The 56,071-nt window shown below is 63.3% G+C and carries 51 protein-coding genes (2 of these 51 only partly in view); 34 read left to right on the top strand and 17 right to left on the bottom strand.

Annotation, left to right across the window (positions count from 1 at the left end; all coding sequences use genetic code 11):
* From ACSSU5_RS26170 to dapB, 8 genes are all read left to right on the top strand, one after another.
* Positions 1–496: the 3' portion of an acyltransferase family protein gene (locus ACSSU5_RS26170; protein WP_492560262.1), read on the top strand. The gene continues 1,520 nt to the left of window position 1, outside the view; the window shows 496 of its 2,016 coding nt (coding positions 1,521–2,016); the start codon falls outside the window, past its left edge; the stop codon is at positions 494–496.
* Between the two features lie 38 nt (positions 497–534).
* On the top strand, positions 535–2,088 hold the full coding sequence (locus tag ACSSU5_RS26165) for an FAD-dependent oxidoreductase (RefSeq protein ID WP_264312924.1): 1,554 nt from the start codon (positions 535–537) through the stop codon (positions 2,086–2,088).
* Between the two features lie 36 nt (positions 2,089–2,124).
* Positions 2,125–2,841 carry an autoinducer binding domain-containing protein gene (locus ACSSU5_RS26160; protein WP_264312925.1) on the top strand — a complete coding sequence of 239 codons (717 nt, stop codon included), beginning with the start codon at positions 2,125–2,127 and terminating at the stop codon, positions 2,839–2,841.
* Between the two features lie 132 nt (positions 2,842–2,973).
* Positions 2,974–3,519: an acyl-homoserine-lactone synthase gene (locus ACSSU5_RS26155; protein ID WP_264312926.1), complete on the top strand. Its 546-nt coding sequence runs from the start codon at positions 2,974–2,976 to the stop codon at positions 3,517–3,519.
* 92 nt (positions 3,520–3,611) lie between these two features.
* Positions 3,612–4,283: an autoinducer binding domain-containing protein gene (locus tag ACSSU5_RS26150; protein WP_264312927.1), complete on the top strand. Its 672-nt coding sequence runs from the start codon at positions 3,612–3,614 to the stop codon at positions 4,281–4,283.
* A 113-nt stretch (positions 4,284–4,396) separates the two neighbouring features.
* Entirely contained in the window at positions 4,397–5,425 is a 1,029-nt protein-coding gene (locus ACSSU5_RS26145; protein WP_264312928.1) for an AfsA-related hotdog domain-containing protein, read from the top strand.
* Positions 5,426–5,471: 46 nt separating this feature from the next.
* Positions 5,472–5,750: a YciI family protein gene (locus tag ACSSU5_RS26140; RefSeq protein ID WP_264312929.1), complete on the top strand. Its 279-nt coding sequence runs from the start codon at positions 5,472–5,474 to the stop codon at positions 5,748–5,750.
* 90 nt (positions 5,751–5,840) lie between these two features.
* Positions 5,841–6,659, top strand: coding sequence for a 4-hydroxy-tetrahydrodipicolinate reductase (gene dapB, locus ACSSU5_RS26135; protein ID WP_492560261.1), 819 nt, complete (start codon positions 5,841–5,843; stop codon positions 6,657–6,659).
* Positions 6,660–6,673: 14 nt separating this feature from the next.
* On the opposite strand, the gene ACSSU5_RS26130 is transcribed toward dapB, so the two are convergent.
* The 8 genes from ACSSU5_RS26130 to ACSSU5_RS26095 all read right to left on the bottom strand — a co-directional run bounded on the left by ACSSU5_RS26130 (position 6,674) and on the right by ACSSU5_RS26095 (position 18,755).
* Positions 6,674–7,357 (bottom strand): hypothetical protein, encoded by a 684-nt coding sequence (locus tag ACSSU5_RS26130; RefSeq protein WP_264312930.1) that lies wholly within the window; start codon positions 7,355–7,357, stop codon positions 6,674–6,676.
* A gap of 68 nt (positions 7,358–7,425) precedes the next feature.
* Complete coding sequence (locus ACSSU5_RS26125; RefSeq protein ID WP_264312931.1) at positions 7,426–8,148, bottom strand: NAD(P)H-dependent oxidoreductase; 723 nt, start codon at positions 8,146–8,148, stop codon at positions 7,426–7,428.
* A 199-nt stretch (positions 8,149–8,347) separates the two neighbouring features.
* Positions 8,348–9,934, bottom strand: coding sequence for a sigma 54-interacting transcriptional regulator (locus tag ACSSU5_RS26120; RefSeq protein ID WP_492560260.1), 1,587 nt, complete (start codon positions 9,932–9,934; stop codon positions 8,348–8,350).
* 12 nt (positions 9,935–9,946) lie between these two features.
* On the bottom strand, positions 9,947–10,720 hold the full coding sequence (locus tag ACSSU5_RS26115; protein WP_264312933.1) for an SDR family NAD(P)-dependent oxidoreductase: 774 nt from the start codon (positions 10,718–10,720) through the stop codon (positions 9,947–9,949).
* Between the two features lie 52 nt (positions 10,721–10,772).
* Positions 10,773–11,957 carry an acetyl-CoA C-acyltransferase gene (locus ACSSU5_RS26110; RefSeq protein ID WP_264312934.1) on the bottom strand — a complete coding sequence of 395 codons (1,185 nt, stop codon included), beginning with the start codon at positions 11,955–11,957 and terminating at the stop codon, positions 10,773–10,775.
* Between the two features lie 34 nt (positions 11,958–11,991).
* Complete coding sequence (locus tag ACSSU5_RS26105; RefSeq protein ID WP_492560259.1) at positions 11,992–14,085, bottom strand: 3-hydroxyacyl-CoA dehydrogenase NAD-binding domain-containing protein; 2,094 nt, start codon at positions 14,083–14,085, stop codon at positions 11,992–11,994.
* A 112-nt stretch (positions 14,086–14,197) separates the two neighbouring features.
* Entirely contained in the window at positions 14,198–15,985 is a 1,788-nt protein-coding gene (locus tag ACSSU5_RS26100; protein ID WP_492560258.1) for an acyl-CoA dehydrogenase C-terminal domain-containing protein, read from the bottom strand.
* A gap of 112 nt (positions 15,986–16,097) precedes the next feature.
* Complete coding sequence (locus ACSSU5_RS26095) at positions 16,098–18,755, bottom strand: LuxR C-terminal-related transcriptional regulator (RefSeq protein ID WP_319026041.1); 2,658 nt, start codon at positions 18,753–18,755, stop codon at positions 16,098–16,100.
* A 331-nt stretch (positions 18,756–19,086) separates the two neighbouring features.
* Here ACSSU5_RS26095 and ACSSU5_RS26090 point away from each other — a divergent pair, with 331 nt between their 5' ends.
* The 11 genes from ACSSU5_RS26090 to ACSSU5_RS26040 all read left to right on the top strand — a co-directional run bounded on the left by ACSSU5_RS26090 (position 19,087) and on the right by ACSSU5_RS26040 (position 28,375).
* Positions 19,087–20,136 carry a phosphotransferase family protein gene (locus tag ACSSU5_RS26090; protein ID WP_264312937.1) on the top strand — a complete coding sequence of 350 codons (1,050 nt, stop codon included), beginning with the start codon at positions 19,087–19,089 and terminating at the stop codon, positions 20,134–20,136.
* Positions 20,133–20,495, top strand: coding sequence for a DUF6285 domain-containing protein (locus ACSSU5_RS26085; RefSeq protein ID WP_264312938.1), 363 nt, complete (start codon positions 20,133–20,135; stop codon positions 20,493–20,495). Before ACSSU5_RS26090 ends, ACSSU5_RS26085 begins: the two co-directional genes overlap by 4 nt.
* Before the next feature lie 17 nt (positions 20,496–20,512).
* Positions 20,513–20,650, top strand: a complete 138-nt coding sequence (locus tag ACSSU5_RS26080) for a hypothetical protein (protein ID WP_492560257.1) — start codon at positions 20,513–20,515, stop codon at positions 20,648–20,650.
* Positions 20,651–20,672: 22 nt separating this feature from the next.
* Positions 20,673–21,863 (top strand): acyl-CoA dehydrogenase family protein, encoded by a 1,191-nt coding sequence (locus tag ACSSU5_RS26075; RefSeq protein WP_492560256.1) that lies wholly within the window; start codon positions 20,673–20,675, stop codon positions 21,861–21,863.
* A gap of 138 nt (positions 21,864–22,001) precedes the next feature.
* Positions 22,002–22,982: a quinone oxidoreductase family protein gene (locus ACSSU5_RS26070; RefSeq protein ID WP_492560255.1), complete on the top strand. Its 981-nt coding sequence runs from the start codon at positions 22,002–22,004 to the stop codon at positions 22,980–22,982.
* A 13-nt stretch (positions 22,983–22,995) separates the two neighbouring features.
* Complete coding sequence (locus ACSSU5_RS26065; protein ID WP_264312942.1) at positions 22,996–23,844, top strand: TauD/TfdA dioxygenase family protein; 849 nt, start codon at positions 22,996–22,998, stop codon at positions 23,842–23,844.
* A gap of 29 nt (positions 23,845–23,873) precedes the next feature.
* A complete protein-coding gene (locus ACSSU5_RS26060; protein WP_264312943.1) occupies positions 23,874–24,926 on the top strand; it encodes a beta-keto acid cleavage family enzyme in 1,053 nt (350 codons plus the stop codon).
* Between the two features lie 125 nt (positions 24,927–25,051).
* On the top strand, positions 25,052–26,386 hold the full coding sequence (locus tag ACSSU5_RS26055) for an MFS transporter (RefSeq protein ID WP_492560254.1): 1,335 nt from the start codon (positions 25,052–25,054) through the stop codon (positions 26,384–26,386).
* Entirely contained in the window at positions 26,383–27,045 is a 663-nt protein-coding gene (locus ACSSU5_RS26050) for a DsbA family oxidoreductase (RefSeq protein WP_492560253.1), read from the top strand. Before ACSSU5_RS26055 ends, ACSSU5_RS26050 begins: the two co-directional genes overlap by 4 nt.
* Positions 27,042–27,368 (top strand): Rieske (2Fe-2S) protein, encoded by a 327-nt coding sequence (locus tag ACSSU5_RS26045; RefSeq protein ID WP_492560252.1) that lies wholly within the window; start codon positions 27,042–27,044, stop codon positions 27,366–27,368. The genes ACSSU5_RS26050 and ACSSU5_RS26045 overlap by 4 nt, the downstream gene beginning before the upstream one ends.
* On the top strand, positions 27,365–28,375 hold the full coding sequence (locus tag ACSSU5_RS26040; RefSeq protein WP_264312947.1) for a YeiH family protein: 1,011 nt from the start codon (positions 27,365–27,367) through the stop codon (positions 28,373–28,375). Before ACSSU5_RS26045 ends, ACSSU5_RS26040 begins: the two co-directional genes overlap by 4 nt.
* Before the next feature lie 10 nt (positions 28,376–28,385).
* Here ACSSU5_RS26040 and ACSSU5_RS26035 read toward each other — a convergent pair whose 3' ends face one another.
* Complete coding sequence (locus tag ACSSU5_RS26035) at positions 28,386–29,441, bottom strand: AraC family transcriptional regulator (protein WP_264312948.1); 1,056 nt, start codon at positions 29,439–29,441, stop codon at positions 28,386–28,388.
* A gap of 258 nt (positions 29,442–29,699) precedes the next feature.
* On the opposite strand from ACSSU5_RS26035, the gene ACSSU5_RS26030 reads away from it, so the two are divergent.
* The 7 genes from ACSSU5_RS26030 to ACSSU5_RS26000 all read left to right on the top strand — a co-directional run bounded on the left by ACSSU5_RS26030 (position 29,700) and on the right by ACSSU5_RS26000 (position 39,592).
* The gene (locus ACSSU5_RS26030; protein ID WP_492560251.1) at positions 29,700–30,266 is read left to right on the top strand and encodes an RBBP9/YdeN family alpha/beta hydrolase; all 567 of its coding nucleotides are present in this window, start codon (positions 29,700–29,702) and stop codon (positions 30,264–30,266) included.
* A gap of 31 nt (positions 30,267–30,297) precedes the next feature.
* Positions 30,298–32,163, top strand: coding sequence for a DUF1302 domain-containing protein (locus ACSSU5_RS26025; protein ID WP_264312950.1), 1,866 nt, complete (start codon positions 30,298–30,300; stop codon positions 32,161–32,163).
* 32 nt (positions 32,164–32,195) lie between these two features.
* Positions 32,196–33,554, top strand: coding sequence for a DUF1329 domain-containing protein (locus ACSSU5_RS26020; protein ID WP_492560250.1), 1,359 nt, complete (start codon positions 32,196–32,198; stop codon positions 33,552–33,554).
* 65 nt (positions 33,555–33,619) lie between these two features.
* Positions 33,620–34,699 (top strand): WD40/YVTN/BNR-like repeat-containing protein, encoded by a 1,080-nt coding sequence (locus ACSSU5_RS26015; protein ID WP_492560249.1) that lies wholly within the window; start codon positions 33,620–33,622, stop codon positions 34,697–34,699.
* A gap of 29 nt (positions 34,700–34,728) precedes the next feature.
* Positions 34,729–37,254 carry an efflux RND transporter permease subunit gene (locus tag ACSSU5_RS26010; RefSeq protein WP_264312953.1) on the top strand — a complete coding sequence of 842 codons (2,526 nt, stop codon included), beginning with the start codon at positions 34,729–34,731 and terminating at the stop codon, positions 37,252–37,254.
* Positions 37,255–37,298: 44 nt separating this feature from the next.
* Positions 37,299–38,945, top strand: coding sequence for a fatty acid--CoA ligase (locus ACSSU5_RS26005; protein ID WP_492560248.1), 1,647 nt, complete (start codon positions 37,299–37,301; stop codon positions 38,943–38,945).
* Between the two features lie 104 nt (positions 38,946–39,049).
* Positions 39,050–39,592, top strand: a complete 543-nt coding sequence (locus tag ACSSU5_RS26000) for a P-loop NTPase family protein (protein ID WP_492560247.1) — start codon at positions 39,050–39,052, stop codon at positions 39,590–39,592.
* On the opposite strand, the gene ACSSU5_RS25995 is transcribed toward ACSSU5_RS26000, so the two are convergent.
* Positions 39,578–40,174, bottom strand: coding sequence for a hypothetical protein (locus ACSSU5_RS25995; RefSeq protein ID WP_492560246.1), 597 nt, complete (start codon positions 40,172–40,174; stop codon positions 39,578–39,580). The two genes, ACSSU5_RS26000 and ACSSU5_RS25995, sit on opposite strands and share 15 nt — an antisense overlap.
* Before the next feature lie 118 nt (positions 40,175–40,292).
* On the opposite strand from ACSSU5_RS25995, the gene ACSSU5_RS25990 reads away from it, so the two are divergent.
* Together ACSSU5_RS25990 and ACSSU5_RS25985 are read left to right on the top strand one after the other, a co-directional pair.
* Positions 40,293–40,757 (top strand): Lrp/AsnC family transcriptional regulator, encoded by a 465-nt coding sequence (locus ACSSU5_RS25990; RefSeq protein WP_264312957.1) that lies wholly within the window; start codon positions 40,293–40,295, stop codon positions 40,755–40,757.
* Between the two features lie 182 nt (positions 40,758–40,939).
* Positions 40,940–42,490, top strand: coding sequence for a sensor histidine kinase (locus tag ACSSU5_RS25985; RefSeq protein WP_264312958.1), 1,551 nt, complete (start codon positions 40,940–40,942; stop codon positions 42,488–42,490).
* A 40-nt stretch (positions 42,491–42,530) separates the two neighbouring features.
* On the opposite strand, the gene ACSSU5_RS25980 is transcribed toward ACSSU5_RS25985, so the two are convergent.
* A complete protein-coding gene (locus ACSSU5_RS25980) occupies positions 42,531–42,836 on the bottom strand; it encodes a hypothetical protein (protein ID WP_492560245.1) in 306 nt (101 codons plus the stop codon).
* Positions 42,837–43,061: 225 nt separating this feature from the next.
* On the opposite strand from ACSSU5_RS25980, the gene ACSSU5_RS25975 reads away from it, so the two are divergent.
* Positions 43,062–43,295 carry a hypothetical protein gene (locus tag ACSSU5_RS25975; protein WP_264313914.1) on the top strand — a complete coding sequence of 78 codons (234 nt, stop codon included), beginning with the start codon at positions 43,062–43,064 and terminating at the stop codon, positions 43,293–43,295.
* Between the two features lie 126 nt (positions 43,296–43,421).
* On the top strand, positions 43,422–45,053 hold the full coding sequence (locus ACSSU5_RS25970; RefSeq protein ID WP_492560244.1) for a mechanosensitive ion channel family protein: 1,632 nt from the start codon (positions 43,422–43,424) through the stop codon (positions 45,051–45,053).
* 152 nt (positions 45,054–45,205) lie between these two features.
* Here ACSSU5_RS25970 and ACSSU5_RS25965 read toward each other — a convergent pair whose 3' ends face one another.
* The gene (locus ACSSU5_RS25965; protein WP_492560243.1) at positions 45,206–45,697 is read right to left on the bottom strand and encodes a DUF1543 domain-containing protein; all 492 of its coding nucleotides are present in this window, start codon (positions 45,695–45,697) and stop codon (positions 45,206–45,208) included.
* Positions 45,698–45,935: 238 nt separating this feature from the next.
* Here ACSSU5_RS25965 and ACSSU5_RS25960 point away from each other — a divergent pair, with 238 nt between their 5' ends.
* The 3 genes from ACSSU5_RS25960 to ACSSU5_RS25950 all read left to right on the top strand — a co-directional run bounded on the left by ACSSU5_RS25960 (position 45,936) and on the right by ACSSU5_RS25950 (position 50,864).
* The gene (locus ACSSU5_RS25960) at positions 45,936–47,120 is read left to right on the top strand and encodes a porin (RefSeq protein WP_264312962.1); all 1,185 of its coding nucleotides are present in this window, start codon (positions 45,936–45,938) and stop codon (positions 47,118–47,120) included.
* 347 nt (positions 47,121–47,467) lie between these two features.
* Positions 47,468–48,631, top strand: coding sequence for a nitric oxide-sensing protein NosP (gene nosP, locus ACSSU5_RS25955; protein WP_492560242.1), 1,164 nt, complete (start codon positions 47,468–47,470; stop codon positions 48,629–48,631).
* Complete coding sequence (locus ACSSU5_RS25950) at positions 48,561–50,864, top strand: hybrid sensor histidine kinase/response regulator (protein ID WP_492560241.1); 2,304 nt, start codon at positions 48,561–48,563, stop codon at positions 50,862–50,864. Before nosP ends, ACSSU5_RS25950 begins: the two co-directional genes overlap by 71 nt.
* Here ACSSU5_RS25950 and ACSSU5_RS25945 read toward each other — a convergent pair.
* Positions 50,861–51,526 carry a response regulator gene (locus tag ACSSU5_RS25945; protein WP_264312965.1) on the bottom strand — a complete coding sequence of 222 codons (666 nt, stop codon included), beginning with the start codon at positions 51,524–51,526 and terminating at the stop codon, positions 50,861–50,863. The two genes, ACSSU5_RS25950 and ACSSU5_RS25945, sit on opposite strands and share 4 nt — an antisense overlap.
* 57 nt (positions 51,527–51,583) lie before the next feature.
* Positions 51,584–52,144 carry a PQQ-dependent catabolism-associated CXXCW motif protein gene (locus ACSSU5_RS25940; protein WP_264312966.1) on the bottom strand — a complete coding sequence of 187 codons (561 nt, stop codon included), beginning with the start codon at positions 52,142–52,144 and terminating at the stop codon, positions 51,584–51,586.
* A 1,128-nt stretch (positions 52,145–53,272) separates the two neighbouring features.
* Here ACSSU5_RS25940 and ACSSU5_RS25935 point away from each other — a divergent pair.
* Positions 53,273–54,208, top strand: coding sequence for an IS110 family transposase (locus ACSSU5_RS25935; RefSeq protein WP_492559267.1), 936 nt, complete (start codon positions 53,273–53,275; stop codon positions 54,206–54,208).
* Positions 54,209–54,322: 114 nt separating this feature from the next.
* On the opposite strand, the gene ACSSU5_RS25930 is transcribed toward ACSSU5_RS25935, so the two are convergent.
* The 3 genes in view from ACSSU5_RS25930 to ACSSU5_RS25920 are tightly spaced (each overlapping or abutting the next) and all read right to left on the bottom strand, a layout consistent with a single transcriptional unit that may run on beyond the window.
* Positions 54,323–55,114, bottom strand: coding sequence for an ABC transporter permease (locus tag ACSSU5_RS25930; protein ID WP_264312967.1), 792 nt, complete (start codon positions 55,112–55,114; stop codon positions 54,323–54,325).
* The gene (locus tag ACSSU5_RS25925) at positions 55,114–55,860 is read right to left on the bottom strand and encodes an ABC transporter ATP-binding protein (protein WP_264312968.1); all 747 of its coding nucleotides are present in this window, start codon (positions 55,858–55,860) and stop codon (positions 55,114–55,116) included. Before ACSSU5_RS25925 ends, ACSSU5_RS25930 begins: the two co-directional genes overlap by 1 nt.
* On the bottom strand, positions 55,857–56,071 hold the 3' portion of the coding sequence (locus ACSSU5_RS25920) for a YVTN family beta-propeller repeat protein (RefSeq protein WP_264312969.1). Its footprint extends 775 nt past the window's final position; 215 of the gene's 990 nt are visible here — the last part of the coding sequence; the start codon falls outside the window, past its right edge — the gene reads right to left on this strand; the stop codon is at positions 55,857–55,859. Before ACSSU5_RS25920 ends, ACSSU5_RS25925 begins: the two co-directional genes overlap by 4 nt.

Genomic DNA, 56,071 nt, shown 5'->3' with positions numbered 1-56,071 from the left:
GGCCATCTTCGTGGTCAACGCGTTCAACCTCTTCGCCGGGGCCTACGATGTGCTGGCAAAAACCGATGGCGTGCCGGTGCCTTTGCAGGAGGGGCGCTTGCGCGCACTTGCGGCAAGCACGCCGTTGTACTTCTTCCACGATGCCCCGGTTATCGATCGTTCGATGCAGCATTCGGTTTTGTTAAGCCGCCTCGGCCTGCGCCTAGGGGCGTCCCCGGTTGCCCATGGTGGCGAAGGCAACCCCTTGATCAAGGCTGTGGTGCAGCGCATCCCCAATGCTCATTGGGTAGACCTGGCAGCGGCCTACCAGGTCTTGAGGGAAGGCAACTTCTTGCACGACGGCCTGCCAGCCTACGCCGATACCAACCACTTGAGTGGGCATGGTGCACTGGCTTTGGCCGGCATCTTCAAGGCCCAGGGAGGCTGTCTTTTCTGTGCGCCGACCTCGCCCGGTAGCCACGACGTTGTGTTGTCTGGGGCGCGCGTCGAGCGTTGAACAGGCCAGGCTGGGGCCATCTGACAAAGGAGAGTGACATGCAACATACGCAAGGCAAGCATCAAGTGGTGGTGGTCGGTGCCGGACCGGTCGGGTTATTGACGGCCTACCTGCTACGGCGCATGCAGGTGCAGGTGACAGTGATCGAGCGGCACAGCATGCGTTCGACCCAGTCAAAAGCGTCGTCCATGAACGCCTACTCCCTGGCGATCATGGACATGGTCGGGCTGGCTGATGCATTCGTTGAGCAGGGTATGCCAATCCGCGACTTGCTGGTGTACTGGAACAATCGTCGCACCATGCACGTGAACTACCGCCATCTACCGACTGAGTACGACTACATCCTGGGTATCTCGCAGCCTGAGACAGAGGCCGTACTTGAAAATGCCTACCGAGCGGTGGGAGGGGATTTACAGCGAGGCTGTTCGGTTACGGCGCTGAGCCAGACCGAGCAAGGGGTCGAAGTGGCGCTGGACGATGGCCGTACGCTGTCATGCGATTTTGTCGTGGGGTGCGACGGTAGCCGCAGCACTGTCAGGTCCTTGCTGGATATCGACTTCGAAGGCAGCGACTTCAACGTCGACTTCTTCATGTTCGATGCACACGTCAGTTGGGACGGCGCACGGGACAACGTTCATTACTTCGTCCGTGAAGACAGTTTCTTTTTGATCATTCCCCAAGCGGGAGGTACGCACCGCGTCATTATCAAGGCCAGTGATGGCAAGGTTGCACAGGTGCAGGGCGACCCGCTGGCGTACTACCAAGCGCTGACCGATCGTTACGGCCAATGTGGCGTGCGCTTGGAGCGGATTATCTGGGAGTCGAATTCACGCTTTTACAACAGGCTGGCCCGGCATTATGCGCAGGGCCGGGTATTTCTGTGCGGAGACGCGTGTCATTTGTTCAGCCCCGTGGGCGGTCTGGGCATGAATACAGGGTTCCAGGACGCCTTCAACCTTGCTTGGAAGCTGGCCGGTGTCCTCGACGGCAGCATGAGCACATCGGTGCTCAAGACCTACGAGCAGGAACGTCGCCCGGTTGCGCAGCAAATGATTGCAGGTACCGATGCCAACACTCGCCTGATTCTGCGGCAGGACCGCGATGAGGCCGGTTCTCTAAAGCACTGGTTGCCGAGAATGGCTAATCGTCGCCACATCGCCACCACCTTGCCAATGACATTCTCCGGCCTTGGCCAGCGCTACCAGGGAGAGGTTCAAGCTGCCGGAGGCGGTCGCTGGGTGGGGCACTTGCTGCCTTACGCGCGTCTGCTGACCGATCAAGGTGTCCAAAGCACTTATGCCTTGGTCCAAGGTGGGCGGTTTGTCCTGCTTGCTGAAGGAGAATGCCCTGGCGACCTGCGCCAATACCTGGAGGCAAGCGGGCGGGTGAGCATCGTCCGGGCCATCGACAATCAGGTTGGCAGCTCCAAGGCAATGGCCCTGCTTGAGGGTGAGGCACTCCTGGTCAGACCGGACGGCGTGGTCGCCGTCCAGGCAATGCTCAACGAGCCGCACGTGTTTGTGCGGTACTTGAGCAGGCTCTTGCCTGCATTGGCGCTTAACAGCTCTGCAGAGGAACCGCTGCAGGCCTGAAACAGCATGGTCTTGTGCATGGAGTGAGGGGCGATCTTGAATGTAATCGAACAATTTAGAGCATTGACTGCAACAACAACGCTGGATGAATGGTTCGACACCTTGAAGAGACTCGCCGGTGACCTCGGGTATGGCCAAATACTGCTGGGCATGAAGTGGAAAGCCCAGGCTGATCATCGTGAGGCGTTTATCAGAAGCAACTATCCTCAACTCTGGCGGCAGCGCTATGACCGTGAGGACTTTGCGCTGGTGGACCCCGTGGTCGCACATTGCATGCGCTCACCGTTGCCGTTCTCCTGGAGTGGCTATAGCAGCCACGTCAAAGGGACACGGCAATTTTTCGAAGAAGCTGCGTCGCAGGGTTTGCAGCATGGTGTTGCCCTTCCCCTGCATGGGGGGCAGGGGCAGAGCGGCATGCTCAGCCTGGTCTGGCAGGGCGGCGGTGGCAAAGATTATGAACGCCACCTTGAGGCAACGCTCGGGAGTGCCACGCTGCTGCGCGACTTTGCCATGGAGAGCATCATCGTCTTGTTGACCCCCAGCCACTGGCCAAACACGCCTTTGACCCAAAGGGAGCTTGAGGTACTGGTATGGAGTGCGGCAGGAAAAACCACATGGGAAATCTCCATGATCCTGTCCTGCTCTGCCTCCACCATCGATTTTCACTTCAAGAATATTCGTCGCAAGTTCAACGTGAGCTCCCGCCAACTGGCTGTTGTAAAGGCGTTGCAGAGCAGGTTGATCAATCCCTAAGCAAAAAAGTCCGTGTGTGTCACCCCTCTGATCAGGGGGGTGCCTCTTTGAGGTTGTAACTATAAATTTCAACGCGAACTGTTGATGCAATGGAATGTGGCAATGCTTATCTCGATAGAACAACGAAACGACATGGACAGCCTGCGCCTCAAGGCAATGCATGCCTTGCGTGCCAGGGTTTTCAAGGGCAGGAAGCAATGGGATGTGAGTATTATCGATGACATGGAAATCGACGGTTACGACGCGTTGAATCCGTACTACATGACCCTCAACGATCGGCGTCGGCCCGACGTACCGATAGGGTGTTGGCGATTAATGCCGACAACCGGCCCGAACATGCTTGCGCATAGCTTTGCGCAATTGCTCGATGGCGTACCGGCGCCTTGTGCAGAGAGTGTCTGGGAGCTAAGCCGGTTCGCCATTGAATGCCCAGAGCGCTCCACGTTTTCTTTTTCGCAAGGCACGGCGCTGGCAATTCGCGAAGTCGTCGCATTCGGCCTTGCACGTAATGTCAGTCACTATGTGACGGTGACCACGATGGGGATTGAACGCATGCTCAGGCGGCTGGGTGTGGATCTGTCGCGCTTGGGTGGGGCGCAGCAGATTGGCGTCGAGCGAGCCGTAGCATTACGAATCGAACTTAACGACACCACCCGCCAGGCAGTCGCTGCGCGTTAGGTCGACATGCAAGGCTCGCGGCCTGCAGACCGGGCTACGTGGCCTTGCACCCATTTCGGAGTAAGGACTGCATGCTATCCAGTCGTATGTTTATGGAAGACATCATCACAATGGCGGACGACACCAATGTGCCCTTGGTTTGTCAGCGCTGGGTCAAACTGCTGGGTTTTGACTACTTTGCGTGCGGAACCCGCAACCCCTTGCCTATCTCCAATCCGTCGATCGTCATGTTCAGTAACTACCCGATGGAGTGGCAGTTGGCCTACCAGGACAATGATTATCTGTCTGTTGATCCTGTCATACGCCGCTGCCGGGAAGCGATCTCACCACAGGCCTGGAGCTGCCGCTCGTTCGCCGAACACCAGTTTGCCGAGCATGCGTTGGCACAGGGTATAGGCCATGGCGTTTCGCTGTGCATCAGGGACGGGCGCGGTTACCAGAGCCTGGTCACCTTTGCTCGGCAAGAAGAGCCTTGTCAGGCCATGGAGGTGTTGGAGTTGCAGGGCATGCTGGCCATGTTCGGGCAACTGACTCACGCGCAACTGGTCCGCCAGAGCCGGTGCCCGGACCCGGCGTCGCTGACCAATCGAGAGTTGGAAGTGCTCAAGTGGACGGCCGAAGGAAAGACGTCAGCGGAGATTGCGCAAATCATGGATATCAAAGTCCGCACCGTAAATTTTCACGTGGACAACTGCGTATTGAAATTGTCTGCTTCCAACAAACTGCATGCTGTGGTCAAGGCGGCCAGGGTGGGCATTCTGTGAAAGTTCGCAGGTTGTCTGCCGCGCTGTGCTTGATAACCTGTTTTTGACCGAGGTTCGACAGGCCCGAGGTCTGGCAAGCAAGACTCAGCGTTTTCATCACAAGGACCGATGCAATGGAACAGGCGTCAATAGAGCCAAGGTGGCTGCACAAGGACTCGGACGAGGATGTATTGATCCGTCGCTACAGGCCGGCGTGGCCACTCTATCTGGAGGCCGAGGTGCAAAGCGCCCAGGGCCTGCCGTATCAGCACGAAGCCGATGGGCGATGGCGTTTCAAGCTGCCGACCGATGCATTGGGGCAGTACCTTGCCAACGGCATGTTGCCTCAGCCCATCGCCCAGGATCAGGCATGGCAGTTACGGCGGGGGGTACCTTACCAATTGGCATCGGCGTCCCTGGCGAGCTTGCATGACACTGCCTTGGAGCCTGCGCCTGTGGGTACAGTGCGGCGCTCTGGCAGCTACGAATTCATCAATGACGCCGATCACTATTATTTTTATCGCAAGTCCCACGAGCATGTCCCAGGGGTCATGCTCATAGAAGCGCAACGTCAGGCTGTGTACCACCATCTGTATCACAGCACGGCGCATGTGCGGGGAGAGGTGACGGTCAGCTGGAAGCAGGTCAGCGCGAATTTCTTCGCCCACGCAGAGCTGATGTACCCCATCGAACTGGTGGTTGATGACATCGGGCCGGTTCAGTCGGCACGGCCACGCAACATCCACTATCGTGTTGCGTTCTATCAGCGAGGTTACCTGTTTGGAACCATCGACACCGTGGCCAGTGTGATTGAGCTGGAACGTTTCGAACGCTTGCGCAACGTCTTTGCGCTCAGTGACGAGCGCTTCAGACCGCTTGCCACCGTGAGCCATAGCTGTTGGCTGAACCTCAATGATGGCAGCCGCCAGGCGGTGCAATTGCACAGTCTGGAGCGAAGCCACTGTGTGACGCACCAGGACACTGTCGACCCGAGCCAGGTCCTGAGCATTGGCATTGCCAACGGCGAGGGCATGCGTTTCGAGGCCCAGGTGAGATCGTCAGAGCCGCGTGAAGGACACGTCAGTTGGTACTTCGAAAGATTGTCGGGCGATCAGGAAATCGCCATGGGTAAGTTGATCAAACGGGGTTATGTCGCGGCCTGAACGGGTTGCGGCGTTTTGCTGGAAGCACATCCAAAAGGGAATAAAGATGCTCGTAATCGAAACGCGTTACATCGTAGATCCGGCGCTAGCCGAACCTCACAAGCAGTCCCATGTTGACTGGGTGCTCAAGTACATGGCGGAGGGGGTATTCCTGTTGGCGGGGCCCAAGCGAGAAGGCGGTGGCGGTGTAATTGTCGCGAATGCCGTGGATGCGAACCGCTTGCAGGCCATCCTGGATGAGGACTCGTACGTCAAGGAAGGGATCGTCGACTATTCGGTGTGTGCCTTCAATCCATTGTTCAAGGGGGCTCCTTTCGAGGCGTGACGCTGGCTGGAGCATGCTTGCGTGGTAGGGCGGTCGCTGTGTTATCCACGGCGACCGCATTTTTGTTTTCAGGGAAGAAGGGCGGGGCATATGCAAAAACCTATGAAACTGGTGGTTTTGGGCGCGTCGGGGCGCATGGGGCAGAGACTGATCCAAAGCTTGGCCACTGCACGCGCAGCGTGTTTGCATGCCGCAGTTGTGCGTCCGGGATCGGGCCTGGTAGGCAGGGACAGTGGCGAGTTGGTGGGCATCGGCAGCAATGGGGTGCTGTTTGACGATGACCCGCTGCGCGCCCTCGAGGGTGCAGATGGAGTGCTCGATTTCACCCAGCCGCACGTCACCCTGCAATGGCTGGCACATACCTCGTCGCGGGGTTTGGTGCATGTCATCGGCACGACCGGGTTCAGTCCTGAGCAAGAGGCAATCATTTCCAGCAGCCAAGGGGCGCGGATCGTCAAGTCAGGAAACATGAGTGTGGGCGTGCGCTTGCTGAGCGTCCTCGCTGAGCTGGCGGGCCGTGTGCTGCCGGCCGAGGACTGGGATGCTGAAATCCTCGAAATGCATCATCGTTCCAAGGTGGATGCGCCCTCGGGTACCGCGCTGATGATCGGTGAGGCGGTAGCCCAGGGGCGTCAGGTGGACCTAGCCAGCCGCGCGGTGCGAGTGCGTGACGGGCTGACCGGGCCGCGGGAGGAGGGGAGCATTGGGTTTGCCACGTTGCGCGGCGGTTCCGTGGTGGGTGACCATTCCCTGATCCTGGCGGCTGACGGCGAGATGCTCACGCTCAGCCATCAGGCACTGGATCGCCTGGTATTTACCAGGGGGGCCCTGCGAGCAGCGAGCTGGGCCTGGCAGCAGCCGGCAGGGGTGTACTCCATGCAGGCGGTATTGGGGTTGGCTGCGTCATAGCCGCAAACGGCCGCTTACCAGCAACGTCCCAGTGACAATGCCTGATCAAGGTCGTGCAACATTGCCTGGTCGATACCCTCCAGATCGTTGGAGATGAAGCGTACGCCGGTTTCCTCCATCTGTTGGGCCTGGAACGCAGTCGCCGGCTTGCCGATGAAGCCGCAGCCGAGCATCTTGCTCATTTGCGCGACCCGATTCAGGTCATCGATGAACACTACCTGATCGCTGGGAGTTGCTACCTGACGGCAGATTTCAGCGGTACCAGGACGTGCGTGACCCATGTCGATGTAGGGAAGGTCCGGGTCGAAGTATTCACTGACCTGTGCCAGGTATCTATCGAATATTGCGGCCTTCGGGCTCCCTCCGTAGGCGGTTATGCGCGCCCCTGTTTGCTTGAGCCGGGCAAGCAGCGCTTGGGCGCCCCGCGCCAGCTGGATGGGATGGCGCGCGGCGTACTCGGCCTGTTCGGCGAGGAACGCTTCGATGGTCTGCATGGCTGTCCAGGGCAGATTGCAGGCGAGTGACATGATGTGCCCACCGGCCATGTGCGGGGAGCCCAGCACCAAACGTTCGAGTTCCGCTGTGTAATGACCGCCATGGCGTTCCACGAAGGTGCGGATGGGCGTGCTGTAAGCATCGCTGAGCAACACGCCGTTAGTGTCTATGGCGAAGTGTCGGATTTTCTTGAGCGCGTACATAGTAAGGTCCGAGGAGGGGGCGAACGGGCGGCGAGAAGCAGGCCAGACCGCTTCTCGCTGAGCAGGGGTCAGGCGCTCTGCGTGGCCGGCTGTCGCAGGCGGAACGTGGCGGGGTCGTAGTCATCGAGGCTTGCGAACGGCAGGGGTTCGGCTTTGAGCAAGTGATCCAACCGCTCGCTGTAGGCGTGCAGGTAGTCTGTGCGGGTTTCGGCACTCACGCTCGCCGGTTGCCAGCAGATGAAGGGTTCGAGGACGTCGAAACCGGTCAGGCGCAGCACGCCGTGCTGGATTGGGAAAAGCAGTGTGTCGATATTGCCATTGATGCCATCATGGCCATACATCGAGGGGCCGCCACCGGTTGTGAGCGATACCATCGCGCGCTTGCCGGCGAACTTGCCTTGGTCGTACCACGCCCCTGCACCGTAGACCGCACCATAGGCCAGAACGCGGTCTACCCAGCCCTTGAGAATGGCGGGCATCGAGAACCACCAGAGTGGAAATTGCAGAATGAGCACATCGCAGGCGAACAGTTTGTCGATCTCGGCCTGTATCTCTGGGGCGAATCCCTTGTTCTCGGTAGCGTGCGCCTCTTCGACCTGTTGCTTGAAGTATTCCGGGTCGGCGCATGTCGCAAAGTTGCTGCGCCCCGAGGGCGCATGCCAATTCATTGCGTAAAGGTCGGAAACAGTAACCTCATGGCCTTGTCGGGTGAGGTGGCTCTGCGCGTGAGCAGTGAGCGCTGCATTGAAACTTTTCGCTTCGGGGTGGGCGTGGACGATAAGTACTTTCATGTGATCTCCCTAGGGGCCTTCGCTTTGGGCGGGTAGCGAACGGCGCATCGTTGATTCATCTCGATGCGGTGTGTGATGGCGTGTGCCGTTCGTCCGTAAACTCTGGCGAACCCAGGGCAAATTAACTAGCTGCGAACTCTCTCAGGTTGTGCGTCAGGCCGGGGTCTGCGCTACCTGAAAAGGCGTGCGCAAACCCCGTTCAGGATCGCGTACGCAAGCGCCGCCACAGTGTACTGCGGCTTATGCCCAGGCAACGCGCGGCTTTGTCCAGGTTGCCATCGCAGCTGTCCAGCATGCGGCGGGCATGGGCCGCCTCGGCGGCCTTGCCCAGGCTGCGCAGGTTCTCGCCGACGGGGAGCGGCTGGGCAAGGGCCTGCTCGTTTTCGAAAAACTCCGGGAACAGCGTGGCGAGGCCAATGCCATCGGCGCCCTCCAGGGCCTGGGCGCACAGGGCGGCGCGCTCGGCAATGTTATCGAGCTCACGAATATTCCCCGGCCAGGTGTGGCGCAGCAGCAGGGGCATAAGCGCTTGCAACTGCTGTGCGGCAGGGCGTGCTCCGCCGTGCCGCGCGAGCAGCGCCTCGAACAAGGGCAGGATGTCCTGCACGCGCTCGCGCAGGGGCGGTACGGCAAGGCGCAGGATGTTCAGGCGATAGAACAGGTCGGCGCGAAATTGCCCGTTGGCGATACGTGCAGGCAGGTCGCAATGGGTGGCGGCAAGCACGCGAATATTCACCGGCGTCGGCGCGCAGGCCCCCAGGCGTAGCACCTCGCGCTCTTGCAGCACGCGCAGCAACCGGGTTTGCAGGGGCGCGGGCATGTCGCCGACTTCGTCGAGGAACAACGTGCCACCGTTCGCCAGCTCGATCAGGCCAGGCTTGCCGCCTTTGCGTGAGCCAGTGAACGCGCCGTCTTCAAAGCCAAACAGCTCGCTCTCGAGCAACGACTCCGGCAGGGCCGCGCAGTTGATCGCCACGAACGGCGCCTGTTGGCGGGCGCTGGCGTGGTGCAGGCTCTGGGCGAGCAGTTCCTTGCCTGTGCCGCTTTCGCCGGTGATCAGCACTGTGGCGTCGGTCGCGGCGTAGCGCTGCGCCAGCTGCAGGGTCGCGCGAAACGCCGGGGCATCGCCCAGCAGCTGATCGAAACGGTAGCGGGTCACGAATGGGTGCGCGGCAGACGGTTTGCGGGTGCGCTGGGGCTGTACGCGCAGGTTGTCGAAGGCATGGCGCAGGCTGTCGCTGTCCAGCGCCAGCACGCCCTGGGCACCGGCCGCATCGGCCAACTGACACACCGTCGGTGAACCGATGATGACGTGAACACCGTCAGCCACCAGTTGCTTGACCTGTGCACGGGCCTGTTCCAGGCGGGTGTAGGTGTACTCGTGAACCTTGAGGGTGAGCAACGTCTGCATCGCGGCCAACCCAGGGTGTGGCTGGCCAAAGCTGAGCACGCCGACGCGCCCGGTGCGGGTGTGGGCCAGGGCGAGGGCGCGGATCAGGTCGTGTTCGCCCAGGTGCAGGGCCTGCACCGAGGTCTTTAGGTGCTGGCGCAAGTAGTCGGCGGCGGCGCCGGAACACAGGATGATGTCGGCCTGCTGGCGGCTTTCCAATTCGCGCGCCAGCGGCAGCAGCTCGGCGAGGGTGGTTTCGATCACCTCGACGTGGGCCTGCTGGCGGTAATCGGCGCTGACCTGCTCGATCAGTCGGGCCATGGGGCTGGGCGCAGCGGGGCTGCGCAAGTGGGTGACCAGCGCGACCACGCGTGGCAGGTAAGCGGCGTCGGGCATGCAGGCTCCTTGCTACAACGGGTTGACCAGGTGCCCGCCATCCACGGCCAGGACGCTGCCGGTCATGAAGGTACCGGCGTCACTGGCCAGCAACAGCAAGGGGCCGTCCAGCTCGCTCAATTGGCCCAGGCGGCGCATCGGCACGTGATCCTTGATGTAACCCTGGCCGGCCTCGCTGTCGAAGTAGGCCTGGTTCATCTCGGTCTTGAAGTAACCGGGGGCGATGGCATTGACGCGAATCCGGTAGCGGGCCAGCTCCAGCGCCATGGCCTTGGTCAGTTGCACCACGCCGGCCTTGGCCGTGCAGTAGTGGCTCAGGCCGGCACCTACGCGCAAGCCCAGGATCGAGGCGATGTTGACGATGCTCCCGGCGCGGCCGGCCTTGACCAAGCGCTGGCCGGCACACTGAGCCACATGAAACACGCCATCGAGGTTGGTCGAGAGCATGCGCTGCCAGTCTTGCCCGCTCAGTTCGAGGAAGCGCCCAGGGTCGCCGATGCCGGCGTTGTTGATGATCACATCGACCACGCCGAAGCGGGCCTCGGCCTGGTCAAATGCCTGTTCGACACTGTCGCGCCGGGTCACATCGAGCGCCACGGCCAGCGCTTCGCCGCCTTGGGCGTGCAGTTGCTCGACCAGCGCCTGCAAGCGTTCGACCCGCCGCGCCGCCAGCACCACGCGGGCGCCTGCGGCCTGGGCCAGGCGCGCGAAATGGGCGCCCAGGCCGCTCGAGGCGCCGGTCACCAAAACGGTCTTGCCGGCCAGGGAAAAGGGGGGAGCTAGCATGAATATTCCTCATTCAATGATTAAGCTGGGACCTTTGCAGGGCTGGGTTTCTTCACAGCACTTCAAACAGGCCTGCGGCACCCATGCCACCGCCCACGCACAGGGTCACCACCACATAGCGCACGCCGCGCCGTTTGCCTTCGAGCAGCGCGTGCCCGACCATCCGCGCGCCGCTCATGCCATAAGGGTGGCCGATGGCAATGGCGCCGCCGTTGACGTTCAGGCGCTCCGGGTCGATGCCCAGGGTGTCGCGGCAATACAGCACCTGGCAGGCGAAGGCTTCGTTCAGCTCCCACAGGCCGATATCGGCGACCTTCAGCCCATGCTGCCTGAGCAGGCGCGGCACGGCGTACACCGGCCCTATGCCCATCTCTTCTGGCGCCAGGCCGGCCACGGCGATGCCCCGGTACAGTCCCAGCGGCCTGAGGTTGCGCTGCTCGGCCAGGCGCGCGTCCATCAGCACGCAAGCGCTGGCGCCGTCGGACAGCTGGCTGGCGTTGCCTGCGGTGATGCAGCCACCTTCGAGCACCGGCTGCAGGCGCGCCAGGTCGTCCAGGCAGGTCTGCGGGCGGTTGCCTTCGTCCTGCGCCAGGGTCACCTGGCGGTAGCTGACCTCGCCGGTGTATTTGTCCTTGATCATCTGCTGGGCAGTCACGGGCACGATCTCGGCCTCGAACAGCCCAACCTGCTGGGCGGCGGCAGTGCGTAGCTGCGATTGCAGCGCATAGGCATCTTGGGCGTCACGGCTGATGCCGTAGCGCCGGGCAACGTGCTCGGCGGTGTGCAGCATTGGCATGTAGGCGTGCGGCACCTGCTGGATCACTGCGCTGTCCTGCTCGCCCAGCGCCCATTCGAGGTTGCGTACTTGCACGGCGCTGATGTTCTCGTGGCCAGCGCCGACCGTGACGTGCATGCCATCGACGATAATCTGCTTGGCGGCGGTGGCGATTGCCATCAGCCCGGAGGCGCACTGGCGGTCCAGCGTTTGGCCGCTGACCGACACCGGCAGGCCGGCCGCCAGCGCGCTCATGCGGCCCAGGTTCCAGCCGGCGGTGCCAGCAGGCATCGCGGTGCCCATCACCAGGTCTTCGATTTCATCGGCGGCGATGCCGGCGCGTTCAACGGCCGCCTGGATGGCATGCGCGGCCAGGCTCGGCGAGCGCTGGTTGTTGAGGGCACCGCGAAAGGCCTTGCCGATCGGGGTGCGGGCGGTGGACAAAATGACGGCTTCTTTCATGAACGGGGTTCCTTGATGGCCAAAAAGGGGCAGCTCAACGGTGTTGCGCGCGCAGTTTGCTGCTGTTGCCCGCCAGGCGCCGCAGCAAGGGCGCTGGTTGCAACCACAGGTGGCCGTAGCTACCCAGGCGTTCGCGCAGTTGCTCGATGCTGGCCAGCACGTTGTCCAGGCCGAGGTCGCGGGCGTAATGCAGCGGCCCCCCACGCCACCCTGGGAAGCCATAGCCGTTGACCCACACCAGGTCGATGTCGCCACTGCGCAGGGCGATGCCTTCGTCAAGCAGTTGCAGGCCTTCGTTGATCAGCATGAACAGGCAGCGGTCGTGGATTTCCGCGTCGCTGATGGTGCGCCGGGTGATGCCCAGCTTGGCGGCCAGTTGCGCCGCGATCTGCACCACCTCGGGGTCTTCGATGCGTTCGCGGCCTGCGTAGCGATAGAACCCGCGCCCGCTCTTCTGCCCGTGGCGGCCCAAGTGGTAGAGCTCGTCGGCCAGGCGGAAGTAGCTCGGGTCGTGGGCGATCTCGCTGCGCCGCGCCTGGCGCACCAGGTAACCGACGTCAATGCCGGCCAGGTCGTACATGGCGAACACGCCCATGGCCAGGCCCAGGTCGGTCAGCACCTTGTCCACCTGCGCTGGCGAGGCGCCTTCGAGCACCAGGCGGTGGGCCTCACGGGCGTAGGGTTCGAGCATGCGGTTGCCGATGAAGCCGAAGCACACGCCAGACACCACCGGCAGCTTGCCGATGCGCTTGGCGATTTTCAGCGTGGTGGCCAGTACGTCCGGCGCCGTGGCCCGGCCACGCACCACTTCGAGCAGGCGCATCACATGGGCTGGGCTGAAGAAATGCAGGCCGACCACGTCTTGCGGGCGGCGGGTGCAGGCGGCGATGCGGTCGACATCCAGGGTCGAGGTGTTGCTGGCCAGGATCGCGCCGGGCTTGCACACCCGGTCGAGGGTGCGGAACACCGACTGCTTGATCGCAAGGTCCTCGAACACCGCTTCGACCACCAGGTCGGCGTCGGCCAGGTCGGCATAGTCGAGGGTGCCTTGCAGCAGGCTCATGCGCTGCTCGAGCTGCTCGGCGCTGAGCTTGCCGCGCTTGATGGCGCTTTCGTAGTGTTTGCGCACCTGTGCCAGGCCACGGTCCAGGGCCTCGGGCTTGAGCTCCAGCAGGCGCACCGGGATGCCGGCGTTGATGAAATTCATGGCGATGCCGGCGCCCATGGTGCCAGCGCCGATCACGGCAACCTGAGCGATGGTGCGCAGCGTGGTGGTTGCGTCGATACCGGGAATGCGCAGCGCCTCGCGCTCAGCAAAAAACAGATGACGCAGCGCGGTGGCCTGTGGGTCTTGCAGTGCTTCGCGGAACAGCGCCTGTTCACGCGCCAGGCCATCGGCCAACGGCAGCTCGCAGGCCGCGCGCACGGCGGCCAGTACCCGCAGCGGTGCCCGTTGGCCCGGTTTGCGGGCTACCCGCTGGGCCTCGTGCGCGGCGAACACATCGCTGGCCAGGGGCGCGGGTGCAGCCCTTGGCGGGGCGGGGTGGGCGAGCTGCTCGTGGGCAAAGGCGCAGGCCTGTTCGAGCAGGTTCTGGCCGGGCTCGATCAGGCGGTCCACCAGGCCCAAGGCCAGGCCTTGGCGGGCATCGATGGGTTCGCCGCCAAGCATCAGATCCAGCGCAGCCGCCACGCCGATCAGCCGTGGCAGGCGCTGGGTACCGCCGGCACCGGGCAACAGGCCCAGGCGCACTTCCGGCAAGCCCAGGCGGGCAGTGGCGCTGGCGACTCGATGGCTGCAGGCCAGGGCCAGTTCCAGCCCGCCGCCCAGGGCTACGCCGTCGAGGGCGGCGATCAGCGGCTTGGCGATGCGGGTCAGTGCTTCGAGCAAGTCGGGCAGGGCGGGGGCCTGCCAGGTGCGGGGGCTACCGAACTCGCTGATGTCGGCGCCGGCGCTGAACGGCAGGTGGTGCCCATGCAGGATGATGGCCTTCACCTCTGGGTCGCTGGCGGCCTGTGTGCAGGCCTGCAGCAGCGCCTGGCGCAGGTCGTGGCCCAGGGCATTGACCGGGGCGTGGCACAGGCCGATCAGGGCCAGTTGATTGTCGCGGCGGTAGTCGATCAGCGGCATGGGAACCTTCTTGTTATTGGCCTGAAAAAAAACGAGGCGGCGGCCCGGAGCGTTGGCCACCGCCGAAAAATCCTGACGAGCGAATTCGGGCAGCGGAGCTTGCCAGGCAGGCTCAGCGGGCGAAGGCGCCGTCGCTGATGCTCATCAGGTTGTCACTGCCGGTGCGGATCAATGTTTCGTGCAAGCCTGCCCGCGGCAGTAGGCGCTGCAGGTAGAAGCGCGCGGTCTCGCGCTTGCCCTGGTAGAACGCAAGTTCGTCGCTGCCTGCTGCCAGTGCCCGTTCGGCGACGCAGGCGGCGCGCAGCCACAGGTAGCCGATCAGGGTGTAGCCGCAGAGCATCAGGTAGTCGTAGGCGCTGGCGCCGATCAGGTTGGCGTCGGTGGTGCTGGCGTCGCGCAGCCATTGGCTGACGTCGCGCCAGGCGCTCACGCGCTGCTGCAAGGCCTGGGCGAGGTCGGCCGAGGCCGAGGTGCTCTGGATGAAGGCTTCGATTTCGCCGAGCAGTTCTGCCAGCGCTTCACCGCCATCGGCCAGCACCTTGCGGGTCAGCAGGTCGATGCCCTGGATGGTGTTGGTGCCTTCGTAGATCGCAGTGATGCGCACATCGCGGGCAATCTGTTCCATGCCCCATTCGCGGATGAAACCGTGGCCGCCGAACACCTGGATGCCCAGCTGCGCGGCTTCGTTGCCGGTCTCGGTCAAAAAGCCTTTGGCAATCGGCGTGAGCAAGGCCAGCCGGCGTGCCGCGGCCTGGCACACACCCGGCGTGGCGCCGTGGTGCAGCAGGTCGACGCCCTTGGCACAGGTGTAGGCGAGCATGCGACCGCCTTCGGCGTAGGCTTTTTGGGTCAGCAGCATGCGCCGGACATCGGCATGGCCGATGATCGGGTCGGCCGGCTGGTCGGCGCGCAGGCGCGGCGTGGCGCGCATCTGCACGCGGTCGCGGGCATAGGCCAGGGCGCCCTGGAACGAGGCTTCGGCGTGGGCCTGGGCCTGTTGCGAAACCGCCAGGCGCGATTCGTTGATGTAGGTGAACATGGCGTTGAGGCCACGGTTGGCTTCGCCCAGCAGGTAACCGGTGGCGCCGTCGAAGTTGAGCACGCAGGTGGCGTTGCCGTGGATGCCCATCTTGTGTTCGATGGACCCGCAGCTCACCCCATTGGGTGCGCCCAGGCCGCCGTCGGCATCGACCTGGACCTTCGGCACGGCAAACAGCGAAATGCCCTTGACCCCAGCCGGTGCGCCGTCGATGCGCGCCAGCACCAGGTGCACGATGTTGTCCGTCAGGTCGTGCTCACCGGCCGAAATGAAGATCTTGCTGCCATTGATGCGGTAGCTGCCGTCGGCCTGGGGCCTTGCGCTGGTGCGCAGCAGGCCGAGGTCCGAGCCACAGTGGGCCTCGGTCAGGCACATGGTGCCGCTCCAGCGGCCGGCAATCATCGGCGGCAGGAAACGCTGGCGCAAGGCCTCGTCGGCATGCTCGCTGAGGGTGCTGATGGCGCCGCCGGTAAGGTTGCCGTACATGCCCCAAGCATGGTTGGCGCTGCAGATCATTTCGTGGTTGACGAAACCCAGCGAGGGCGGCAGGCCCTGGCCGCCGTAGGCCGGGTCCTTGTCCAGGCCCAGCCAGCCGTTGGCGGCGAAACGCTTGAAGGCCTCGGCGAAGCCCGGTGGGGTGCTGACCTTGCCATCCTGCCACTGGCAACCGTGCTGGTCGCCGACGGCGTTGAGCGGCGCCAGTTCCTGCTCGGCGAACTTGGCGCCTTCCTCGACGATGGCGGCGAACGTGGCCGCGTCCGGGGCTTCGCAGCCAGACAGCTGTTGATAGTGGCTGCTCAGGTCGAGCAGCTCCTGGGCAACGAAGGTGATATCGCGCAACGGGGCGGTGTAGCTGGGCATGCCGGACTCCTGGCTGGGGGGACTCGGCATGTTGTAGCAGGCAGGCACCGCGCACCGCGTCCACCCCCCCGGTGGAGTGGCGGGTGGAATCGGCGTGGCGTGCGGGTGGAGGTCAGTTCAGCAGTTGCAGTTCGCGCGCTGCGCACAAGGCGCTGTCGCGGTCGGCCACGTCGAGTTTGCGGAACAGGTTGTTGATGTGGGTCTTGACCGTGCTCAAGCTGATGAACATCGCCTCGGCGATCTGCCCGTTGCTCTGCCCGCGTGCCATGCGCTGCAGCACCTCCTGCTCACGGCGCGACAGCGGCACGATCAATGCGCTGTCGGCGCTGTCTCGACCCGCCAGCAATGGGCGGAACAGGGCATTGAGGCACTCGCGTGACGGCGACGGGGCAGCCAGGGCCAGGCGCTCGCGAACCTGTGGCAGCAGCAACGCGCGCACGTGTTCCAGGCAGGCATCACCTTCGTATTGCAACAGTTGCCCAAAGCCGTGTTTACACGCCAGTTGCAGTGCCTGTTCGAGGCTATGCAGGGCTTCGTCGCGGGCGCCGCGATCCTGTTTCAGGGCCGCGTCGAGCAACAGGGTGTCGAGCAACAGGCGGCGGTTGGCGTTCGCCTGAGCCTGGGTCTGCAGTGTCGCCTGGATCTGCCGCGCCTTGTCCCGCTGCCCCAGGTGGCGCTGCACCCAGGCATAGGCCAGCCACTCCTCGGGCAGCAGCTGCTGGTCATACTGGCGGCTGCACCAGTGCCACTGGTCGAGCCAGCCGGGCAGGTAGTCGGTGTCGTTGTCGCGCAGCGCCAGGCGCGCGAGCCACGCCCCGGCCTGGCGATAAAGGGTGAACAGGCGGTACTGCAGGGCCAGCCGCCGCACCTCTTGCCAGCGCGCCTTGGCCTGGGTGGTCTCGCCCAGCGCCCAGTGCAGGCAGGCCTGGTGGTGAAACACCCAGGGCAGCGCGGCGCTGTGCGGGAAGCCCAGTGCCAGCACTTCAGCCTGGGCCAGTGCGTGGCGCGCCTGGGTCAGCTGGTTGGCCTGCAGCAGCGCCAGCCCTTTGCCCACGTGGCGAAACAGTTCATAGAAGCGCCCCGAGCTGCCTGCAGCGGGCAGCTCGGCCATGCCTTGCAGGCGCTCCCAGGCGGCTTCGCTGTTACCTTGGGCCAGTTCGATCTGGCCCAGCAGCAGTTGCAGCAAGTTGGTGTAGCCGCTAAGGCCGAAGCCCTGCAGCTCGACCAGGGCACGGCTGGCTTCGGCGTGGGCCGGTTGCAGTTCACCCAGGGCAGCCAGGCAGTTGGCCCGGTCAAAATACAGCACCGAGCGCGCCGCGTTGTGCTGCGGGAACTGCTGCAACGCCCGCGCCGCAAGGGCCAGGCCGTGCGCCAGGTTGCCACCCAGGTAGGCCAGGCGGCTGCGCAGGAACATTACCGTCTGCTGCACCCGCTCGGGGTGGCGCGGCACGGCCTGACGGCGCTGCAGGCCGTACAGCTGACGAAGGCATTGGCAGGCCTGGGCGATATCGTTGGTGACCATCACCGTGGAGGCTTCGGTCACCGCCAGGGTGAAGCTGTCGTTGCCGGCATGGCCGGCCACTTCGTCGAGCACATCGACCAAGGTATTGACCTTGCCTTCGCGCAGCAGCTCGAAGCCATGCCGATCGACGATGCCAAGCACGGCATCCAGGTCCCTGGCCCGGCCGAACTGGTAGATCGCCTCGGTGAAGCGGCGCTGCGCCAGCAGCCAGTTGGCGGCCTGGCGATGGAGCTTTCGCAGGCGCTGCGGGTCGCGTTGTTCGAGGCGCTGGTAGAGGCTGTTGCGCAGGGCAGGGTGGTAACGGTACTCGGCGTGGCTGCCTTGCGGCACGTCGATGATCAGGCCCAGGCGCTGCAACTGGCGCAACGCCGCCGTTACATCGGTAGCGGCGGCCAGTTCGCGGGCCAGCCCTGCATCAAATACCTGGGCCACGGCGGTGTGTTCGAGAAAGCCGCGCAATGGCGCAGGCAAGTGCTGCAGGCGTTCCTCTTCGAGAAACTGCCGGGCATGGGCATAGGCCTGGCGGGTGATAGGGCGCAGGTCGCTGGGTGGTTGGCCGGTGCTCTGCAGCGCTTCGCGGTAGGCCTCGAACCAGAACAGCACGCCACTGGGCCAGCCCTCGCTGCCGGCGCGCAGTTGGTATAGCGCATCGCTGCCCAGGCGGATGTCGCGGGCCAGCGCCAGCTGGTGGGTTTCTTCGCTGTCCAGGGCCAGTTCGCGGGCGCTCAGCACCACCAGCCGGCCGTCGCGGCGCAGGTGCGCCAGGGGTAGGGTGGGTGGGCCTTCGCTGGCGGCGACCAGGCGCAGCGCTGGGGGTGGGTCGTGCAGCAGGGTGTCGAGGTACTGCCAGGCCTGGGCGGCGTTGAGCAGGTGCAGGTCATCGATCAGTAGCGTCACGGGCGCCTGGCGGGCTTCGAGGTCGGCGAGGATCTGGCCCCAGAGGTGTTCGGCCTGGGGAGACTCGCGGTGTGACGCCGGCAATTGGAGCGCTGCGTGCAGGTGCAACAGCAGGGCCAGTGGCTGGTTTTCGGCGCGGGTCAGGCGCAGCCACGCGAAGGGTCCGGCCAGGCGGCGGGCGAACTGGCCAAGCAAGGTGCTCTTGCCGTAGCCCAAGGGTGCTTGCAGGAGGATGACGGCGCCTTCGTCCAGCGCGCTGGCCAGGGGGGCGAGCAAGCGCGTGCGCAGTAGGCCCTTGGCGGGTTCGGTGGGCGGGCGCAGCTGGTTGGGTTTGAGCGCGGGAAGGTGCATGGCGAGCAGTGCTCCGTCGGGTCAGCCAGGTATCGTAGGGGCTGGTAGGGGTTTGTCACAACATTTTCGGCGCCTGGGAGATCGAGCGCCGCCCGCGCGGCGCTCGATCTCCCAGGCGCTGCAAACGTCGTGGCGAACACAACCACGCATGCCGCTGTCATCCCTGCACAACCCTTTCAAAATTGAAACGCCACCGTTCAAATCTGCCATGAAATCAATTCCAAAATTCGCAATAACTAGTTGATTAATAACAATTAATAAGAACCGTAAAAGACCTGGCAATCATCTTGCAATTGGCTAGCCCACGTACGACCAGTCAATTGGACCCACCATGCCAACCACCCATCACGCGCTCCCTCCCAGCGCTCGCATCGACATCCCAGACGCCCATTCACGTCTTTCTACCTACCTACAAAAACAGCTAGACGCCCATCCCGTGACCATCACCCGCAGCGAGCGATTATCAGGCGGCGCCATCCAGGAAAACTGGCTGCTCGAAGCCCAGGTCGCAGGCCAGCCGCAGCGTTGGGTACTGCGCACCGACGCCGCCTCCGCAGTGGCCGTCAGCATGACCCGCGAGCAGGAGTTCGCGGTGCTCGACGTGGCCCACCAGGCCGGCGTCAACGTACCCACGCCCCTCTGGCTGTGCCAGGACCCGCAGGTAATCGGCCGCGACTTCTTCATCATGCAGGCGTTGGCAGGCACCGCCAGCGGCCACCAGCTGACCACCGCACAAGGCGCGCCCCAGGGCAACGCGGCACTGTGCAGGCAGTTGGGCGCCAACCTTGCGCGGCTGCATCAGGTACACCCGCCGCAGCAGGCGCTGGCGTTTCTGCCCGCAGCGCAGCCAGACACGGTGCACGCCAGTGTCGCGCAGTACCGGCGCTTTCTCGATGCCTTGCCAGGCAGCCACCCGGTGCTGGAGTGGGGCTTGCGCTGGTGTGAGCTGAACAAACCTGCCGCCCTGCCGGCATGCTTGATCCACCGCGACTACCGCACCGGCAACTACATGGTCGACGCCGGCGCGCTGACCGGCGTGCTGGATTGGGAGTTCGCTGGCTGGGGCGACCCGCGTGAAGACCTGGGCTGGTTCACCGCACGTTGCTGGCGGTTTGGCCGGCCGGACCTGGTGGCTGGCGGCATCGGCCACCTGGATGACTTGCTCGCCGGGTACCGCAGCGTGTCGGCGCTGGCACTGGACACCCAGGCGCTGCGCTTCTGGCAGGTCATGGCCCACCTGCGCTGGGCGGTAATTGCCCTGCAGCAGGCTGAACGCCATGTGTCGGGCCAGCAACGCTCGTTGGAGCTGGCGCTGACCGGGCGGATGGTCAGCGAACTTGAACAGGAAATCCTCTTGCTCACCCGTGGAGGCCACGCATGAACCAGCCCGATGCCCGCGACCTGCTTGTGACGGCGCGCGAAGCCTTGCTCACGCACTTGCTGCCGGCGTTGCCAAAAGGGTTGCAGTACGAAGGGCGGATGGTCGCCAGCGCCATGCTGATCGCCAGCCGCGAACTGCAACAGGCAGCGGGCTGTGCCGAGGCCGAACGCCAAGCCCTGGGCGCCTTGCTGGCGCAGCACGGCCAGGCAGCGACCGGGCTTGAACAGGCCCGCCTTTGGCTAGCGCAGCACATTCGCCAAGGGGCCTACGATCAGGACGCTACGCACTTGCTGGAGGCACTGCGGGCAATCAATCGGGCGCAGGTGAGCATCAGCAACCCTAAGGTGCTGCCTGCCTGAACATCGTCGATATCAACATGGCTGGCACGCAGGTACGGCACGCGTGCCTTCGCACCCTCAACTACACCCCCTGCGACCCCGGCAAGGCCGCGATCGACAAAACCGTCATGGAGCATCTGCATGCCGCCATCGACCCGCGTCGCCTGCACGCCTGAGCCTCTACAAGGAACCCCCACCATGCATTTTGCCCTTTCAGCCGAACTGCTCGCCCTGCAAGCAAAGGTCCGGCATTTCATCACCGAATCAGTACTGCCGATGGAGCATGACCCCCGCCAGACCGCCCACGGCCCATCGCCTGCACTGCGCCAGGCGCTGCTCGACAGGGCCCGTGAACATGGGCTGCTGACCCCGCATGCCTCGCGTGAAATGGGTGGCCTGGGTTTGAGCCATATCGAGAAGGCGGTCATTTTCGAAGAAGCGGGCTATTCACCGCTTGGCCCCGTTGCCCTGAACATCCACGCACCGGACGAAGGCAATATCCACCTGCTGGAGCAAGTGGCCACGCCTGCGCAGAAGGACCGCTGGCTGCGGCCACTGGTACAGGGCCATATCCGCTCATGCTTCGCCATGACCGAGCCGAGCCCGGGCGCCGGCTCCGATCCCTCGATGCTGACCACCCAGGCGGTGCGTGACGGTGACGACTACGTCATCAATGGCCAGAAATGGTTCATCACCGGGGCCGAAGGCGCGCAGCTGGCGATCATCATGGCGCGCATGGACGATGGCAGCGCCACGATGTTCCTCACCGACACCGACCGGCCTGGCTTCATCCTGGAGCGCATGATGGGCTCGCTGGACAGTTGCTTTGCCGGCGGCCATGCGGTGTTGCGTTTCGATAACCTGCGGGTGCCGGCTCGCGATGTGCTCGGCGAGGTGGGCAAAGGCTTGCGTTACGCCCAGGTGCGCCTGGCGCCGGCCCGCCTCACCCACTGCATGCGCTGGCTGGGCCAGGCCCGCCGCGCCCATGACGAGGCCTGCGCCTATGCCAACCGCCGGGTTTCGTTCGGCAAGCCGCTGGGCGAGCACCAGGGGGTGGGCTTCATGCTCGCCGACAACGAAATGGACTTGCATGCCACGCGTCTGGCGATCTGGCATTGCGCCTGGGTGCTGGACCAAGGCGAGCGCGGCAATTTCGAGTCGAGCATGGCCAAGGTGCTCAGCTCCGAGGCCATCTGGCGGGTGATCGACCGCTGCGTGCAGGTGCTGGGCGGGCAGGGTGTTACGGGCGAGTCGATCGTCGAGCGGATCTTCCGCGATGCCCGTAGTTTCCGCATCTATGACGGCCCTAACGAAGTGCACCGGATGAGCCTGGCGAAGAAGATCCTCGCCCGCAGCGCCACCGTCGAGGGTGGCCTTTCGGCGTTCTGAGCCCCTGTGCCGTGCGCGCTGTCATCAACTGAAAAACCGTTGTCGTCCGATGATAAGCGCCGCTTGGCGCAACGGCCTAAATTGCCCTTCAAGACGCGTTTTATCTGTTCAACAAGAACTACAAGAAGGGAGATTGGCATGGCCAAAGCGGTACGTTTCTACGAAACCGGGGGGCCTGAGGTCCTGCGCTACGAAGACATCGAAGTCGGCGAACCGGGCCCGGGGCAGGTACGCCTGCGCCACGTGGCGGTAGGCCTGAACTACGCCGACACTTATTTTCGCAACGGCACCTACCCGATACCGCTGGCCAATGGCATGGGCGTGGAAGCGTCGGGCGTGGTCCAGTCGGTGGGCGAGGGCGTCAGCCACGTGGCCGTCGGCGACCGGGTGACCTACACCGGTTTTCTCAACACCCTGGGCGCTTATAGCACCGAGCGCCTGATCCCCGCCTCAGCGCTGATCAAGCTGCCGGAAACCATCGCCTTCGAGACTGCAGCGGCCATGACCATGCGCGGCCTGACCGCGTCATACCTGATGCGCCGCCTGTATGACTTCAAACCGGGTGACAGCATTTTGCTGCACGCGGCGGCGGGGGGCGTGGGCCTGATCGTTTCGCAGTGGGCCAAGCTGCTTGGCCTGACCGTGATCGGCACGGTGTCTACAGACGCCAAGGCCGCAGTGGCGCGCGCCCATGGCTGCGACCACACCATCAACTACAGCCATGAAGATGTCGCCAAGCGTGTGCGTGAGCTGACCGACGGCGTGGGCGTCAACGTGGTCTTCGACAGCGTTGGCCGCACGACCTTCATGGGTTCGCTGGACTCGCTCAAACGCCGTGGCCTGATGGTGTGCGTGGGCACCGCGTCCGGCAAGATCGAGCCATTTGACCCGCAAATTCTGGCGATCAAGGGGTCGCTGTTCATGACCCGGCCGGCGCTGGCCGATTACATCGCTGAACCCGCGGAGAAGGCCCGCCTGGCCAGTGAGCTGTTCGACCATGTCAGCAGCGGCCGCATCCGCATCGAGATCAACCAGCACTACGCCTTGCAGGATGCGGTGCAGGCCCACCGTGACCTGGAGTCGCGCAAGACCACCGGCTCGTCGATCTTCGTCATCTGAGGAGGGCACTGCCATGCAAGTCGAACAACTGACCTGCGCCATTGGTGCCGAACTGGTCGGCGTCAAGCTGGCCGATGCCATTCATGATGACGGCTTGTTCGCCGAGATCCGCGCCCAACTGCTCAAGCACCGGGTGCTGTTCTTGCGTGACCAGGCTATCAGCCGCGCCGAGCACGTGGCGTTTGCCCGTCGCTTCGGTGAGCTGGAGGATCACCCCGTCGCTGGCAGCGACCCGGAACACCCGGGGCTGGTGCAAATCTACAAACGCCCCGACCAGCCGGCCGACCGCTATGAAAACGCCTGGCACACCGACGCCACCTGGCGCGAAGCCCCACCGATGGGGTGCGTGCTGCGTTGCGTGGAATGCCCGCCGGTGGGCGGCGATACCATGTGGGCGAACATGATACTGGCCTACGACAACCTGCCGGCCGAGATCAAGGCCCGCATCGAGGGCTTGCGCGCCCGCCACAGCATCGAGGCCAGCTTCGGCGCCGCCATGGCGACCGACAAGCGCCTGGCGCTCAAGGCCCGCTACCCCGATGCCGAGCACCCGGTAGTGCGCACCCACCCGGAAACCGGCGAGAAGGTGCTGTTCGTCAATGCCTTCGCCACCCACTTCACCAACTACCACACCCCCGAGCGCGTGCGTTTCGGCCAAGACGCCAACCCCGGCGCCGCCGACCTGCTGCGCTACCTGGTGAGCCAGGTGTACATCCCCGAGTACCAGGTGCGCTGGCGCTGGACACCCAACAGCATCGCCATCTGGGACAACCGCAGCACCCAGCACTACGCCGTCATGGATTACCCGGCCTGCCATCGCAAGATGGAGCGAGCCGGGATCATGGGCGACAGCACTTTCTGAACAGACAAGAACAAGACTGAGGATCAGGCATGCAATTCTTCGACGACTCGCTGCACCCGGAAAACATGGAAAAGGTGGTCATCACCGTGGCGCCCTATGGCCCCGAGTGGATGCCCGACGATTTCCCCGAGGACATTCCGGTGACCATGGACGAGCAGGTGCAAAAGGCAGTCGATTGCTACGAAGCCGGCGCCACCGTCCTCCACCTGCACGTGCGCGAACTCGACGGCACCGGCTCCAAGCGCCTGTCCAAGTTCAACGAGCTGATCGCCGGGGTGCGTGAAGCGGTACCGGACATGATCATCCAGGTCGGCGGCTCTATTTCGTTCGCGCCGGAAGGCGAGGGTGAAGCGGCCAAGTGGCTGAGCGACGACACTCGGCACATGCTGGCCGAGCTGACCCCAAAGCCGGACCAGGTGACGGTGGCGATCAACACTACCCAGATGAACATCATGGAGCTGCTGTACCCGGAGTACCTGGAAGGCACTTCGCTGGCCAGCCCGGGCATTCAGGCCGCCTACAGTGAAATGACCGTGCCCGCGGGGCCAGCCTGGGTCGAGGAGCACCTGCGCCGGCTGCAGGCCAGCAATATCCAGCCGCACTTCCAGTTGACCGGCATGCATGCCCTGGAAACCCTCGAGCGCCTGGTGCGCAAGGGCGTTTACAAAGGCCCGCTGAACCTGACCTGGATCGGCATTGGTGGCGGCTTCGATGGCCCGAACCCGTTCAACTTCTTCAACTTTGTGCACCGTGCGCCGGATGGCTGCACCCTGACCGCGGAGTCGCTGCTCAAGAACGTGCTGCCGTTCAACACCATGGCCCTGGCCATGGGCCTGCACCCGCGCTGCGGCATCGAAGACACCATCATCGACCAGCACGGCAAGCCGTTCACCTCGGTGCAGCAGATCCAGCAGACCGTGCGCGTGGCGCACGAACTGGGGCGTGAAGTGGCCACTGGCAAGGAAGCCCGGGCGATCTACCGGATCGGTGAGCAGTACGCCTCTGTCGAAGAAACCCTGCTGGCCAACGGCATGGCGCCGAACCGTCGGCCGGGGCAAAAGGGCGTGCCGCAGCGCGCGTGATCTACTGTGGGAGCGGCCTTGTGTCGCGCAAGGGCCGCTCCCACATCAGGCGTGTGATCAGCGCCACGATTGGCTGTTACTCATAACAACAAAAAGAATCCAAGCCAGATACCCAAGGAGGCAACATGGCCACCTACCACACCGGTGCGTCAGACCCCGGCACGGATACATCACTGGGCATCCCCCGGCGCTATGCCTGGATCGTCTTTGCCCTGACCTTCGGCCTGTTGATCTCTGACTACATGTCACGGCAGGTACTCAATGCCGTGTTCCCACTGTTGAAGCAGGAATGGCAGCTCAGCGACAGCCAGCTCGGCCTGCTCAGTGGCATCGTCGCCTTGATGGTCGGCCTGCTGACCTTTCCGCTGTCATTGCTCGCCGACCGCTTCGGCCGGGTCAAGAGCCTGACCTTCATGGCAGTGATGTGGAGCCTGGCCACGCTGGGCTGCGCCGTCGCCGAAAACTACCAGCAGATGTTCATTGCGCGCTTTCTGGTCGGGGTTGGCGAGGCCGCCTACGGCAGCGTCGGCATCGCCGTGGTGGTGGCGGTGTTCCCGCGGGAGATGCGCGCCACCCTGGCCGGCTCGTTCATGGCCGGCGGCATGTTCGGCTCGGTGCTGGGCATGGCGTTGGGCGGCGTGATGGCCCAGCACCTGGGCTGGCGCTGGGCGTTCGCTGGCATGGCGTTCTTTGGCCTGGCCCTGGCGGTGCTCTACCCCTTGATCGTGCGCGAGGCACGCATTGCCCCGAAAGGCCTGGCCGACGCCACCGACAAGGCTGCGCTGAAGGCCCTGCGCCCGTTGCGCACGCTGTATTCCAGCCGCTCGGTGATCAGTGCCTACATCGGCAGCGGCTTGCAACTGTTCGTTGGGGGCACGGTGATCGTGTGGATCCCCAGTTACCTGAACCGCTACTACGCCATGGGCACTGACCAGGCGGGCGCCGTGGCGGCAATCATCGTGCTGTGCAGCGGTGTAGGCATCGTGCTGTGCGGCATGCTCTGCGACCGCATGGGGCGTAGTCGCCCCGATCGCAAGATCAGCCTGGCCATCGCCTATTGCCTGGGCAGTTGTGTGCTGCTGTCGGTGGCATTCGCCATGCCGGCGGGCATGCCGCAGCTGGTGCTGATCTGCCTGGGCATGATGATCGCCGCCGGCACCAATGGCCCGTCCAGCGCCATGGTCGCCAACCTGACCCACTACACGGTGCATGGCACCGCGTTCGCCACACTGACCTTGAGCAACAACTTGCTCGGCCTGGCCACGGGGCCGTTGATCACCGGCAAGGTGTCCGACCTTATCGGCTTGCAGGCCGCTTTTGAACTGGTGCCGTTGATCAGCATCGCCGCTGCTGCGGTGTTCTTCTACGCCAAGCGCCACTACCACCATGACATGGCGCGCCTGATGCACGGCAATAGCGCGCAAGCGCCTGTCGAGCCTGTACTGGAGCCCCGAACGTGAACCCTTCGTTGTCGATTGATGTGTACTTCGATTTCATCTGCCCGTGGTGCCTGATCGGCAAGCGGCAATTGCAGCGGGCGTTGGCGCAATTGCGCGAGGCGCGGCCTGGGGTGGTGATCAACCTGGCCTGGCAGGGCGTGCAGCTGTTACCTGACATGCCGGTGGCCGGCCAGCCTTTCGCCGCGTTCTACCGGCGTCGCCTGGGCAGCGAGGAGGCTGTGCAACAACGCCAGGGGCAGGTGCGTGAAGCCGCCAGTGCGGTAGGTGAGCACCTCGATTTCAGCCGGATCGCGCGCATGCCCAACACCGCAGACGCCCATCGCCTGCTGCTGCATGCCGTGGAGCTGGGCAGCGAACAACAGGTCGAAGCGTTGCTGGAGCGGCTGTTTGCGGCGTACTACCATCAGGGCGAAGACCTGGGCGATCGCGACACCCTGTTGCGTATCGCCGAACAGTGCGGCTTTGCGCCTGCCGCGCTGGCCGGGAGCCTGAGCGGTGATGGCCGGCCGTTCATCAGTGCGAATAGGGACATCGCCAGCCGCGGCGTGCCGTGTTTCATCTTCGACGACCACGTGCGCGTGTTCGGTGCCCAGCCGGCAGAGCAACTGTTCGAGGCCATGCAACGGGCGCTGTCGGCAGCGGCGGGGGCCGGCTCATGAGCCGGCGTATTGACGTGCCGGCCCCGCGCGTGCCTGGCGTCGGTGAACGCGCGCTGTTCGAACATGAGGGCAAAAGCCTGGCGTTGTTCAATATCGACGGGCGTTTGCTGGCCATCGACGACAGCTGCCCGCACCAGGGGTCGTCGTTGTGCGCCGGGCAACTGGACGGTGGCGTGATCCAGTGCCGCGCCCATGGCCTGCGCTTTGATCTTGCCAGCGGCTACCTGCTCAATTCCAAGGCACTCAAGGTGGCCAGCTACCCTGTAGAGGTGGAGGGCGAACGGGTATTTATCGTCATCGCCAGCCAGGAGGTCGTGTCATGAGCACCCTTGCGCTGGCCCAGGTCAACCACCGTGCGCGCGAGTTAGCGCCAGGGCTCATCGTCAGCCTGATTGCCGCAGGTGCAGCGAGTTTTCTGGCCGAACACTATGGCGCGCCGGTCATGCTGTTTGCCCTGCTGCTGGGCCTGGCGCTGAATTTTCTGGCCAGCGACGGCAAGTGCAAAGCCGGCATCGAGTTTACCGCGCGCACGGTACTGCGCCTGGGCGTGGCACTGCTGGGCATGCGCATCACCCTGGAGCAGATGGCGGGCCTGGGCTGGAAGGCGGTCGCGCTGGTGGTGATCCTGGTGGTGGTCACCATCGGGGTGTCGATGGTGGCGGCCAAGGCCCTTGGCTTCCAGCGCCTGTTCGGCATGCTCACCGGTGGCGCCACGGCGATCTGCGGCGCCTCGGCGGCGCTGGCGCTGGCTGCTGCGCTGCCCAGCCATCCGCAGAAAGAGCGGGCGACGCTGTTTACCGTGATCGGTGTGTCGGCATTGTCGACCTTGGCGATGATCCTCTACCCGATGATTGCCAACGCACTCGGCCTGTCGCCGCAAGCCGCCGGGGTTTTTCTGGGTGCGACGATCCACGATGTCGCCCAGGTGGTGGGGGCGGGCTACAGCATGTCGCCCGAAACCGGCGATACCGCTACGGTGGTCAAGTTGATGCGCGTCGCCATGCTGGTGCCGGTGATCGTCGTCGCGGCCATGATCGCGCGCCGCCAGGGCACCGACACCGCGGGTAAGCGCCCGCCATTGCTGCCTTGGTTTGCGGTGGGTTTCCTGGCGCTGGCCTGCATCAACAGCACCGGCTGGGTGCCACTGGCCGTGCAAGGTGGGGTCAACGAGCTGTCGCGCGGGTGCCTGGTGGTGTCGATCAGTGCCCTGGGCATGAAGACCCAGCTCAAGGAACTGGCCGCCGTGGGCATCAAGCCGATCTTGCTGATGGTTGGCGAGACGGTATTCCTGGTGGCGCTGGTGTTGGTGCTGTTGCGCGTAGGGTTGTAACACCGCGCGCTCAGCGCGTGGTGACTGGCCCCTGGGCTGCGCTACGGGCCCGTTTGAGCGGCGTGGGCAGGTCGTGCTGCGCACGCCAGGTGGCCGGTGGCTGGCCGAACTGGCTGATGAACCAGCGGGTGAACGAACTGTGCATGGAATAGCCGAGCATGTCGGCGATACGCCCCAGCGAATAACCGGGGCTTTCCAGGTAGCGCAGCACCAGGTCGCGGCGCACGCCGTTGACCAGCTCGCTGAAGGTGGCGCCTTCTTCTTCCAGGCGGCGCTGCAAAGTGCGCACGTTCATGCCCTGGGTCTGGGCGATGTGTTCGATGGTGGCACGGCCCATGGGCATGAGCAGAAAGATCGACTTGCGCACCTCGTGCACCAGCGAAGGGGCGCCATCATCCTGCAGGGCACACACGTAACGCTGGGCGAGCCGCGCCATGGCCTCGTTGGCCTGCGGGTTGGCTGTGTCCAGGTCGGCCGCCGAACAGACGATGCCGTTGAAGTCGCTGTTGAACTCCAGCTTGCAGCCGAAGATGCGCCGGTGGATGGCCAGGTCGGTGGGGGCAGCGTGGGTGAAATTGGCGCTGATCGGGTGCCAATGCGCGCCCAGCAGCGCCGAACAGAAGCGGTGCATCACACCGATGGCCAGCTCGATGGCCTGGCGGCTGTGCATGGGCTGCTCGGTGATGACCTCCTGGCGGATGATCACCGTCTTGCCGGTTTCTTCGATGTGAATCGCCAGGGCGTTGTTCAGTACATGGCGATACTGCACGATCACCTGCAGCGCATCGCGCAGCGAATGCTGGTGGCTGATCAGCAGGCTGACCTCACCAAAATCCGACAACTGGCGCAGTTCGGCCATGCGCAGGCCAAAGGCTTCGCAGCCGCTCAGGCGTGCCGATTCTTCGAGCACGTTGATGGCGGCAGCCACCGGGATGCGCTGATCGGGCGCTTCGAGCAAGGACGCACTGAGGCCCGCCTGGGCCAGCAGGCCATGGCCGTTCAGGCCCAGATGACGCGAGACTTCAAGATAATTGGTAAGCGAGGCTGCACGGGCGAGCACGGTCATATTGTTGTTTTCCACGTGTTCTTGATGGGCGTCCCGCTGCGCTGGCGGGTAGTCACTTATAGCGCCTGTGTCATCAGATGAAAAGCCATTTTCCTGCCGTTGGTCGCCCCTGAACAGGGGCCTGCTGGTCGCCGCGTCAGCCATGTCATCAACTGAAAAATCTATGACGCGCAATGTAAAGCGTGTACCGGACCGACTCTTTACTCTGGCCCTCAAGCAGTCGGCAATCGACCGAGTGAACAGAGCAAGGGCCCTGACATGGAAAAACTGCAAACCGCCGCCACCGTGCTGATTGTTCCGGGTCTGCGCGACCATGTACCTGAGCATTGGCAGACCCTGTTGCAGGCGCGCCTGGCCAAGGTGCGTGCGGTGCCGCCACTGACAACCGACACGCTCAGTTGCACGGCGCGGGTCGAGGCGATCGAGCGTGAGCTGGCGCAGATCGAGGGCGCGGTGATCCTGGTCGCGCACAGCGCCGGGGTGCTGATGGTGGCGCACTGGGCTGCGCGCTATCAGCGGCCGATCAAAGGCGCCTTGCTGGCCGCCCCCCCAGACCTGCAAAGCGAGTGGCCGCAAGGCTACCCCACTGCGGACACGCTGCGCGCCAACGGCTGGGCGCCGCTGCCGGGCGGCCCGCTGCCATTCCCCAGCCTGGTGGCGGCCAGCAGCAACGATCACCTGGCCAGCCTGAGCGCGGTAGCCGGCCTGGCCGCGCAGTGGGGCAGCGAGCTGGTCGAGCTCGGCGCCGTCGGCCACCTCAACCCTGCCTCGGGCTACGGCCCATGGCCCCACGCCGAGGCCCTGATACAGCAACTCGATCGCTGAGCCGCGACTATCACCCAAGCAGAGACATCGCATGAACAACAATAAAAACGTTCTCTTCTGCCTTCCCCGCCGTAACCTGCTGGCAACGCTGTTGCTGGTCGCCGGTGCGCCGGCTGCCCAGGCATTCCAGCTGGACCTCGCCGACCCCGACTGGAACGTGCGCTTCGACAACACCGCCAAGCTGAGCTACGGCCAGCGGGTCGAAGGCGAAAACGCCAAGATTGCCCGCACCTCCAACCTCAACGACGGCGACAAGAACTTCAGCGTCGGCAGCGCGGTCACGCAGCGTCTGGACCTGCTCACCGAACTGGATATCGTTTACCAGGGCAGCATGGGCATGCGGGTCAGCGCCGCCAGCTGGTACGACCATGCCTATGACGACGTGGGGTCGAATGCCAACCCGTTTCCCGGCCAGCAGGGCAATGCCGGCAACCTGGTGCTGGCGCGCCCGGCCGGTGGCTTGCCCGCAGGTACCGTGCTGGCCGGTGGCCCGGCCCACCACCATGGCCTGAGCCGTTACAGCGACCGTTACTACAATGGGCCGTCTGGCGAGTTTCTCGACGCCTTCGTGTTCTACAACACCGAGATCGGCGACGAGTCGATGCTGAGCGGCAAGCTTGGCTGGCACTCGGTGTACTGGGGCGAGACCCTGTTCAACGCCGCCAACGGCATCAACTATGGCCAGTCGGCACTGGACCTGGCCAAGCTGTACAACGTGCCGGGAACCGAAACCAAGGAGCTGTTCCTGCCGCGCAAGCAGTTGTCGCTGAGTTACACGGTCAACCCTGAACTGACCCTGGCCGCGCAATACTTCCTCGAATTCGACAACTCGCGCCTGCCCGAAGGCGGTACCTACATGGGCGCCTATGACATGCTGGGCGACGGCGGCGATATCTTCTGGCTGCCGGTGCCCAATGCCGTCGGCGGCGCCGGCGCTTTCTACGGCGCACCCCGTGGGCATGACATCCGGCCACGCAACTCGGGTGACTTCGGCCTGATGGCCAAGTGGAGCCCGGAATGGCTCGACGGCACCCTGGGCTTCTACTACCGCAACACGTCCGACCCAACCCCGGCAGTGCTGATCAACGCGCCCAACCTGCACAACGGCAGCCTGGCCGGTACCAGCTACATGGCCGCCTACGCCGACGACATCGATATTTACGGCATCAGCCTGGCGAAGAGCGTCGGGCCGGTGAGCGTCGGGCTGGACGTCAACTACCGCGAGAACATGCCGCTGATCAGCAACTTCACCACCATCAACGGGCCGCTGTACCAGGCCCTGGCGGGCACGGCGGGCGGCACCAACCTGATCGGCGAGGTGCCGGGCAACGGTGAAACCGGCCTGGCCCGGGGCAAGACCTTGCATGTGGTGCTCAACGGCCTGGTCACCTTCGGTGCGACGCCGCTGTGGAATGCCTCGTCGCTGGCCGTGGAAGGCGCCATGACCCACCTGGTCAGTGTCGACAAGGGTGAGCAGACCTTCAAGGGCGATGCCAGCTACCAGGGTGTCGACAAGGTCACGACCAATGCCTACACCCTGGCGGTCAACTTCACGCCCACCTGGTTCCAGGCGCTGCCGGGGGTCGATATCTCCATGCCGCTGTCCTACAACGTCGGCCTGAAGGGTAACTCTGCGGTGCAGCTCGGCGGCAACGAGGATTCGGGCAGCTATTCGGTGGGCATCGCCGCCGATGTCTACCAGAAGTACAAGTTCGACCTGAAGTATGTCGACTCCTTCGGCAAGTTTGACACCTGCGAAACCGGCACCGACAACAACACCCCCGGTACCAACGGGCGCTACCAGTGCATCCCTGGCCAGATCACCTCGCAGGCCGGCCTGGCGCCGTTGTTGAAGGACCGCGGCATGGTCACCGCATCGTTCAAGACCACCTTCTGAAACGCCACTACAACAACAAGCGGAGAAACGCGATGAAGCATCTCAACAGCCTGCTGTGCGCCTCGCTGGCGGTCGTCTTCGCCGGGCATGCCCATGCAGGGGCGCCGGCCCAGGACGTTGCCCGGCTGGGCAAGGACCTGACCCTGGTGGGCGCCGACAAGGCGGCCAACGCCGACGGCTCCATCCCGGCCTACGAAGGCGGCCTTAACACCCCGCCTGCCGGTTTCAAACAAGGCGATACCCTGCGGCCTGACCCCTACACGGCAGAAAAGCCACTGCTGGTGATCGATGGCAAGAACGTCGAGCAGTACAAGGGCGCGCTGACCGCCACCACGGTAGAGCTGGCCAAGCGCTTCCCTACGTTTCGCATTGAGGTTTACCCGAGCCACCGGACTGCGGCATTGCCCAAGGCGCTGCTGGACAACACCCTGAAGAACGCTGCCAACGCCAAGTCCCTGCAGGATGGCCTGGCCATCGAGAATGTGTTGCCCGGGGTGCCGTTCCCTATCCCGCAATCGGGTGCTGAGGCCATGTGGAACCACTTGCTGCGCTACCAGGGCGTGGCGCAGAAGGCCAAGTACGATTCGTGGAACGTCGACGCGGCGGGCGTGGCAGCCCTGGCCACCACGGGCCTGGCCTATAACGCGTACCCGATCTACGAGGACCTGAACAAGGTCATCGAAGCCAAGGACATCTATTTCCAGACCAAGCTGTACTTCGAAGGCCCGGCGCGCAGGGCTGGCGAGTCGATGATGCTCAAGGATGCCGCCAACCCGTTGGTGCAGGAGCGTCGCGCCTGGCAGTACCTGCCGGGGCAGCGCCGGGTGAAGCTGGCGCCGAACCTGGCGTACGACACGCCAAACCCGGGTACGGCCGGCTCTGGCACCTTTGATGATGTCTATGTGTTCAACGGTGCGCTGGACCGCTATGACTGGCACCTGGTGGGCAAGCGCGAAATGTACGTCCCGTACAACACCTACCGGTTGACCTACATTCACGACCCGAAAAGCCTGACCACGCCCAATCACCTGGCACCGGACCAGGTGCGCTGGGAGAAGCACCGCGTGTGGGTGGTCGAGGGCACCCTCAAGGGCAATGCTCGGCACATCTACGCCAAACGCCGCTTCTACCTGGACGAGGACAGCTGGTTCGCCCTCGCATCCGACCAGTACGACGCTCGCGGCCAACTGTATCGCGGCTCCTACAGCTTCTTCACGCAGAGCTACGACGTGCAGATCCCCAACAACAACCCGCATGTGGTCTACGACCTGGTCGGTGGCAGCTACAACATCAACGGCCTGATCGGCCCGCACGGTGGTATCGAGTACATCACCCCTCTGTCCAAGGCGCAGTGGTCGCCCGAAGCCCTGGCGGGTGCCGGTATTCGCTGACCCCGACGATCAACCTGCCGGCTGCGTCAGACGGGGCAGCCGGTGGAGTCTGCAGAGGATGTGGCATGGCTCTTTCAAGAAAATCGGCGCCGTGGGCGCTGGCATTGGCCCTGGTCGTGGCCGGCGCTCAAGGCCCGGCATGGGCAGCTACGTATGTCGATGTGCTGGACTTGCCGGCCAGGCCGAGCGCGCTGGCGGTGCACAGCCCGTTGCGCGATGTGACGCAGGCAGGGGATCGGCTGGTGGCGGTTGGGCCGCGCGGGCACATCGTGTATTCCGACAACCAGGGCCAGGACTGGCGCCAAGCCAGTGTACCGGTCAGTGCCGACCTCAATGCGCTGGTCTTCCCGAACGCACTCGAAGGCTGGGCGGTGGGCAACGATGGCGTGGTCCTGCACAGCCGCGACGGTGGTACGAGCTGGGCCAGGCAGCTTGATGGCCGGCAGATCGGCGCGCTGGTAGAAACCCATTACCAGGCCTTGGCCAAGGCTCACCCGGATGAGGCGCAGTGGCAGGCGTTTGCCGACGAAGGCCGGCGGCTGGTGCAGGAGGGCGCCGACAAACCGTTGCTTGGCGTGTGGTTCAGCGACGCAAAACGCGGGTACGCAGTCGGCGTGTTCAATTTGATCCTGCGCACCGACGACGGCGGCAACAGCTGGGTACCGATGCAGGACCGCACCGACAATCCACAAGGCTTGCACCTCAATGCCATCCGCGCGATCGGCGATGAGCTGTACGTGGCCGGTGAGCAGGGCTTGCTGCTCAAGTGGCATACCGGGCAACAACGATTTGTCAGCCTGCCCAGCCCCTACCAGGGCACCTGGTTCGGGGTGCTCGGCAAACCCGGCGAAGTGCTTGCGTATGGCCTGCGTGGCCATGTGGCGCGCAGCAGTGACGGCGGGCAGAGCTGGACCCGGGTGAGCACGGGTGTGACGCAAAGCATCACGGCTGCCAGCCTCGACAGCAATGGGGACTACTGGTTGTTCAGCCAGGCGGGCCAGGTGCTGCACAGCCGCGATGGCGGCCTGAGTTTCGCCTTGCAGCCGCATGTGCCGCCTGCGCCGGTGACTGCCGCGCTGCAGACCCGAAGCAACGGCACCGTACTGGTGGGTGATCGCGGTCTACGCGTGCTGCCGGATCGATAACAACCCTAAGCATCCAAAGAGAACTCGTGATGGCCAACATCAAGCAAGACACCCTGCCGGTGATCCGCGACCTGAAGGATTTCGATCCACGTTCCGGCAACCTGCTGGAGCGCATGGTCTTCAACTACCGCCCACTGTTCATGCTGTTCATGGTGCTGGTCACGGGGGTTCTGGGTTACCTGGCGCTGACCCGCCTGGAGTTGCGGCCCAGCTTCGAGAAAATGATCCCGCAGAGCCAACCTTACATCCAGAACTACCTGGACAACCGCAAGTCGCTGCGTGGCCTGGGCAACTCGGTGCGGGTGGTGGTGGAGAACACCCAGGGCGATATCTTCGACCCCGAGTACCTGAACGTGCTCAAGCAGATCAACGACGAGCTGTTTCTTGCCCAAGGCGTGGACCGCGCCTGGATGAAGTCGTTGTGGAGCCCCGGTGTGCGCTGGACCGAAGTCACCGAAGAGGGTTTTCAGGGGGGCACAGTGATGCCCGACGATTACCAGGGCAAACCGGCCGACATTGAACAGCTGCGGCAAAACATCAACCGTGCCGGTATCGTCGGCAGCCTGGTGGCGACTGATTTCAAGTCAAGCATGCTGGTGGTACCGCTGCTTGATCACGACCTGGCCACCGGTCGCGGCATCGATTACCGGCAGTTCTCGCAGATGCTCGAACAGCAGTTGCGCGACAAGTACGAGTACGCCGGGGACAGCAATGCGCGCAAGGCCGGCGAGGAAGGCCACGGTAAGTACAAGGTGCGGGTCATCGGTTTTGCCAAGCTGATGGGCGACCTGAGCGATGGGCTGGTCCAGGTGATGATGTTCTTCGCCCTGGCGGTGGGCACCTCGCTGATGATCATCTTCCTTTATACGCGTTGTGTGCGCAGCACCTTGCTGGTGGTGCTCTGTTCGCTGGCGGCAGTGGTGTGGCAACTGGGTATCGTCGGTTGGCTGGGCTATGCCATCGACCCTTACTCGATCCTGGTACCGTTTCTGATCTTCGCCATCGGTGTCTCGCATGCCGCGCAGAAGATGAACGGCATCATGCAGGACATTGGCCGCGGTACACACAGGCAGGTCGCCGCGCGTTACACCTTCCGCCGCCTGTTCGTGGCCGGCGTCACGGCGTTGCTGGCCGACGCCGTGGGCTTTGCCGTGCTGATGCTGATCGACATCCCGGTGATCAAGGACCTGGCGATCACCGCAAGCATCGGTGTTGCGGTGTTGATCTTCACCTCGTTGCTGTTGATACCGGTGGCGCTGTCGTACGTCGGTGTGGGTCGCAAGGCCGCCGCGCGCGCCTTGCGCATCGACCAGCGAGCCGCCGAGCACCGCGGCTTCGGCAAGCTGTGGGACATGCTTGACCGCTTCACCACGCGCAAGTGGGCAACGGGCGCCGTGCTGGTGGCCACGCTGATGGGCATGGGCGGCTTTTGGGTAAGCCTGCAGCTGAAGATCGGCGACCTCGACAGTGGCGCGCCGGAGTTGCGCGCGGACTCACGCTACAACCGCGACAATGCCTACATCACCCGCCATTACGCACTGTCCAGCGACCTGTTCGCGGTGATGATCAAGACCCCGCCGGAAGGCTGCCTGAGCTACCGGACGCTGATGCTTGCCGACCGCCTGGCCTGGGAGCTGCAGCAGTACCCGGGCGTACAGACCACCGTCTCGTTGGCAAACGCCGTGCGCCAGATCACCGCAGGCTCGTTTGAGGGGAACCCGAAGATGAGCAGCCTGCAACGCAACCAGGACATGCTCAACTATGCCGCCCAGCAAGCGTCGGTCAACGCCCCGGAGCTGTTCAACACCGACTGCTCGCTGATGCCGGTGATCGCCTACCTCAAGGACCACAAGGCCCAGACCCTGGACGATGTGGTGGCCATCGCCGACCGCTTTGCCCGCGACAACAGCAGCCCCGACCGCCAGTTCATGCTCGCGGCCGGCAGCGCCGGCATCGAAGCGGCAACCAATATCGTGGTCCGTGAAGCCAACCGCACCATGCTGCTGTTCGTCTACCTGGCGGTGACGCTGTTCTGCCTGATCACCTTCCGCAGCTGGCGCGCGACCCTGGTGGCGCTGTTGCCGCTGGTGCTGACCTCGGTGCTGTGCGAGGCCTTGATGGTGGTGATGGGCATCGGCGTGAAAGTGGCCACGTTGCCGGTCATCGCCCTGGGCGTAGGGATTGGCGTGGACTACGCCTTGTACCTGCTCAGCGTGCAGCTGCACTACCAGCGCCAGGGCCGCTCGCTGGGCGAGGCCTACCAGAACGCCGTGGCCTTCACTGGCCGGGTGGTGGGGCTGGTGGGCATTACCCTTGCGGCGGGCGTGGTCGGCTGGGCGTGGTCGCCGATCAAGTTCCAGGCCGACATGGGCATCCTGCTGACCTTCATGTTCCTGTGGAACATGCTCGGCGCGCTGGTGCTGATCCCGGCGCTGTCGTACTTCCTGCTGCCGGACAAGCGCTTTGTCAAGGCTGTGCCCCAGCCATGCGCGCCCGCCGCGCCGCCTGGCGAGCACGCTTGCGAACCCCAGGCGCAAACACGGATGAGCGCATGAGCGCGCCCTAATCGAATCGAATACCGAAACTGGAATCTACCCTCATGGCCAAGACAAAAATAATGCCGCCGGCAGCTGGTGCCTATGCCTACCCACTGCTGATCAAACGCCTGCTGATGTCAGGTGTACGGCACCAGCCCGAGCAGGAGATCGTCTACGCCGACAAGCTGCGCTACACCTACCGCGGCCTGGACCAGCGGGTCCGGCGCCTGGCCAATGTGCTGCGTGCCGCCGGGGTGCAGGCCGGTGACACTGTGGCGCTGCTGGACTGGGACAGCCACCGCTCGCTGGAGTGCTTTTTTGCCGTGCCGATGCTGGGTGCGGTGCTGCACACGGTGAACGTGCGGTTATCGCCGGAGCAGGTGGCGTACACCATGAACCACGCGCAAGACGACCTGGTGCTGGTGCACGACGATTTCGTGCCGCTGCTGGAACAGCTTCAGGGCCAGTTGGGCACGGTGCGCGGTTACCTGCAGCTCACCGACGAACAGGCCACGGCCACCACGCTGCCGGTGCTGGGCGAGTACGAAGCGCTTCTGGCCAGCGCCAGTTGCCAGGCCGAGTTCGACGACTTCGACGAAAACTCGGTGGCCACGCTGTTCTACACCACCGGCACCACGGGCAACCCCAAAGGGGTGTACTTCAGCCACCGCCAGTTGGTGCTGCACACCCTCAACGAGCTGGGTACGTTTGCCGCTTACGACGGCCAGCCGCTGCTGCGTTCGAGCGACGTGTACATGCCCATTACGCCGATGTTCCATGTGCATGCGTGGGGCGTGCCGTACGTGGCCACGGTGCTGGGGGTCAAGCAGGTGTACCCGGGGCGCTACGAGCCGAACACGCTGGTAAGGCTGTACCGCGACGAGGGGGTGACGTTCTCCCACTGCGTGCCGACCTTGCTGCAGATGATGCTGGACAGCGAACAAGGCCGGCACACCGATTTCAGCCGCTGGAAGATCCTGCTCGGTGGCAGCGCGCTGACCCACGGCCTGGCCCGCCAGGCCAGTGAGCGTGGCATGCTGATCTACAGTGGCTACGGGATGTCGGAGACCTGCCCGCTGCTGACCCTGACCCACTTGCGTGAAGAAGACCGGGCCTTGCCGATGGGCGAGCAGGTTGCACAGCGGATCCGCACCGGGGCCCCGGTAGCGATGGTCGACCTGCGCATTGTCGATGCCCAGGGTAACGACATGCCTCACGACGGTGCGTCGCTGGGTGAAATCGTGGTGCGTTCGCCCTGGCTGACTCAAGGCTACCTGCACGAGCCGCACAAGGGCGCCGAGCTGTGGCAGGACGGCTGGCTGCACACCGGTGACATGGGCTCGATCGACCACCACGGTGTGCTGGAGATCAAGGACCGGATCAAGGACGTAATCAAGACCGGGGGTGAGTGGATCAGCTCGTTGACCCTGGAAAACCTCATCAGCCAGCATCAGGCGGTCAGCGCCGTGGCGGTGGTCGGTATCCCCGATGAGCAGTGGGGCGAGCGGCCGATTGCACTGGTGGTGCGCACGCCCGGTGACCGCCTTGACCAGCCAATGCTCGAGGCGCACCTCAAGCAGTTTGTCGACAAGGGCCAGATCAACAAGTGGGCGATCCCACGGCAGGTGCATTTCGTCACCGACATCCCCAAGACCAGCATCGGCAAGATCAACAAGAAGCTGATTCGCGAAACGCACCTGGGCGCCTGATGGGCGTTATGGCCCGTCAGAAGCCTTGGTGCCGGCGATTTAGTCTTTGACTGGCCAAGCAGATCCTGCACAATTGCCGGCTTTTTTCGCGACAGGAAGCCGCCATGCAACGGATTGTGATTCTGGGGAATGCCGGCAGCGGCAAATCTACCCTTGCCCGTGCCTTGGGCAAGCACCTTGGCCTGCCGGTGGTTCACCTGGATACCCTGTTCTGGGAGCCCGGCTGGGTCGAGGCGGACGCCGAGCAGTTCCGCGCACGGGTTGGTGAGGCCATTGCAGGGGATAGCTGGGTGTGTGAAGGCAACTATGCCCGGCGCACATTCGACCTGCGCCTGCCCCGTGCCGACCTGGTGATCTGGCTCGATACGCCCCGGCTCACCTGCTTCACCCGGGTGATTCTACGCAGCGTCATGAACCGGCCTCGTGCAGACCTTGCGGCTGGGTGTACAGAGAAACTCGACCGGGCCTTTCTGACCTTCCTGAACTTCGTGTGGAACTTCGATCGCGGCTATCGCCCAGGTATCGAGGCGCAGCGCCAGGCGGTTGGGCCGCAGATTCCCGTCGTGCATTTGCGCGGCAGCCGGCAGATCGGCGCATTTCTGGGCAGTTTGCCCGCGGCAGGCGTACTGGCTTCAGGCGGGCAGTAACGCACGCAAGGCAGCGTTCACGACGATGGCGAACAGCACCACGGGCAGGATGGAAAACCGTGAAGCGGCATACACGGTCAGTGCCACGGCGATGAGGTCTGCCGGGTAGCCAGAAACCAAGGTGGGCGCGATCACGGCAATCAGCAGGCAGCCAAGGGCGGCGTCGAGCACCTGGGTGGATGGCTTGGCCCACAGGTAAGCGCTGACCAGGCCCGCCAGCGTGCCCGCGAGCACATACCAGCTGCCGGGAATCAGCAGGTAGAACAGCGCGGCGGTGACCAGGCTGAATAGCCAGGGCAGGGCGGCGTGCACACCTCTCCACATGCCCTTGAGCAGCACCAGGCAGGCAGCGACAACTGCCATGTCCAAGCTGTAGCTGTGTAGGTCAGCCAGCAGCGGCCCGATCAGCGCGCCGAGCATGATGATGCTAGCCCTGGTCACCCACAGGTACCACGTCGAAGTGGCGCAGGTGGCCGGGCTCAAAAGCGGTGGCGGCGCGTCGCTCGCGGCGGCAGAGGCATCGGGGTGTTCGGATTCAGGCGTTGCGGGGGGCTCTTCAATTACTGATTCATCTGCATTCATGGTCACCTCCAGTGGAGGCAAATTATTCCAATGGATCGCTGAAATCGGGTTGCGTAGTTGCCTAAGTGTGGAGAGTATTTGGCATCTACTGCCGTACTTCTCAATTTTAAGGTTATCAATGCCAATCAAGCTCGACGCCATCGATCGACGTATCTTGCGGGCACTGCAACGCGACGGCCGTTTGCAGAACCAGGAACTGGCCAAGCAGGTGGGGTTGTCCCCGTCGCCTTGCCTGCGGCGGGTGCGCCTGTTGGAAGAAGCGGGGGTGATCGCGCGCTACGTGGCGCTGGTGGACCCGGCCAAGGTGGCGCTGGGCCTGACCCTGTTCGTGCGGGTGTGGCTCAAGCGCCAGGACCAGGAGACCACCGATGAATTCGTCGAGGCGGTGCGCCTGCTGCCCGAAGTGGTGGAGTGCCATGTGATGGCGGGTGACTGCGATTTGCTGTTGCGGGTGGTGGCGGCGGACCTGGAGGCCTACCGGCGGTTCCAGATCGCGCACTTGACCAGCCTGAGCGTGGTGCAGAACGTCAAGACTGAAGTGCCCATGGAAAAGATCAAGCTGACGACCGAGTTGCCGGTGTAAAAGGCACCTGTGCGATTTCGTCGTTGCGTTCGGGCAATGAGCGGTGATAAACCGGATTACTGCGTCCAAAAACTGTCCGCTGCGTTTTGAGCTCTATAATCTACTGCTCGTTCAGCTGGCGTAAGACGCAAAAGAAAAACCGTTTCAGCGTGCATCCCCACCTGGCATTGGAAATCGTCCCCATGCAGCATCAATCCCCCGACGAAACGATTCGCGCCGCGTTGCAAAAGTCTCACGCCAGGCTCCATCGCCAGCATGAACTGGTCGTCGAGTACGGCGTCATGTCGCTCAAGTCGTCTGACCTGGATGCGTTGCTCACCCAGGCCTGCTCGGTAGTGGCCAAAGGTATGGACACCCCATTTGCCAAGGTGCTCATGCCGATAGCTGACAGCGATGAGTTTGTGCTGTCTCACGGCGTGGGTTGGGATGAGGCGGACATCGGGCACGCCACCGTGGGCGGCGATGTGGCCAGCCCTGCAGGCTATGCAATTTCGACCTACAGGCCCGTGCTGTCGAACCATCTAGGGCAAGAGCAGCGCTTCAGAACACCGTCGTTGCTAAAAAAATACGGGATCGAGCGAGCGATCAACGTACCTATCCGAGGGACATCGGCCCCCTTTGGTGTACTCGAAGCTGACAGCAGCAACGGGGAAGACTTCATCGAAAGCGACCTGGTGTTTCTGGAGGGCATCTCCAACGTCATCTCCATGGCGGTGGAGCGCATCTCTGCTGGCGAGGATATGCAGTCATCCGACCCATACTCCGAGAGCGTGCTCAACGCCAGCCCCGATTGCGTGAAAATCCTCTCCGCGCGTGGCGACATCGAATTCATGAACGATGCCGGCATGTGCCTGATGCACATTGGCGACCTCACGCAGGTGCGTGGGGTGGCGTGGTCGCAGCTCTGGCCTGACGAATCCAGAGACGTGGTGCTGGATGCGATCAGAAAAGTGACTGAAGGTGAATCAGCAAGGTTCGAGGCATTCTGCCCGACATTGCACCAAGAGCCTAAGTGGTGGGATGTGACGGTGGCGCCAATATTTGGCGAGCAAGGCGAGTTTGAAAAGATCATTGCCGTGTCGCGTGACATCACCGAACGACGCCATCACGAAGCACAATTGTTGTCATTGATCGACGCGCAAAACATAAAGTTGAGTAAAAGTGATCTTTATCTGGAAGAAATTCATCATCGGGTCAAGAATAGCCTGCACCTGGTAAATACCTTGTTGTTGCTGCAGGCCAATATGGCCCTGGATGAAGCGGTAAAGCTTCAACTGCAGACGGCTGCAACTCGAGTGTTGACCATTGCGAGCGTGCATGAGCGTCTTTATCAGAATGCTGAAACTCAAGCGGTGAGTGCAGCGGATTATCTTGAAGCGTTGCTGGGTGATCTGGGCAAAGCATTGGCTGAGCGCAAAATCCTCCTCGATGCTGACGCATTCACGATGCCACCGGAAAGAATGGCGCCGCTGGGGCTGGTGATTTCCGAACTGATCACCAACTCGCTCAAATATGGCAAAGGTACGGTGGAGGTTAGCGTGAGGGGGCAGGGGGATCATGCACTGATCACGGTAACGGATGAGGGCGACGGGTTCCCGGAGTCGTACCCAAAACCCACTGGCACCGGCCTCGGCATGCGCTTGGTTAAAAGCTATTCGGGCTACGGCAGCCTGGCGATTACGGTTGATCGCACGCAAGAAAAAAGCACGATTCACGTACGCTTCAAACTGTAGTGAGCCCCAGGGCGGTAATGCCACCCCGGGGCCACTGGCATCAGCGATCGTCATCCTTGTGCTGAGTGTCACCTTGGTCAGCTTGGCCACCCATGCGGCCCGTGTCGGCAGGGCCTTGCCGGTCGGCTTGATCCGCACCAGGCTGGCCACCCTGGCGCCCTGTGTCCGTTGAGCGTTCCCAATCCTTGTTCATCTTGTCTTCAGGTTTTTGACCGGGTTGCTGGGTGCCTTTTTGTTTGTCGAGCATGTCACCTCCTGCGCCCTGGCCGCCTTTTTGGCCTGCATCGCCGGCACCGGTATTGGCGTTGCCGCCTTGGTTTGCGCCCCAGTCTTGATTGTTCGCCATGACTGCATACCTCTGGTCACACACAGGAAGGTCTGTGTTCAGTTGTGACTGTGGAGCACTCTCACGGGGTGCATCTATTGTCGGGGATTCTGACAAAACGCCTGAACAAATGGCGGCCCGGTATTTGCGACTCCAATAACCCCGATCGTAGACCACACTCTTTGCATGAGCCGCCTTGAGTCTTTCCTATATACAGACTAATACTAAAGCACTGGCGGAAGAGGGATGATCATGTACAGGCGCTTTGTTGTGGTTCCTGCGGTACCGCGCCATAAAGAGGTCTTTCCTCGGCGCATTGGATTTCCCAGCGCCTTGGGGGAGGGCTACGACCTTTACGATACGCAAGAGAAAATGCGCCTCTGCCTGAGTTATTCGACACGCGCCGAAGCCGAGTTTGAATGTGCGTGCCGTAATGATTTTCAGGACAATAACGAAGCGAACTTCGTCGGCAATGCATGAGCCAGGCACTGCAGCAATAGCGGTGGTTTAGGTGACGAGCCTGCTTTCGTAGGGGCAAGAGGCGGTCAGTGACAGCTGTGCTATCACTACAGGGATGCCGTCCGTCCGAAGGCCAGGGAGTGAGCGATGAATCACCTGTTTCGTGTGTTGCTGGTGTTGTTGGCCCTGGTGCCTTTGGCGGGGCAGGGCAATGACGCCGCCACCATCGCCACCGAAGGCATACCGGCCGAACCGGCCGAGCTGACGATCGCCAACCGCAGCATTTTCACCTTCCACGCCACGTTGCTTGGGGAGACGCCGGCTGCACGGGCGCAGCGGGCAGCGGCCGTGATCGAAGAGGCGCTGCGCGGCACTGATGAGTTGCACGTCAGCGTCGACCCGATCCTCAGCAGCCACCTGGTGCTGCTGGGTGGGCGGCGAGCGTTTATCGTCGCGCCCCAGGACCTTGAGATCAGCGGCGCCGACACCCGCGAAGCGGCCGAGCAGGCTGCGGCGGTGCTGCGCCAGGTGGTCGAGGAGTCTGGCGAGGCGCGCAACCTGCATTTTCTGCTCAAGGCCTTGGGCTTGTCGGCCTTGGCCACGCTGATATACCTGGCACTGCTCAAGGGCGCCAACCGGGCCCGGCACAGACTGCGTGGGCGGCTGCCCCAGTTGATGCGCGAACGTGCCCGGCAGATTCGCGTCGGGCAGATGCCGCTGTTCGACATGCAGTACGTGTACCGGCTGATCGACAGCCTGCTGCGCTTGCTGTACTTGGCGGTGGTTGTGCTGCTGAGCTACCAGTGGCTGAGCTTTGTGCTGTCACAGTTCCCCTACACCCGGCCGTGGGGCGAAAGCCTCAACGTGCACCTGCTCAACCTGCTGCGGTACCTGCTTGATGGCATTTTGCACGCCATCCCCGGGATTGCCGTGGCCATCATGATCTTCTTCATCGCCCGCGGCATCAGTGGCTTTAGCCGCCGCGTGCTGGAGCGCATGGCGCGCCCCGGCACGCTCAAGTGGCTGACCGAAGAGACGCTGCGGCCGACCATGCGCCTGACCTCGCTGGCGATCTGGCTGTTTGCCCTGGTCATGGCCTACCCGTACCTGCCGGGGTCGGGCACCGATGCCTTCAAAGGCCTGTCGGTGCTGCTCGGGCTGATGATTTCCCTGGGCGCAACCAGCGTTGTGGGGCAGGCGGCGGCAGGGCTTATCCTGACCTACTCGCGCACGTTGAAGGCCGGCGAGTACGTGCGGGTCGGCGACAACGAGGGCACGGTGACCGAAGTCGGCATGTTCAACACCACGATCCGCACCGGATTGGGCGAGGTGTTGACCTTGCCCAACTCGATGATCACCGGCTCCGTGACGCGCAACTATTCCCGCGCAGTGCAGGGCCAGGGTTACATCGTCGATACCGTGGTGACCATCGGTTATGACACGCCCTGGCGACAGGTGGAGGCGATGCTGGTGGCGGCTGCCGAGCGCACCGAGGGCATCCTCGACACGCCCAGGCCGCAGGTGTTTCAGACCGGGCTGTCGGACTTCTACCCTGAATACCGCCTGGTGGCCCAGGCCGTGCCAAGCGCACCTCGGCCGCGGGCGGAGTTGCTGAGTCTGCTGCATGCCAACATCCAGGATGTGTTCAATGAGCACGGCGTGCAGATCATGTCGCCGCACTACCTGGGCGACCCGGAGCAGGAGAAGTGGGTGCCGCGCGAGAAGTGGTTCACGGCACCGGCGCGCAGGCCGGACGGGGATGGCGAACCCCCTAACTAGAGTTAAAAAATGCTAACCAAAGAGGGGTAGCACGCGAAAACAATAATCCAGGGGGCGTGAAAACGCTAATAGGGGTGCGAATTTGATAACAATTTGGCTGTTTATATTGAAAATGATAACGGCCTGAAGGATGGGGACTGCAAGCGCCTCACTCAAATCAAGATGTAATCACTGCGTTGCACAATACCTCGATGCTCACCTTCAACCAGGTGCACATAGCGCCCCTCCAGCAGATCAATCGGTAAGCAATCGTCAACATCGAGCACCGCGTCGGTATGGGGTTTCAACCAACCCGCTGCCATACGCTCCTTACCCAGGCTCTTGGCTGCGGCTTTGTCGGTGGCGGCCACCAGCAGGTAACGATGCGCTTCGCCAAAGACCTGTTGCTCATAACCCCCCAGGTTCAGGAAGAACAGGCGCAGGGCCCCTGGCTGTGGCGCAGCCTGGCTGAATTCGATGCGATAGCCATCCACCCCATGCACTTCCAGCCAGGAATCGATGTGCAGCCCTTTCGGGCTGCCGAACCAGGCATTACGCAGCAGGGGGAAGGTTTGCTCCAGCGAGTCGGCCTGGGCAAATAGCACATCGTGGACTTCGATGCTGGCGCGGGGGTGGCGTCCGCCGAGCATGACGACGTAGAGCATGGTTGATCCTGCATTCTCGAAAAGTGTCATGGCGATGATGACACATTGGGTCCTTCGCTGTTCATGAGGCGTACACCCTTGGTGTTGCCTCCTGGCCTAAGCCGGTCTCGGGCCTTAATCATCGCGCCCCATGCGCACGCCCAAAGCAGCTTGCAACCCCCTCCAAGGCAGCGTACCTGGCGCTATGCCCGCTTCTGATAATCGCCTCCAACACCGAGCCCACGTTTTGGAGCGCGTCATGCACAACAATAAGAAACTTTCGCCTCGTATCCTGACGGCTGTCATCGCCAGCCTTTCGACCCTGGGCCTGAGCGGCGTCGCCGAGGCCGAGATCATGCTGTACGACAAGGACCAGACGACGTTTTCCACCGACGGTTACATCAACGCCTTTTACGTCAACAGTGATGTCGACCGGGCGGGCGACCAGTTCGACCGCCGCCAGTCGCGGGTCAAGATGGGGTTTTTGCCCAACTACCTGGGCTTCAACATGGGCAAACAGGTGGATGACCTGAAGCTGGGGGCGCGTGCCTCGTTCTGGGTCACCATCAACGACAGCGAAACCAACGGCACCGACACCGCCATCGATGTGCGTCAGTTCTACGGCACCGTGGCCAACCCCGAGTGGGGCGAGGTGCTGATCGGCAAGGACTTCGGGTTGTTCGCGCGTTCCAACATCCTGCTCGACGAGCTGCTGGCAGGTTACGGCCAGGTCAGTGACAGCCTGGGCTTGGTGGACGGCGGCGGGGTGTCGTTCGGCAACATCGGCAGCGGTTATCCGTACCCGTTCCCCACGTCGCAGATCACCTACCGCACGCCGGTGATGGACGGCTTGCGGGTAGCGGTCGGCATCATGGACCCGGTGGACACCAACGACAGTAGCCCGACCGGCAAGGCCTATCAGGAAAACCCCCGCACCGAGAGCGAGATCACCTACCAGTTCGACCTGGCCGGGGCCAAGATCTACAGCTGGCTCAATGGCAGCTACCAGACCTCTGACAACACCGACTCGACGGTCAAGTCGATCACCTCCAAAGGGGTCGGCTACGGCGTGCAGGCGAAGATGGGCGGGCTTTCGCTCACCGGCTCCGGTTTCCAGGCCAAGGGCATCAACCCGTTCTTCACCAACAACGCCGGCGAGCCGACCCTGCGTAATGTCGACAGCGACGGTTACTTGCTGCAGGGCTCGTACAAGGTCGGCAAGAACCGCCTGGCGTTGTCGTATGGCAAGACCAAGGACGATGGCAACGGCGTGGTAGGCAGTGGCGCGGATTACGAGACTCGCGGTGTGGCGCTGTTCCATGACGTTAATGCCAACCTTACGCTGGTGGCTGAGTACAACCAGTTTTCGATTGACGGGCATGACACCGGTGATCAGAACGAGGACACCGATACCCTTGCATTGGGGGCGGTGCTGACCTGGTAAACCGCTGGGGCCGCTGCGCGGCCCTTTCCGGCCGGTCCGGCGCCCCGGCAAGGCCGCACCCACAATGCCCGCGCAAGCCTGGTATGTCGGTCCATGCGCAAGCAACTGTCTTGCTCAATTTCTAAAAAATGATGCATTACCTGTGGGAGCGGGCTTGCCCCGCGAACACCGGCGAAGCCGGTGCCATGCACCGCGCAGCCCCATTGGCGGAGCAGGCCCGCACCCCAGCAATTCCACGTGCACACCCTTACTCCCATGGAACCGCCTACCCGCTACCCAAGTAGCATTCGCCCTCCAGGGCAGCCTTCGTACACTCAGCACTCAGACAACCCGCGCCGGAGACCACGATGCAGCAGGCCCAGAACGACGGGGTGGTCAGCGCCATGTCCCAGGCAACCGATGCGCGCCTGGCGGCCCAGGATTTGGCGCGGCAGTTGCTGCACCCGCACCTGGGTTTCGTGTTGTTTTTCTGCTCTGCCGAATATGACCTGCGTGCGCTGGCCGAGGCCCTGGAACAGGGTTTCGGTGGCATTCGCCTGGTGGGCTGCACCAGTGCCGGCGAAATCACCCCGCTGGGCTACGGCCGCAATTGCGTAACGGCGGTGGGGTTCGATCACCGGCACTTTTCCATCGCCACCGAACTGATTGATGAAATGGAGCACTTCAGCCTGATCGACGCCCAGCAGATGGTCGAACGGCTGGTCGGTACCTGTCGCAGCAATACCCTGACGCCCATCAAGGGCCACAGCTTTGCCCTGACCCTGCTCGATGGCTTGTCCAGCCGCGAGGAGATGGTCCTCACCGCCCTGAGCGCGGCACTGGGGGACATTCCGCATTTTGGCGGCTCGGCCGGCGACGACAATTACCTGACCCGCACCCACGTGTACTTCGGCGGTGCGTTCCACAGTGGCGCGGCGGTGGTGGTATTGGTCAATACCTGGCTCGATTTCGAAGTGTTCACCACGCACCACATCCTGCCGCGGGAGGAAAAGCTGGTGGTGACCGGCGCCGACAGCGCCCAGCGCCGCGTCTTCGAGCTCAATGCAGAACCGGCTGCCGAGGAGTACGCCCGACACATCGGCGTGCCGGTTGCCGAGCTCGATCACCGGGTTTTCGCGGCCCATCCGCTGGCGGTGCGGATCCACGATCAGTATTACGTCCGGGCAATCCAGCAAGTGCACCCGGACCTGAGCCTGAGTTTCTACTGCGCGGTGGAAAACGGCATCGTGCTCACAGCCATGACACCGGGCCCGCTGTTGCCGAACCTGCACACCCTGTTCGACGGGCTGCACCAGCGCCTGGGCCCACTGCTGCTGACCATTGGCTGCGACTGTTTCCTGCGGCGCCTGGAGCTGGAAGACCACGACGGCCTGGAGCAGGTCGGCGCGTTCTTGCGCGAGCAGCGGGTCATGGGCTTCAACACCTATGGAGAACAGTTCAATGGCATGCACATCAACCAGACCTTCACCGGGGTCGCCATTGCCCGCAACCGACCACCGGTCAGCCGCTGAACTGCAGGCCGAGGTCGCCCGGCTGCAGCACGAAAACTACAAGCTGCAGCGCATCAACGGCGCGCTGATCGAACGCGTCGAGTCGGGCGTGACGCGGGGCAACGACCCGTACGCGGCGTTTCAGCATTCGGTGGTACTGGCCGAACAAGTCCGCGAGCGTACCGATGCCCTGAACCAGGCCATGGCCGAGCTCAAGGCCGGTAACCATTTGCTCAGCGAAGCCCGGCTGCGGGCCGAGACGGCCCACCAGCACTTGATCGACGCCATCGAAAGCATCTCCGATGCCTTCGTTTTGTTCGATCAGAACCAGCGAATCGTGCTGTGCAACAGCCGCTTCAAGGCGTTCTGGGCCAACAGCCGGGTGCGGATCATCGCCGGCATGCGCCTGGCCGAAGTGAGGCAGTTGATGACCGCCAGTGGGCTATTCACCGAAGAGCCGCGCGGGCACGCCGATGAGCACCTGCTGTACCGCCTGCAGAACGGGCGCTGGCTGCAAGTCAGCGAACGGCCTACCTGCGAAGGCGGGCGGGTGATCCTGTTCACCGACATCACCGAGGTCAAGCTCAGCGAGACCTTGCGCCGCGAACAGGCGGTGGCGCAGAAGTCGCAACTGATTCGGCTGATCACCGACCATGTTCCGGCGTTGATCGCCTACCTCAATGCCGACCTGGTCTACGAATTCACCAACAAGGTCTATGAAGAATGGTACTGCTGGCCCCCCGGCGTGATGCTTGGCCAGAGCCTGCGCGAGGCCCACAGCGAGCCGCATTACCAGCGCCTGGAGGCCTACGTGGCGCGGGCGCTGGCGGGGGAGAGCGTGACATTCGAATTTGCCGAAAACAACATCAACGGCCAGGAGCGCTACATGCTGCGCTCCTACGTGCCTAACCGGCTGGCCAATGGCGAAGTGGTGGGGATCTTCGTGTTGATCCGCGACATTACCGAGCGCCGCAAAAGCGCCGAGGCGCTGCACCAGGCTTATCAGAACCTGGAGCAACGGGTGCGCGAGCGCACCGCCGAGCTGACCAGCCTCAACGACCAGTTGCTGCGCGAGATCGATGAGCGCAGCCGCGCCGAATCGCGCTTGCGCGAGGCCAAGCGCGAGGCCGAGCAGGCCAACCTGTCGAAAACCAAGTTCCTTGCCGCAGTCAGCCATGACCTGCTGCAACCCTTGAACGCCGCGCGGCTGTTCACCAGCGCACTGCTTGAACGGCGTGAGCCGCAACACAGTGCTCAGCTGGTGCGCAATGTCAGCAACTCCCTGGAAGACGTGGAAAACCTGTTAGGCACCCTGGTGGATATTTCCAAGCTCGATGCCGGGGTGATCAAGGCCGATATCGCCCCCTTCGCCCTCAGCGAACTGATCGACAACCTCGCCGCCGAATACGCCCAGGTGGCCCGCAGCGAAGGGCTTGAACTGCACTTCGTGGGCTGTTCGGCCTTGGTGCACAGTGACATCCAGCTGTTGGCGCGTATCCTGCGCAACCTGCTTAGCAATGCCATTCGCTACACCCGCAGCGGCCGCGTCGTACTGGGCTGTCGGCGCCAGCGCCGGGGCCTGTGGATCGAAGTCTGGGACAGCGGGATCGGCATCGCCGAAGATCGCCTCGAAGAAATGTTCCAGGAGTTCAAGCGGGGCGATGTACAGCGCCCGGACCAGGACCGTGGCCTGGGCCTGGGCCTGGCCATCGTGGAAAAGATCGCGGGCATCCTCGGCCACCGGATTCGAGTGCGCTCATGGCTTGGCAAAGGCTCGGTGTTTGCTGTCGAAGTGCCGCTGAGTGCCACCGCGCCCAAGGCTCAACCCAGCCTGGCAATCAGCGAGCCGATGCTCGAACGCCTGCGTGGGGCGCGGGTCTGGGTGCTGGATAACGATGCGGCGATCTGTGCCGGCATGCGCACCCTGCTGGAGGGGTGGGGGTGCCGGGTGGTCACCGCGCTGTCGGAGCAGGACCTGGCGCGCCAGGTGGACAACTTCCATGCCGAAGCCGACCTGCTGATCGCCGACTACCACCTGGACAACGACTGCAACGGCGTCGATGCCGTGGCGCGGATCAATGCCCGCCGCGCGTTGCCGATACCGGCGATGATGATCACCGCCAACTACAGCAACGAACTCAAGCAACAGATCCGCGAGCGCGGCCACACCCTGATGCACAAACCGGTGCGGCCGATGAAGCTCAAGACTGCGATGAGCCATCTGCTGGCCAACTGCACCCCACAGCCTCTCTAGCGGCGCAGGTAATCGCCGAAATCGATATCGCCGGCACTGAGGATCGCCTGCACCCGGTTATGCACGTTGAGTTTGCGTAGGATCGCTGAGACGTGGGCCTTGACCGTGGTTTCGGCGATATCCAGGGTGTAGGCGATCTGCTTGTTTGACTCGCCCTTGGTCATGCGTTCGAGCACCAGCAGTTGTTTGCGGGTCAGGGCTTGGAGCATCTCGGGTGGGAAGCTTGGGGTATCGCTCTGACGCCGGCTGGTGCTGCTCTTGTTGGCGCGAATGATGTCGGGTGGCAGGTAGACATTGCCGGTGAGGATCTGCTCGATCGCTTCGATCATCTGCGAGCGCGGCGAAGACTTGGTAATGAACCCCACGGCGCCATAGGTGATGGCCTGCAGCACGATCTGCTTTTCCTGCTCGGCCGAGACGATCACCACCGGGGTGGTCGGTGCCTCGTTGCGCAGGGTGATCAGGCCGTTGAGGCCATGCATGCCAGGCATGTTCAGGTCGAGCAGGATCAGGTCGAGGTCGTCATGCTCCAAGGTGAGCGCCAGGGCACTGTCCAGGTCGGCAGTCTCCATGACTTCGCTGCCTTGGAAGCCATCACTGATGACGTTATGGATGGCTTCGCGAAACAGAGGGTGATCGTCGGCAATCAGAATTTTGTACATGGCCTTTTCACCTCGTTGTTATTGGATGGGGCGGGCATGCGTTTGCAGGCGGTGAGTTCAAGGGAAGGGTTCGGGTTGTGCGGGCTGCAGCGGCAGGTTGGCGGCTTCCCAGGCGTCCAGGCCGTCGCGGTACCAATAGAGATGCTTATAGCCCAGGGTTGCTGCGCGTTTTACCGCGTTCCAGCTTAACCAGCAATCGGAGCGGCAGTAAAAGACCAGCGGTTGCTCCAAGCGGCCGGCGGTGGCTTTTTGCAGGTTGCGCACGAAGTAGTCTTGCCAGGCCGGGCTCAGTTCGCCGTCGCCAGTGTTGGCCAGCCAGTGGCTGCCGGGGAGGTTGGCATGGAGTTGGTCTTCGATGAAGCGGCCTTGCAGCCATTGCCGGCGATAGACGTCGATGAGCACCGGCCTCGGCTGTTGGCCCAACAGGCGCTGCAACGTGGTGGTGTCGATAACCTGGGCGCCATCGACCTGGTGCGGTGTCGGGCTGCGATAGAGGGTGGCGCGATAGCCCTCGGCGGTAAACAGCGCCGTGGTGTCGGCCTGGGCGACGCCCACCAACAGACTCAGCGAAAGGGCTGCCAGCAAAGGACGTGGCAGCCTGGGCAGGGCACGAGGCATGGGGTTTATCCTTTTTGTTATAGGCCCATTACATGCCAGCGGTGGTGCTTTGTGAATGCGACGATAGACACTAAAGCCAGTACTAAAGTAGTAGGTGGCCAAGCGCTTGAAGAGCACCCTGTGGGAGCGGGCTTGCCCCGCGAACACCGGCGAAGCCGGTGCCATGCTCCGCGTGGCCTCATTCGCGGGGCAAGCCCGCTCCCACAATGACCACTGTTCTCTGCGTGACAGCGCATCCCCAAGAGGCTAGGCAATCTCCCATAGAACACAACTTAACCCATTGAGTTAGCAGCAACTCTGTGGGAGCGGGCTTGCCCCGCGAACACCGGCGCAGCCGGTGCCATGCACCGCGTGGTCTCATTCGCGGGGCAAGCCCGCTCCCACAATGACCACTGTTCTCTGCGTGACAGCGCATCCCCAAGAGGCTAGGCAATCTCCCATAGAACACAACTTAACCCATTGAGTTAGCAGCAACTCTGTGGGAGCGGGCTTGCCCCGCGAACACCGGCGAAGCCGGTGCCATGCACCGCGTGGCCTCATTCGCGGGGCAAGCCCGCTCCCACAATGACCACTGTTCTCTGCGTGACAGCGCATCCCCAAGAGGCTAGGCAATCTCCCATAGAACACAACTTAACCCATTGAGTTAGCAGCAACTCTGTGGGAGCGGGCTTGCCCCGCGAACACCGGCGCAGCCGGTGCCATGCTCCGCGTGGTCTCATTCGCGGGGCAAGCCCGCTCCCACAATGACCACTGTTCTCTGCGTGACAGCGCATCCCCAAGAGGCTAGGCAATCTCCCATAGAACACAACTTAACCCATTGAGTTAGCAGCAACTCTGTGGGAGCGGGCTTGCCCCGCGAACACCGGCGCAGCCGGTGCCATGCTCCGCGTGGCCTCATTCGCGGGGCAAGCCCGCTTGTGTCTTGGAGAGGGAATAGAATCTGAAGTGAGAGCGGTGAATGGCAAGCTGATAGCCCGAGGTGCCCAGAGCACGTGTGGGAGCAAAAGCTGCCATTCACCGTTCCACTTTGGCGAGAGCCCGAACAGTTGGATGAGGGGCGTAATCTCGAATCACAAGCGTGGGCCAAGCCAAAGCGCTCTCACTCCTTGAGTTTAAGAGGGTTTGGCCATGTCTTCCTCTGTCGGCATCGATGTTTCCAGTGCCACACTTGCTGTTCACATCCGCCCTGAGGGGGTGAACTTCAGTGTTTCCAATGACTTGAAGGGATTCCAACTGCTCGTCGAAAAGCTTGGCGGGCATGCAGTTTCAATGGTCTTGCTCGAAGCTACCGGTGGCTACGAGTGCAATGTCCTCAAAGCGCTGCAGGATGCCGATTTTCCGGTTTGCCGGATCAATCCCAGTCGTGCCCGGGACTTTGCCAAGTCGATGGGTAAACGCGCCAAGACCGATCCCATTGACGCAGCGGTTTTGGCTCACCTGGCTGAAGTTATGCCCCCACGGCCTTGCCAGGTGATGACACCCGAGCGGGCCTTGCTGCGCGAACTGCTTATGCAGCGGGATCGCTTCGTCCAACAGCGCGACGATGACAAGCGGCGCCTGAAGCAGGCGCGGGCTCCCAGTGTTTGTTTGCGGTTGGAACAACACATCGCCTATCTGAAGGGTGAAATTCGAGCGCTGGAACAAGAGATCGCACAGCAGGCAGCAGCTTTGCCTGATGACCGGGTTAAACAGCTCACTCAAGTCAAAGGAATTGGTCTGATTACTGCCGGAAAGCTGATGGCCTTGCTGCCAGAGCTGGGCCAGGTGGATAAGAAGGAAATTGCCGCCTTGGTCGGTGTTGCGCCGTTCAACCAGGACAGCGGCAAGCAGTCGGGCAAGCGTTCAATCTGGGGGGGGCGCTCACAAGTCAGGCGGGCGCTCTATATGGCCTGCTGGGTGGTGATACGGCACAACAAGGACTTCTGCGAGCGCTACAAAGCACTGCGAGCCCAAGGGAAGTGCGCGAAAGTATCGGTGGTGGCGTGTATGCGAGTATTGATAGTGAGGCTAAATGCGATGCTCAAGACCGGAACGCCCTGGAAGGAGCAAATAGCTCATTCGTAGGAGCAAGCCTTGCTGGCGATGCCCGGCACAGCCGGGCCTGGGGCGCTACGCGCCCCATCGCCGGCAAGGCCAGCTTCCACAAGAAGACAGTTGCTCCCACAATGACCATTGCTGTCAGCGCGGTTTGCGCAGCGCCGCGTGCTGGGGGTTGAAGGTGAGTATCGCGAGCAGGGTGAACAGCACCGTCAGGCCCAGGCAGACCGCCAACGCCAGCGGGTTTAAGCGCTCGTACAGCGCAAAGCGCACCAGTTCCACGGCGTGGCTGAACGGGTTCAGGGCGCACAGCCAATACAGCCACTGGCTGGCCTCGCGCATCTTCCACAGCGGATACAGCGCCGAGGACAGGAAAAACAGTGGGAAGATCACGAAATTCATCACCCCGGCAAAGTTCTCCAGCTGGCGAATCGCATTCGACAGCAACAGCCCCAGGGCGCTGAGCATCAAGGCCACCAGCAACAGGGCCGGCAGCGCCAGCAACAACCCCGCAGCCGGGGGCTGCACCCCATACAGCCAGGCGATGGCGAGAAAGGCATAGACCTGCAGCAGGGAAATCAACGAGGTCGCCAGCAGCTTGCTGCCGAGCAGGAAAGCCCGCGGCAATGGGCTGGTCAGCAGCACGCGCATGCTGCCCATCTCCCGGTCATAGACCATCGACAGCGAGCCTTGCATGCCATTGAACAGCAGGATCATGCAGGCAAGGCCGGGGATGATGTACACCTCATAGGGGATGTAGGTGTCGTAAGGCTCGATGATGGCAATGCCCAGGGCCGCGCGAAACCCGGCGGCAAACACCAGCAACCACAGCAGCGGGCGCACCAGGGCGCTGAGAAAACGCGTGCGCTGTAACACGAAACGCAGGCATTCGCGCAGCAGGATGCCGTTGAAACATTGCCAGTAGGCGTTCATCAGGCATTGACTCCTGGGGTGGGGCCGGGCGCGCGGGTCAGGCGGGCAAAGGCGTTGTCGAGGTCGCCACCGTGTTCCAGGCTCAGGGCATCGGCGGTGCCGCTGGCCACCAGGCGGCCCTGGTGCAGGATCAGCAAATCATCGCTTGGCTGCACCTCGTCCAGCAGGTGGGTGGTCCACAGCACACTGAGCCCCTGCTCGCGGCACAGGTGCCGAAGGTGTTGATTGAGCGCCAGGCGGCTGGCCGGGTCGAGGCCTGCGCTGGCTTCGTCGAGCAGCAGCAAGCGCGGTTCGTGGAGCAGGGCGCGGGCAATTTCCACCCGGCGCCGATGCCCGATGTTCAGCGCGCGGACGGGCTCGCGGCGACGCTCGCTGAGGCCTTGGCGGGCAAGTTCGGCCTCGACCCGCACGCTGCTCTGGCGCCGCGACAGCCCATGCAGCGAGGCGTGGTAGCGCAGGTTCTGCTCAACGCTCAGGTCCAGGTCCAGGGTGCTTTGCTGAAACACCACGCCCAGCTGGCGCAAGGCCGGGCGGGCGGCATTGCGCAGCGAGCAGCCGCACACGCGGATGTCGCCGTGCTGCAGGTCGTAAAGCCGGGTGAGCAGGGCAATCAATGTCGATTTGCCCGCGCCATTGGGGCCCAGCAACGCGGCGAAGCGCCCGGGTGCCAGGCTGAAGCCCACTTGCTTGAGTGCCTCGCGCTGGCCGTAGGCGAAGCTCACGTCACTGACCTCGAGGGTGTTCATGGCGTGACCACCACGCCCCAGGGGTAGCGGCCAACCTTCACCGACTTGAGCACCTTGAGGCTTTTCGTATCGATTACCGAGACATCGCCGCTGACCCCGTTGGTGGCCAGCAACTGGCTTTGGTCCGGGGTGAACGCCAGCTGCCAGACCCGCCGCCCGACCAGCAGGTAGTCCAGCACCTCGTAGGTCTTGGCATCGATCACCGCCACAT

The sequence above is a fragment of the Pseudomonas sp. E1MeOHC2 genome (assembly GCF_058745025.1).
This window is presented reverse-complemented; position numbering and strand designations above follow the sequence as displayed.

What these genes read in the sequence shown, in the direction of transcription:
- ACSSU5_RS26000 (WP_492560247.1), top strand. Translation starts at nt 39,050, where the DNA reads ATGCAACGGATTGTGATTCTGGGGAATGCCGGCAGCGGCAAATCTACC.
- ACSSU5_RS26155 (WP_264312926.1), top strand. Translation starts at nt 2,974, where the DNA reads ATGGACAGCCTGCGCCTCAAGGCAATGCATGCCTTGCGTGCCAGGGTT.
- ACSSU5_RS26070 (WP_492560255.1), top strand. Translation starts at nt 22,002, where the DNA reads ATGGCCAAAGCGGTACGTTTCTACGAAACCGGGGGGCCTGAGGTCCTG.
- ACSSU5_RS26145 (WP_264312928.1), top strand. Translation starts at nt 4,397, where the DNA reads ATGGAACAGGCGTCAATAGAGCCAAGGTGGCTGCACAAGGACTCGGAC.
- ACSSU5_RS25945 (WP_264312965.1), bottom strand. Translation starts at nt 51,526, where the DNA reads ATGTACAAAATTCTGATTGCCGACGATCACCCTCTGTTTCGCGAAGCC.
- ACSSU5_RS25940 (WP_264312966.1), bottom strand. Translation starts at nt 52,144, where the DNA reads ATGCCTCGTGCCCTGCCCAGGCTGCCACGTCCTTTGCTGGCAGCCCTT.
- ACSSU5_RS26165 (WP_264312924.1), top strand. Translation starts at nt 535, where the DNA reads ATGCAACATACGCAAGGCAAGCATCAAGTGGTGGTGGTCGGTGCCGGA.
- ACSSU5_RS26060 (WP_264312943.1), top strand. Translation starts at nt 23,874, where the DNA reads ATGCAATTCTTCGACGACTCGCTGCACCCGGAAAACATGGAAAAGGTG.
- dapB (WP_492560261.1), top strand. Translation starts at nt 5,841, where the DNA reads ATGCAAAAACCTATGAAACTGGTGGTTTTGGGCGCGTCGGGGCGCATG.
- ACSSU5_RS26130 (WP_264312930.1), bottom strand. Translation starts at nt 7,357, where the DNA reads ATGTACGCGCTCAAGAAAATCCGACACTTCGCCATAGACACTAACGGC.
- ACSSU5_RS25950 (WP_492560241.1), top strand. Translation starts at nt 48,561, where the DNA reads ATGGCATGCACATCAACCAGACCTTCACCGGGGTCGCCATTGCCCGCA.
- ACSSU5_RS25985 (WP_264312958.1), top strand. Translation starts at nt 40,940, where the DNA reads ATGCAGCATCAATCCCCCGACGAAACGATTCGCGCCGCGTTGCAAAAG.
- ACSSU5_RS25965 (WP_492560243.1), bottom strand. Translation starts at nt 45,697, where the DNA reads ATGCTCTACGTCGTCATGCTCGGCGGACGCCACCCCCGCGCCAGCATC.
- ACSSU5_RS26095 (WP_319026041.1), bottom strand. Translation starts at nt 18,755, where the DNA reads ATGCACCTTCCCGCGCTCAAACCCAACCAGCTGCGCCCGCCCACCGAA.
- ACSSU5_RS26005 (WP_492560248.1), top strand. Translation starts at nt 37,299, where the DNA reads ATGGCCAAGACAAAAATAATGCCGCCGGCAGCTGGTGCCTATGCCTAC.
- ACSSU5_RS26150 (WP_264312927.1), top strand. Translation starts at nt 3,612, where the DNA reads ATGGAAGACATCATCACAATGGCGGACGACACCAATGTGCCCTTGGTT.
- ACSSU5_RS26140 (WP_264312929.1), top strand. Translation starts at nt 5,472, where the DNA reads ATGCTCGTAATCGAAACGCGTTACATCGTAGATCCGGCGCTAGCCGAA.
- ACSSU5_RS26035 (WP_264312948.1), bottom strand. Translation starts at nt 29,441, where the DNA reads ATGACCGTGCTCGCCCGTGCAGCCTCGCTTACCAATTATCTTGAAGTC.
- ACSSU5_RS26010 (WP_264312953.1), top strand. Translation starts at nt 34,729, where the DNA reads ATGGCCAACATCAAGCAAGACACCCTGCCGGTGATCCGCGACCTGAAG.
- nosP (WP_492560242.1), top strand. Translation starts at nt 47,468, where the DNA reads ATGCAGCAGGCCCAGAACGACGGGGTGGTCAGCGCCATGTCCCAGGCA.
- ACSSU5_RS26120 (WP_492560260.1), bottom strand. Translation starts at nt 9,934, where the DNA reads ATGCCCGACGCCGCTTACCTGCCACGCGTGGTCGCGCTGGTCACCCAC.
- ACSSU5_RS26025 (WP_264312950.1), top strand. Translation starts at nt 30,298, where the DNA reads ATGAACAACAATAAAAACGTTCTCTTCTGCCTTCCCCGCCGTAACCTG.
- ACSSU5_RS26045 (WP_492560252.1), top strand. Translation starts at nt 27,042, where the DNA reads ATGAGCCGGCGTATTGACGTGCCGGCCCCGCGCGTGCCTGGCGTCGGT.
- ACSSU5_RS26125 (WP_264312931.1), bottom strand. Translation starts at nt 8,148, where the DNA reads ATGAAAGTACTTATCGTCCACGCCCACCCCGAAGCGAAAAGTTTCAAT.
- ACSSU5_RS26015 (WP_492560249.1), top strand. Translation starts at nt 33,620, where the DNA reads ATGGCTCTTTCAAGAAAATCGGCGCCGTGGGCGCTGGCATTGGCCCTG.
- ACSSU5_RS26110 (WP_264312934.1), bottom strand. Translation starts at nt 11,957, where the DNA reads ATGAAAGAAGCCGTCATTTTGTCCACCGCCCGCACCCCGATCGGCAAG.
- ACSSU5_RS26090 (WP_264312937.1), top strand. Translation starts at nt 19,087, where the DNA reads ATGCCAACCACCCATCACGCGCTCCCTCCCAGCGCTCGCATCGACATC.
- ACSSU5_RS25975 (WP_264313914.1), top strand. Translation starts at nt 43,062, where the DNA reads ATGATCATGTACAGGCGCTTTGTTGTGGTTCCTGCGGTACCGCGCCAT.
- ACSSU5_RS26075 (WP_492560256.1), top strand. Translation starts at nt 20,673, where the DNA reads ATGCATTTTGCCCTTTCAGCCGAACTGCTCGCCCTGCAAGCAAAGGTC.
- ACSSU5_RS25960 (WP_264312962.1), top strand. Translation starts at nt 45,936, where the DNA reads ATGCACAACAATAAGAAACTTTCGCCTCGTATCCTGACGGCTGTCATC.
- ACSSU5_RS25925 (WP_264312968.1), bottom strand. Translation starts at nt 55,860, where the DNA reads ATGAACACCCTCGAGGTCAGTGACGTGAGCTTCGCCTACGGCCAGCGC.
- ACSSU5_RS25930 (WP_264312967.1), bottom strand. Translation starts at nt 55,114, where the DNA reads ATGAACGCCTACTGGCAATGTTTCAACGGCATCCTGCTGCGCGAATGC.
- ACSSU5_RS26115 (WP_264312933.1), bottom strand. Translation starts at nt 10,720, where the DNA reads ATGCTAGCTCCCCCCTTTTCCCTGGCCGGCAAGACCGTTTTGGTGACC.
- ACSSU5_RS26100 (WP_492560258.1), bottom strand. Translation starts at nt 15,985, where the DNA reads ATGCCCAGCTACACCGCCCCGTTGCGCGATATCACCTTCGTTGCCCAG.
- ACSSU5_RS26085 (WP_264312938.1), top strand. Translation starts at nt 20,133, where the DNA reads ATGAACCAGCCCGATGCCCGCGACCTGCTTGTGACGGCGCGCGAAGCC.
- ACSSU5_RS26055 (WP_492560254.1), top strand. Translation starts at nt 25,052, where the DNA reads ATGGCCACCTACCACACCGGTGCGTCAGACCCCGGCACGGATACATCA.
- ACSSU5_RS26065 (WP_264312942.1), top strand. Translation starts at nt 22,996, where the DNA reads ATGCAAGTCGAACAACTGACCTGCGCCATTGGTGCCGAACTGGTCGGC.
- ACSSU5_RS25935 (WP_492559267.1), top strand. Translation starts at nt 53,273, where the DNA reads ATGTCTTCCTCTGTCGGCATCGATGTTTCCAGTGCCACACTTGCTGTT.
- ACSSU5_RS26080 (WP_492560257.1), top strand. Translation starts at nt 20,513, where the DNA reads ATGGCTGGCACGCAGGTACGGCACGCGTGCCTTCGCACCCTCAACTAC.
- ACSSU5_RS25990 (WP_264312957.1), top strand. Translation starts at nt 40,293, where the DNA reads ATGCCAATCAAGCTCGACGCCATCGATCGACGTATCTTGCGGGCACTG.
- ACSSU5_RS26020 (WP_492560250.1), top strand. Translation starts at nt 32,196, where the DNA reads ATGAAGCATCTCAACAGCCTGCTGTGCGCCTCGCTGGCGGTCGTCTTC.
- ACSSU5_RS25980 (WP_492560245.1), bottom strand. Translation starts at nt 42,836, where the DNA reads ATGGCGAACAATCAAGACTGGGGCGCAAACCAAGGCGGCAACGCCAAT.
- ACSSU5_RS25995 (WP_492560246.1), bottom strand. Translation starts at nt 40,174, where the DNA reads ATGAATGCAGATGAATCAGTAATTGAAGAGCCCCCCGCAACGCCTGAA.
- ACSSU5_RS26030 (WP_492560251.1), top strand. Translation starts at nt 29,700, where the DNA reads ATGGAAAAACTGCAAACCGCCGCCACCGTGCTGATTGTTCCGGGTCTG.
- ACSSU5_RS26040 (WP_264312947.1), top strand. Translation starts at nt 27,365, where the DNA reads ATGAGCACCCTTGCGCTGGCCCAGGTCAACCACCGTGCGCGCGAGTTA.
- ACSSU5_RS26105 (WP_492560259.1), bottom strand. Translation starts at nt 14,085, where the DNA reads ATGCCGCTGATCGACTACCGCCGCGACAATCAACTGGCCCTGATCGGC.
- ACSSU5_RS25970 (WP_492560244.1), top strand. Translation starts at nt 43,422, where the DNA reads ATGAATCACCTGTTTCGTGTGTTGCTGGTGTTGTTGGCCCTGGTGCCT.